This is a genomic window from Latilactobacillus fuchuensis, from assembly GCF_900258455.1.
Taxonomy (GTDB): Bacteria; Bacillota; Bacilli; order Lactobacillales; family Lactobacillaceae; genus Latilactobacillus; species Latilactobacillus fuchuensis.
In genome coordinates this window covers 157,064-203,970 of sequence record NZ_LT984417.1, presented here as the reverse complement: position 1 = coordinate 203,970, position 46,907 = coordinate 157,064, and the positions used below count along the sequence as shown (strand labels likewise).

The 46,907-nt window shown below is 41.1% G+C and carries 48 protein-coding genes; 11 read left to right on the top strand and 37 right to left on the bottom strand.

What is annotated here, in order from left to right:
• Window positions 1-325: 325 nt before the first annotated feature.
• The gene (locus tag LFUMFP_RS00950) at window positions 326-805 is read right to left on the bottom strand and encodes a DUF3955 domain-containing protein (RefSeq protein WP_106482876.1); all 480 of its coding nucleotides are present in this window, start codon (window positions 803-805) and stop codon (window positions 326-328) included.
• A 321-nt stretch (window positions 806-1,126) separates the two neighbouring features.
• Here LFUMFP_RS00950 and LFUMFP_RS00945 point away from each other — a divergent pair, with 321 nt between their 5' ends.
• The gene (locus LFUMFP_RS00945) at window positions 1,127-2,101 is read left to right on the top strand and encodes a zinc-binding dehydrogenase (protein ID WP_106482875.1); all 975 of its coding nucleotides are present in this window, start codon (window positions 1,127-1,129) and stop codon (window positions 2,099-2,101) included.
• Window positions 2,102-2,260: 159 nt separating this feature from the next.
• On the opposite strand, the gene LFUMFP_RS00940 is transcribed toward LFUMFP_RS00945, so the two are convergent.
• The 17 genes from LFUMFP_RS00940 to LFUMFP_RS00865 form a co-directional block, all read right to left on the bottom strand.
• Window positions 2,261-2,446 (bottom strand): hypothetical protein, encoded by a 186-nt coding sequence (locus tag LFUMFP_RS00940; RefSeq protein WP_106482874.1) that lies wholly within the window; start codon window positions 2,444-2,446, stop codon window positions 2,261-2,263.
• 207 nt (window positions 2,447-2,653) lie between these two features.
• Window positions 2,654-3,091, bottom strand: coding sequence for a MarR family winged helix-turn-helix transcriptional regulator (locus LFUMFP_RS00935; protein ID WP_106482873.1), 438 nt, complete (start codon window positions 3,089-3,091; stop codon window positions 2,654-2,656).
• A gap of 117 nt (window positions 3,092-3,208) precedes the next feature.
• The gene (locus tag LFUMFP_RS00930) at window positions 3,209-4,105 is read right to left on the bottom strand and encodes a WxL domain-containing protein (protein ID WP_106482872.1); all 897 of its coding nucleotides are present in this window, start codon (window positions 4,103-4,105) and stop codon (window positions 3,209-3,211) included.
• Between the two features lie 141 nt (window positions 4,106-4,246).
• Entirely contained in the window at window positions 4,247-4,399 is a 153-nt protein-coding gene (locus LFUMFP_RS09785) for a hypothetical protein (protein ID WP_158697711.1), read from the bottom strand.
• Entirely contained in the window at window positions 4,380-5,432 is a 1,053-nt protein-coding gene (locus tag LFUMFP_RS00925) for a DUF916 domain-containing protein (RefSeq protein WP_158697710.1), read from the bottom strand. The genes LFUMFP_RS09785 and LFUMFP_RS00925 overlap by 20 nt, the downstream gene beginning before the upstream one ends.
• Before the next feature lie 5 nt (window positions 5,433-5,437).
• Entirely contained in the window at window positions 5,438-6,481 is a 1,044-nt protein-coding gene (locus tag LFUMFP_RS00920) for a WxLIP family cell surface protein (RefSeq protein ID WP_158697709.1), read from the bottom strand.
• 13 nt (window positions 6,482-6,494) lie between these two features.
• Complete coding sequence (locus tag LFUMFP_RS00915) at window positions 6,495-9,614, bottom strand: WxL domain-containing protein (protein ID WP_233210605.1); 3,120 nt, start codon at window positions 9,612-9,614, stop codon at window positions 6,495-6,497.
• 23 nt (window positions 9,615-9,637) lie between these two features.
• Window positions 9,638-9,874 (bottom strand): hypothetical protein, encoded by a 237-nt coding sequence (locus LFUMFP_RS00910; RefSeq protein WP_106482868.1) that lies wholly within the window; start codon window positions 9,872-9,874, stop codon window positions 9,638-9,640.
• A gap of 716 nt (window positions 9,875-10,590) precedes the next feature.
• Window positions 10,591-11,280 (bottom strand): 2,3-diphosphoglycerate-dependent phosphoglycerate mutase, encoded by a 690-nt coding sequence (locus LFUMFP_RS00905; RefSeq protein WP_025083713.1) that lies wholly within the window; start codon window positions 11,278-11,280, stop codon window positions 10,591-10,593.
• A 110-nt stretch (window positions 11,281-11,390) separates the two neighbouring features.
• A complete protein-coding gene (rbsR, locus tag LFUMFP_RS00900; protein WP_106482867.1) occupies window positions 11,391-12,407 on the bottom strand; it encodes a ribose utilization transcriptional repressor RbsR in 1,017 nt (338 codons plus the stop codon).
• A 115-nt stretch (window positions 12,408-12,522) separates the two neighbouring features.
• Window positions 12,523-13,431 carry a ribokinase gene (rbsK, locus tag LFUMFP_RS00895; protein WP_106482866.1) on the bottom strand — a complete coding sequence of 303 codons (909 nt, stop codon included), beginning with the start codon at window positions 13,429-13,431 and terminating at the stop codon, window positions 12,523-12,525.
• A 19-nt stretch (window positions 13,432-13,450) separates the two neighbouring features.
• On the bottom strand, window positions 13,451-13,846 hold the full coding sequence (gene rbsD, locus LFUMFP_RS00890; protein ID WP_106482865.1) for a D-ribose pyranase: 396 nt from the start codon (window positions 13,844-13,846) through the stop codon (window positions 13,451-13,453).
• A 16-nt stretch (window positions 13,847-13,862) separates the two neighbouring features.
• Complete coding sequence (gene rbsU / locus LFUMFP_RS00885; RefSeq protein WP_106482864.1) at window positions 13,863-14,747, bottom strand: ribose/proton symporter RbsU; 885 nt, start codon at window positions 14,745-14,747, stop codon at window positions 13,863-13,865.
• A 179-nt stretch (window positions 14,748-14,926) separates the two neighbouring features.
• Window positions 14,927-15,172: a YdeI/OmpD-associated family protein gene (locus LFUMFP_RS00880; protein ID WP_106482863.1), complete on the bottom strand. Its 246-nt coding sequence runs from the start codon at window positions 15,170-15,172 to the stop codon at window positions 14,927-14,929.
• A gap of 15 nt (window positions 15,173-15,187) precedes the next feature.
• Entirely contained in the window at window positions 15,188-16,369 is a 1,182-nt protein-coding gene (locus tag LFUMFP_RS00875; RefSeq protein WP_025083700.1) for an acetate/propionate family kinase, read from the bottom strand.
• Between the two features lie 165 nt (window positions 16,370-16,534).
• Complete coding sequence (locus LFUMFP_RS00870) at window positions 16,535-17,065, bottom strand: MarR family winged helix-turn-helix transcriptional regulator (RefSeq protein WP_025083699.1); 531 nt, start codon at window positions 17,063-17,065, stop codon at window positions 16,535-16,537.
• 298 nt (window positions 17,066-17,363) lie between these two features.
• Window positions 17,364-18,788, bottom strand: a complete 1,425-nt coding sequence (locus LFUMFP_RS00865; RefSeq protein WP_025083698.1) for a C69 family dipeptidase — start codon at window positions 18,786-18,788, stop codon at window positions 17,364-17,366.
• Window positions 18,789-19,056: 268 nt separating this feature from the next.
• Here LFUMFP_RS00865 and LFUMFP_RS00860 point away from each other — a divergent pair, with 268 nt between their 5' ends.
• Together LFUMFP_RS00860 and LFUMFP_RS00855 are read left to right on the top strand one after the other, a co-directional pair.
• Window positions 19,057-19,917 carry a toxin Cry1Ac domain D-VI-related protein gene (locus LFUMFP_RS00860; RefSeq protein ID WP_106482861.1) on the top strand — a complete coding sequence of 287 codons (861 nt, stop codon included), beginning with the start codon at window positions 19,057-19,059 and terminating at the stop codon, window positions 19,915-19,917.
• Window positions 19,918-20,141: 224 nt separating this feature from the next.
• The gene (locus LFUMFP_RS00855; RefSeq protein WP_106482860.1) at window positions 20,142-21,386 is read left to right on the top strand and encodes a C40 family peptidase; all 1,245 of its coding nucleotides are present in this window, start codon (window positions 20,142-20,144) and stop codon (window positions 21,384-21,386) included.
• Window positions 21,387-21,542: 156 nt separating this feature from the next.
• Here the strand turns inward: LFUMFP_RS00855 and LFUMFP_RS09990 are convergent, their stop codons facing one another.
• From LFUMFP_RS09990 to LFUMFP_RS00840, 4 genes are all read right to left on the bottom strand, one after another.
• Window positions 21,543-21,671, bottom strand: coding sequence for a hypothetical protein (locus LFUMFP_RS09990; RefSeq protein ID WP_268870693.1), 129 nt, complete (start codon window positions 21,669-21,671; stop codon window positions 21,543-21,545).
• Between the two features lie 59 nt (window positions 21,672-21,730).
• Window positions 21,731-22,498 (bottom strand): YibE/F family protein, encoded by a 768-nt coding sequence (locus tag LFUMFP_RS00850; RefSeq protein ID WP_025083695.1) that lies wholly within the window; start codon window positions 22,496-22,498, stop codon window positions 21,731-21,733.
• Window positions 22,495-23,586 (bottom strand): YibE/F family protein, encoded by a 1,092-nt coding sequence (locus LFUMFP_RS00845; RefSeq protein ID WP_025083694.1) that lies wholly within the window; start codon window positions 23,584-23,586, stop codon window positions 22,495-22,497. The genes LFUMFP_RS00850 and LFUMFP_RS00845 overlap by 4 nt, the downstream gene beginning before the upstream one ends.
• A 66-nt stretch (window positions 23,587-23,652) precedes the next feature.
• Window positions 23,653-25,044 (bottom strand): amino acid permease, encoded by a 1,392-nt coding sequence (locus tag LFUMFP_RS00840; RefSeq protein ID WP_025083693.1) that lies wholly within the window; start codon window positions 25,042-25,044, stop codon window positions 23,653-23,655.
• Window positions 25,045-25,637: 593 nt separating this feature from the next.
• On the opposite strand from LFUMFP_RS00840, the gene abc-f reads away from it, so the two are divergent.
• A complete protein-coding gene (gene abc-f / locus LFUMFP_RS00835; RefSeq protein ID WP_025083692.1) occupies window positions 25,638-27,185 on the top strand; it encodes a ribosomal protection-like ABC-F family protein in 1,548 nt (515 codons plus the stop codon).
• 321 nt (window positions 27,186-27,506) lie between these two features.
• Here the strand turns inward: abc-f and LFUMFP_RS00830 are convergent, their stop codons facing one another.
• Window positions 27,507-28,922 carry a glycoside-pentoside-hexuronide (GPH):cation symporter gene (locus LFUMFP_RS00830; RefSeq protein ID WP_025083811.1) on the bottom strand — a complete coding sequence of 472 codons (1,416 nt, stop codon included), beginning with the start codon at window positions 28,920-28,922 and terminating at the stop codon, window positions 27,507-27,509.
• A 24-nt stretch (window positions 28,923-28,946) separates the two neighbouring features.
• The gene (locus tag LFUMFP_RS00825; RefSeq protein ID WP_025083810.1) at window positions 28,947-29,186 is read right to left on the bottom strand and encodes a hypothetical protein; all 240 of its coding nucleotides are present in this window, start codon (window positions 29,184-29,186) and stop codon (window positions 28,947-28,949) included.
• 300 nt (window positions 29,187-29,486) lie between these two features.
• On the opposite strand from LFUMFP_RS00825, the gene LFUMFP_RS00820 reads away from it, so the two are divergent.
• From LFUMFP_RS00820 to LFUMFP_RS00800, 5 genes are read left to right on the top strand one after another with little or no spacing between them, the layout of a single operon-like run.
• Window positions 29,487-30,545: a MupG family TIM beta-alpha barrel fold protein gene (locus LFUMFP_RS00820; RefSeq protein ID WP_025083809.1), complete on the top strand. Its 1,059-nt coding sequence runs from the start codon at window positions 29,487-29,489 to the stop codon at window positions 30,543-30,545.
• 1 nt (window position 30,546) lies between these two features.
• The gene (gene murQ / locus LFUMFP_RS00815) at window positions 30,547-31,437 is read left to right on the top strand and encodes an N-acetylmuramic acid 6-phosphate etherase (protein WP_056950350.1); all 891 of its coding nucleotides are present in this window, start codon (window positions 30,547-30,549) and stop codon (window positions 31,435-31,437) included.
• A 27-nt stretch (window positions 31,438-31,464) separates the two neighbouring features.
• Window positions 31,465-32,919 (top strand): PTS transporter subunit EIIC, encoded by a 1,455-nt coding sequence (locus tag LFUMFP_RS00810; protein ID WP_025083808.1) that lies wholly within the window; start codon window positions 31,465-31,467, stop codon window positions 32,917-32,919.
• 21 nt (window positions 32,920-32,940) lie between these two features.
• Window positions 32,941-33,789, top strand: a complete 849-nt coding sequence (locus LFUMFP_RS00805) for a MurR/RpiR family transcriptional regulator (RefSeq protein WP_025083807.1) — start codon at window positions 32,941-32,943, stop codon at window positions 33,787-33,789.
• A 12-nt stretch (window positions 33,790-33,801) separates the two neighbouring features.
• Window positions 33,802-34,287 carry a PTS sugar transporter subunit IIA gene (locus tag LFUMFP_RS00800; protein ID WP_025083806.1) on the top strand — a complete coding sequence of 162 codons (486 nt, stop codon included), beginning with the start codon at window positions 33,802-33,804 and terminating at the stop codon, window positions 34,285-34,287.
• A gap of 213 nt (window positions 34,288-34,500) precedes the next feature.
• On the opposite strand, the gene LFUMFP_RS00795 is transcribed toward LFUMFP_RS00800, so the two are convergent.
• Both LFUMFP_RS00795 and LFUMFP_RS00790 read right to left on the bottom strand, forming a co-directional pair.
• Complete coding sequence (locus tag LFUMFP_RS00795) at window positions 34,501-35,142, bottom strand: DNA alkylation repair protein (protein WP_035439191.1); 642 nt, start codon at window positions 35,140-35,142, stop codon at window positions 34,501-34,503.
• Entirely contained in the window at window positions 35,135-35,698 is a 564-nt protein-coding gene (locus tag LFUMFP_RS00790; RefSeq protein ID WP_056950347.1) for an NADPH-dependent FMN reductase, read from the bottom strand. Before LFUMFP_RS00790 ends, LFUMFP_RS00795 begins: the two co-directional genes overlap by 8 nt.
• Window positions 35,699-35,803: 105 nt before the next feature.
• Between LFUMFP_RS00790 and LFUMFP_RS00785 the strand changes: the two genes are divergently transcribed.
• Entirely contained in the window at window positions 35,804-36,283 is a 480-nt protein-coding gene (locus LFUMFP_RS00785; protein WP_025083804.1) for a MarR family transcriptional regulator, read from the top strand.
• Window positions 36,284-36,319: 36 nt separating this feature from the next.
• On the opposite strand, the gene LFUMFP_RS00780 is transcribed toward LFUMFP_RS00785, so the two are convergent.
• From LFUMFP_RS00780 to LFUMFP_RS00765, 4 genes are read right to left on the bottom strand one after another with little or no spacing between them, the layout of a single operon-like run.
• Entirely contained in the window at window positions 36,320-37,051 is a 732-nt protein-coding gene (locus tag LFUMFP_RS00780) for a sulfite exporter TauE/SafE family protein (protein ID WP_056950344.1), read from the bottom strand.
• A complete protein-coding gene (locus tag LFUMFP_RS00775; protein ID WP_025083803.1) occupies window positions 37,052-37,573 on the bottom strand; it encodes a GNAT family N-acetyltransferase in 522 nt (173 codons plus the stop codon).
• 2 nt (window positions 37,574-37,575) lie between these two features.
• Window positions 37,576-38,196, bottom strand: coding sequence for a histidine phosphatase family protein (locus tag LFUMFP_RS00770; RefSeq protein ID WP_025083802.1), 621 nt, complete (start codon window positions 38,194-38,196; stop codon window positions 37,576-37,578).
• Window positions 38,197-38,251: 55 nt separating this feature from the next.
• The gene (locus LFUMFP_RS00765; RefSeq protein ID WP_025083801.1) at window positions 38,252-38,755 is read right to left on the bottom strand and encodes a cysteine hydrolase family protein; all 504 of its coding nucleotides are present in this window, start codon (window positions 38,753-38,755) and stop codon (window positions 38,252-38,254) included.
• Window positions 38,756-38,904: 149 nt separating this feature from the next.
• Here LFUMFP_RS00765 and LFUMFP_RS00760 point away from each other — a divergent pair, with 149 nt between their 5' ends.
• The gene (locus LFUMFP_RS00760) at window positions 38,905-40,314 is read left to right on the top strand and encodes a C69 family dipeptidase (protein WP_106482859.1); all 1,410 of its coding nucleotides are present in this window, start codon (window positions 38,905-38,907) and stop codon (window positions 40,312-40,314) included.
• 258 nt (window positions 40,315-40,572) lie between these two features.
• On the opposite strand, the gene LFUMFP_RS00755 is transcribed toward LFUMFP_RS00760, so the two are convergent.
• The 7 genes from LFUMFP_RS00755 to LFUMFP_RS00725 all read right to left on the bottom strand — a co-directional run bounded on the left by LFUMFP_RS00755 (window position 40,573) and on the right by LFUMFP_RS00725 (window position 46,710).
• A complete protein-coding gene (locus LFUMFP_RS00755) occupies window positions 40,573-41,772 on the bottom strand; it encodes a MalY/PatB family protein (protein ID WP_106482858.1) in 1,200 nt (399 codons plus the stop codon).
• Between the two features lie 68 nt (window positions 41,773-41,840).
• Window positions 41,841-42,908, bottom strand: a complete 1,068-nt coding sequence (locus LFUMFP_RS00750; RefSeq protein WP_106482857.1) for a M24 family metallopeptidase — start codon at window positions 42,906-42,908, stop codon at window positions 41,841-41,843.
• Between the two features lie 9 nt (window positions 42,909-42,917).
• On the bottom strand, window positions 42,918-44,234 hold the full coding sequence (locus LFUMFP_RS00745) for a PTS sugar transporter subunit IIC (RefSeq protein ID WP_106482856.1): 1,317 nt from the start codon (window positions 44,232-44,234) through the stop codon (window positions 42,918-42,920).
• A gap of 4 nt (window positions 44,235-44,238) precedes the next feature.
• Window positions 44,239-44,574 (bottom strand): PTS sugar transporter subunit IIB, encoded by a 336-nt coding sequence (locus tag LFUMFP_RS00740; RefSeq protein WP_025083796.1) that lies wholly within the window; start codon window positions 44,572-44,574, stop codon window positions 44,239-44,241.
• Between the two features lie 18 nt (window positions 44,575-44,592).
• Window positions 44,593-45,642 carry an aminopeptidase gene (ypdE, locus tag LFUMFP_RS00735; RefSeq protein WP_025083795.1) on the bottom strand — a complete coding sequence of 350 codons (1,050 nt, stop codon included), beginning with the start codon at window positions 45,640-45,642 and terminating at the stop codon, window positions 44,593-44,595.
• On the bottom strand, window positions 45,639-45,959 hold the full coding sequence (locus LFUMFP_RS00730; protein WP_025083794.1) for a PTS lactose/cellobiose transporter subunit IIA: 321 nt from the start codon (window positions 45,957-45,959) through the stop codon (window positions 45,639-45,641). Before LFUMFP_RS00730 ends, ypdE begins: the two co-directional genes overlap by 4 nt.
• A 4-nt stretch (window positions 45,960-45,963) precedes the next feature.
• A complete protein-coding gene (locus tag LFUMFP_RS00725) occupies window positions 45,964-46,710 on the bottom strand; it encodes a PTS sugar transporter subunit IIA (RefSeq protein ID WP_056950340.1) in 747 nt (248 codons plus the stop codon).
• Window positions 46,711-46,907: the final 197 nt, after the last annotated feature.

Genomic DNA, 46,907 nt, shown 5'->3' with positions numbered 1-46,907 from the left:
TTAACAAACAGGGTTCAACTCATTTCAGTTCGATAGCTAGATACTAAGACCTAAAACATAGTAACTAAAAGTGGCTAACTTAAACTTGAAATTTTCGACACATTCTAAAATAAAGGTTGTACTCAATTATATAATAAAAATATAATTATATCTATAATAAGACCTCTAAGTCTATCGTCATATTCTTAAGGACTTGGCGGACACCTATCAATTTCTAAAAAATCGCTATTCGCTGTCATCCTGAAGTTATTATCAACAGCGCCCGACAATTATAACAGCTAAAAAAAAGACCTTCACCAAATCGTGAACATCTTTTAAGTTATCTCTATTTTTTTGTTCTAAAAATCCCGACTAACGTTTTTAAGCCCATTACCGCAAACACCATCAGCCCAGCAAACAGGAAAGCAAAACCAATCGGTAACAAATAGAAATTCTCGTGTAAAAGCCCAGTTGAATCGACATACTCTACTGAATTACCCTTAATCAGAAAACAAACAACGCCGAGAATTAAGAGAAAAGCGCCAATCAGTACCGTTATTAAGTTAAACTTCGCGCGTCTGGTTTCACGACCATCTTTAATTAGTTTTTCAGTCATATTATTCACATGCGTTCCTCCTAAAATTAATTCATCAAGTGACAGGTTAAAAATAGTCGCTATCAGAATCACCATTTCTAAGTCCGGTAAATTTCGATTATTCTCCCAATTTGAAACAGCTTGCCTAGTCACATTGATGCGAACCGCGAACTGCGCCTGAGTCAGCTGTTGTATGGTTCGAATCTTTTTCAGTTGTTCACCAAATTCCATATCTGATACCGCCTTTCTCGCTTTATTTTTAGCATACCCGATACCGCTTCGATTGCCAAGACAGCCGTCCTTGCCTTTGGCTAATTACTGGACACAGTTGCTTGCAAAGCTGTTATCTCAGCCAATTAGCATCCATTACTGATATTGCCAACAAATAGTCTGGCCTCTATTTCCCAGGACATCATTTTAGACCCGCACCCCTCTACAACACACAATTTTTTTCGAGTGATGTTCAATAACCTTTTAGCTTATAAGTGTATAATCATGATACATCCCCCATAATTGTCATTAGCCAAACTTTACATAAAGGAGTCCAGCGCTATGCAAGCACTTGTTGTTTCAGAACCTAATAATCACTTAATCTCACAACTCAACTGGCAAGAAATTGCGTTATCAGCCCCATTAAATGATGAAATTCAAATCCAAACCAAGGCCGTTGGTTTAAATCCCGTTGACTACAAAACAATTGAATCTGGCCATTCCGATTGGCGATTTCCACATACGATTGGTTTAGACATTGCCGGCATTGTCACGGCTGTCGGCCAAGATGTGACTGAATACCATCTAGGCGATCGCGTTGCCGGTCACGCAAATCTCGCCAAAAATGGCGTCTTTGCAATGGCTGCTAATCTGCCCGCAGCCGCGATTAGTAAGATTTCCACCGCACTTACATTCGAACGTGCAGCCGCCAGTCTGTGCGCCGGACTAACCGCCTACCAAGCACTGTTTCGGAAAGCCAATCTTTCGAGTGCCTCATCAACAGTACTAGTTCAAGGCGGTGCTGGCGGTGTCGGGACGATGGCGATTCAACTGGCACGCTATGCGGGAAAGCGAGTTTTCACAACGGTCTCACCAGAAAAAGCTGAGTTTGCAGCGCAACTTCAGCCCGACGCTTTAATCGATTATCGCCATGAAGATGTTGATCAGGTAATAGCTGAATTGACCCACGGAAACGGGGTCGATATTATCATTAACACCGCGGGCGATGCGGACCGTTCACTGCCACAACTGGCTTACAATGGCCAACTCATTTGTATTCAGAATCCACCAACAACTGCCTTGACTTGGCCGCAAGCCCTAACCTACAGTAAAATCGATTTAGGTGGCGTTCATCGCAGCGGTAACCTCGCCCAAATTCGAGACCTAGGACAAATGACTTCTGAGTTACTCGATTTAGTTGCTAAAAATATCGTTGATCCAATGATTAGCCAAATTTTGACCCCTGACCAAATCCCAGCGGGGCTCACCGCTATTCAGAATCATCAGGTGTTAGGCAAGTTAGTCGCTAAGTTCTAGCCATTTTTAAGCAAAAAATAACCCTCACAGTCGATATGAGGGTTATTTTCATTATTAAATATTAAAAACGAATCCTATCATCTCTGATAATATTCTAAAAAAGCTTCTGATTTGCGTATGGTTTGCGTCTGATTTAAACCAGACGCTTTTCTAAAAAATTTATAATTGATCTTTCGTTGCCTTATCAACCGCATCGCCAATCCATTCATTGTAAGCGTCTTGGCGTTCTTGAGCCTCTTTTGCTTCCTTTTTCTCAGCTTTTCGCTCGGCTGCTTGTTTATCGGCATTATACTTCTTAACACCGGCCTTCTTTGCATTGTCCATCATGTTTCCAAATAATCCCATGGTTAAATTCCTCCTTCTAAATAAATATCGAGCTGGTCACTAACAAGATACCAAACATTAGTGACCACTGAAAATACACCACACAATGACAGTGACCTGTCGTGTACACCAATAAATACACTCCTTTCTGCATAAAAATAGACCTGAATCAATCGATTCAGATCATTCTTGCATATAGATTTATAATTACTTTTAAAATCAAATATATTAGTTATTTGGAATTCGATCTATAATTAAATCCATCTGCTGCTTCAATAAACCCACATTAATATCCGCATTATTTAGAACTTCTTCAGCAAACCACGCTTGATAGGCCGCATCCATTTTGACTAAATCACTTTTACCACTGGTGGTCAATACCAAGCGTACCTTTCGCTGATCACTTGGATCATTATGCTTTTTTACAATTTTACGTTTCTCATAAAGAGCATTTAATTTCCGAGAAATGGCTGGACGCGAGACCCCAAAAACATCAGCCAATAATGTAGGCTCGTTGCACCCGTCGTCTGAAATGTACTTCATAGTTAGGTACTGCCCGTAATTGACATCATACTGACTGGCTATAAAATCCATCTTCTGTTCAAGTTTCGTCGATTTTAAATACCATTCCTGAAAACTACGATAGACACCTATGTTATTATTCATTGTATTTTCCTCATCCCTCTGTATATTGCTATGTAACAAAGTGGTCGCTAGCAAGTTGAGGGTGAGCTATCGACCACTTCTATAATTAATCAAACTAATTAATCTAAGTCCCTAAACTTAGGCAACTGTTGCTGATAATGTCCATGTTAAGTTAGCTTTATAAACAGCATTGCTTACTGCAGCAGCTTTAGGCATTGTTAATTTAACGTCTGATTTCTTCCAACCGAAGACATCAGCACCTTGGCCTTCGCCATCTTGTGCAACTGCAACTGTCGCTTCGTTACCTGAACCATCATTCATCAATGAAAGGGTAGCATCATTTACAGTGCTGACAGGCTTAACAACCTCTGTAGTAGCAGCATTTGCTAAGTCAGTAGCCCATGTAGCATCTTGCGCTTCGCTAGTTAAGCCGAATACATCAGAAGTTTGAGCACTTGCAGTGTTAGCAAATGATAATGAAGCACCATCAACAACATCAGTTGTGCTACGAGCACCACTAGTAGAAACAGCAGCTAAACCATTGTCAGCTTTAACGCTCAATGTCCATGTACCTGAAGCAGCAGTGTTGTTAGCATCAACGTTATCACGAGTTACTTGTTTGTCGACAACAGTTGCCCAAACATCTCCATTAACTTTATCTAATTTAGTATCAGATGTGTTTAACGTGGCAGTCATATTTGCATCACCGTTATCATAGTTTGGATGACGATCATTTGCTGTTTTACCATCATTAGTCCCATCAGCTGAGAATGTTGGGTAAGCAGCATCCAGTAATTGATGGTTACCAAAATCTAATACATGGGGTACCATTTGAAGACGTAAGTAGCCAGTGTTTGCATTATGCGTGTTATCACCAAATGAGATACCGACTTCAGTTTTATCAGTTTGTGGTAATTCAGTACCACCATTACCAGCGGCAGTGCCGTCAGTTGCTGCGAATGTCGCAGTAGGTGCCAAGATTGAAAGTAAAGTTGCGCCAGCTAATACTGAGCTTGTTAATATTGTGAATTTCATTTGAAATTCCTCCCTAGATTTTTTAGCACATAAAGTGCGTTTTTATTATATCATATTTATAAAAATAAGTAAACAACTTTTTTAATAAACATGGTGATAATCAATTATTTGGTGGTACAAAATTGCCTGATCACACACAAACTACATGGTAATCGTGGTGTAGACGTTATAATTATGGTAAGCAATAATTGCTAACGTCAGACTGGCAGCAAATATGATTGTTAGTATCGTTACCAGCGCAATCATGCCCCATTTCGTCTTCTTATAGCCTAGTTTATTCACCATTTTTTGCATTCAAATCCCTCTTTCGTCTGAATCGGAAGCCAACAATCGTTCCGATAATCACTAACAAACAAACAATTCCGAGCAATATCAAATTCCGGTTCTTAAGATATTCGTAGTTGTACCGGTTAATATAACTAGCATCTGATTTTGTAATCTTGACATATTTATGAATCGTGCGTTGATATTGAGCACTCTTCACGGTTAAAGTCATCTGATACACACCAGGAACTAATCGTTTACCGCCTAACATGAGGTTATCGTAGAAGCTGGAATTCGGTGCGATTTTGCGGTTCTTGCGGCTACTTTGATATTTGATCAAGCCCCATTTCTTATTTTGCAACGTCACATCAATTGTGGCTTTGGTCAAATAAGTCGGGTCTGGATTATCGATTCGGACGCTAATAGCCGCTTTTTTGGCAACAAAACGCGTTTTAATTTTCGGCGATTCAATCTTTTTGTAATCCGTTTTAGCCAACTTTTGGCCATTAAGAATTAATCCGATTGCATAGACAAAATGATTCTTAATCGTTGTATTTTGATTAAATTGATAGGCGCTCAGATTAATTGCTGTGGCCTTCTGGCCCTTAAACAATTGGGCACCGCGCTTGATTTTGACCGTGAGCCATTTGGTTTCATTCGGCTGTAACTTAGTCTTCTTCGGAACAGTGACTAGTTCACTACCAGGCTGTGGTAACAGCTGAGTATTAATGCGATTGGTTCCAAGGTAATCAACCGATCCATTATCATTAGTTGTTGCGTTCTTGACTTGCCCGTAAACCGTCATTGAATGGCTTGTCGGGTTAAAAAGCTTAAGTCGCACCTCACGTGTCTTCTGTTTCTTCATCGATAAATTAAAGTAACCGAGATGATCTCCCCCGAGATTGTCACCTGGTAATTCTGGCATCAGCATAAAAGTTGCTTTAGATTCCGTCGGGATATTCTGTTTTTTAGCTTTTGCTTTCGCGTTAACCGGACTAGCAATCAACAGTACCGTTGCCAAGGCTATCAGTAGCCAACTACCATAATATTTAAACTGTTTCATCATGATTAGCGGCCAATCCGAATCACACGATACAAACCAACTGCTGAAACTAACATCATTAAACCACTAGTAGCGGCAACGTATGCCCACTTATTGACAGGACGTTGAATTGCCTGCTGATTAATTTTCTTAACATCTTCGCTCTTGACATTGAAACTCTTCTTGAAAGTCCATGTCATCGGCAATTTATTCCATAAATTTTGTCCAGTCACTTTTACGTCTACGTGATACTTACCCGGTTTCAAAGTCTTATAATTCCAAGAAATCGGTAAAATTACTGACGAATTTGGTGCAATACTTGAACCACTTTTTTCATAGACTCGCTTACTACTGAATAAACCTTCTTTATAGAGCACTGCTTTAAAATGGACATCTTTTAAAACCATTGGTTTAACATTGCGCAGTTTAATCCCCATCGCGGGATGACCACTCGATAACATCGGTTTCGTTGAATCATATTTCAACTCTGGATAAACCTTATAGTTCGAGCCACGTAGATTAACGCTGACCATATACGCATAATTACTTGAAACTGATTGACTTTCGTTTCCACTTTTATCTAAATATTCAATGAAATGCCAGCCACCTGCAATCATGCCGCTAAATTTTTCTTCCGGCATTTTGATTGTGACTGAAATTGTCGTTGCTTCCTGCGGGCCAAGATGAAGTACTTGGTCCGCTTTTTTAATAGAAGCAATTTTAGTAAATGGTACCGCTAAACTAGCATCCAAGCCTTTAGTTGCTGCTTGAAACTTCATCCCACCGCCATTTTGAGTCATCCCATTTTGTAAATCACTTTTCAATGTGATTTTATGATCTGTAAAGTTCTGAACCTTCATCTTAATCACGTGAGTCGAACCCGGTTTGAAATTCACATCATAATAATTCAAACTTTTATCCACTTGTTCGCTTGGTAAGATGGGTTGGATTTCAAAGTCAGCGTTCTGAGTCTGAGTTGCAGCTTCTGCTGGTTGGCTAAAACTTACTAAGCCCAACAGGACTATCCCTGCCGTAAATATAAATCGTTTAAGTTGTTTCTTATTAAGCACGCTTGAATTCCTCCTATGGCGCAACCGTTACTGACCACGTCAATTCTGTTGTGTAATGCGTCTCGTATCGTTTAGTGGTCGCTGGCACATGTAATCCAACGCTATATTCACTGGCTTTACCCGTTCCAAAATTGTAATACCAAATACCTTGACCCGCATCCGTGTATGGACTTGTTACAGAACTTGTATCATTATTTTGACTTTGGTAAGTCCCAGTCCGATCGAAACTCATGATTTCAGTCGGACTATTAGAACCCGCGGTTAAGCTAAATTGAGATTTAGAAGTGATATCTCCCGGCGCAGTATTTAGCTTGCTCGTCGATACATCACCGTTAGTAACTCGCAACTCTGCCCCTGTTAACTCATGGCTTTCTGTATCTTTGAATTGATCATTTTGTTGAACCTTCAAGTGCCAAGATTGAACACCATAATAATCAACAACAGCAACTTGCGACTTTGTTTTCCCTCTTCCAGAGAGATAATAGGTATTATCCGCCTGAGTTGCATTATACGTTCCAAAATTCCAAGCCTTAGGTGCATCAATCGTCAGCATTGCTTTCTTATAACCATAAGTAATCACTCGATCCGTCGTTTCAAATTGAGGATCATCTTTATAGGCCGCTTGCCAAGTCGCACTGGTTAAATCGGCATCTTCAGTGACCCACAACACCGTATAGTCCGACACAATCTTAGGTGCCACGCGACCCGTAATAGTCGGTGTCCCCTCTGATAATTTAGACCCAATTTTACCAGTTACTTGAATTTCATCTGCGACCTGAGTCGGTTTAGTATCAGGGTTGGTTAAATCTTCATCCAAATCGACATAGCGAACGGTGATCTTAGTGTTCGTCAACGTCTTAACCCTTGTACTATTTGCTCCGACATTACCAATTAAACCGTCATTATAGAGATACTTATTCTCAATAGGTGCACTTTTAATCGATTTTGAATAGCGAATGGTTATCGTATCGTCATTGTCTAAAGCAACTTGACCATCTGGTAGTGTAATTCGAACCCCACCTGTAACTTCTTTGAGCCCGCTTTTATCTAAATCAGCCCAAGTTGTTGTCCCTTTTAGTTGATATTGAAAATTATATTGATTTGAATCGACATTTAGTGAACCACTAGAATCCGTTACATGACTATTATTATTCTCCTGAGTATTTAAAACGAAACTCTTCAATGTAGTACCACTATCAGCTTTAACGTGTGCGGTAAATGTATACCGAATAACATCTCCTATATGCCCTTCTGTTTCGTCCTTACTTTCAGAGGTTTTAGCCGTAATGTTCTCAATCGTTTGTTTTAACGTATCAATTACAGCCGTTTTTTTAATATTAACGGTCGCCGCATTAGAGCTAGCACTGTTTTTTAGCCCCTCGCCAGTCACGCTGATAATGTTGTCAATTTTATCTTTATTATTACTATTAACCGTTGCTGTGTAAGTAACCACTAAATAGCCACCGATTGGAACATCTGTATTAGTAATTAGTTGACCTTGCGCATTGAAATCTGCTTTTTGGGTACTTAACAACGTGCCACTAGCATTATAGTAATTAATTTGAGCACTACCAGCTTTAGCAGTTAAATCGTTATCTAATACATCTTTTAAGATCGCCCCTTTTGCTAAAGCTGCAGTTGCGGTTCCAGAAACCTTAATCGTTGCTTGATAACCAACTTCATCTTTCACTGATGCGATCGTACTGTTTGCATATTTAGTTTCATTTGTCGTGATATTTTTAACTTTTTTAGCGGCAGTTACTGCTGGCGCTACTAAATCTGTATATTCTTTATTAACGGATAGATTGCCATCGGCATCCACTGCCCAGACTATAATTCGGTCACCTACTGCTAAACTATCCGCAACTGCATCCGCTGTCCCGACATATTTGTTCGCCGTACCGACTTTTGTATTAGTGATGGTCGTTAGATTTTTAGCAGTCCCAATTGTTCCATTAGCGTGTTGCACCTGGTATTTCAACTGTTCTATCTTACCTTCGTTGTCCGCATCGGTGACAGTTCCAGTTAATTGAACATTATTGCCATCAAATAAGGCTTGCGGGCTTTGATCTAAAGTGACTTCTGGTAATTTATATTGGCCTTGACCGCCAAAGCCAACTTCATAGCTCAAATCCCGAGAAGCACCTGCTGGCATATCTTTCGATAACCACATCATCGCAATTTCTGTATTAACATTTTGAATTGCAACACTACCCGCACTACCAGAATCACCAACGCCGCCACTAACTGAAGCCATACCCAAATCCGTAGTCGTATTCTTGAAAGCATTCCCCTTGTAGCCCCCAATAAAACCTGCACCCCCGCCCATGGTCACATCTGAATAATATAATGCAGTCCACGCTTCAGGCCCCGTCCCATCTTGCATATCAAAGCTATAGGACAATCGCGCACTACCTCCCGGATATTTAGCAGGAATCCCATCGTTTGAAGCCGTTGTTGTCGCTGGAATATTTTGATCTTCGTAAAGTCCCCGTTGATTACCAAGAAATCTAATAGCCACTTTATCGCCAATCGCATAATCCCCATCGACGCCACTGGCAAACGGCCGCATATCTGTATCAATAGATCGCCCAAAAAAAACACCTTTTAAATCGCGACCAGACGTATTCGTTACATGTTCTTTAACGATGACCGTTCCCCATTCAGTTGGAACAAACTGAACTACATCGGTAAATGTCGTAACAGTGCCCTCTATAAAATATTGATAATTAATATTTTCCCGAAGTATGCCATCCTGGCTCAGACTCATACCGGTTTGGGTCGCCACTTTATTCTCATAAGGGCCTATAATACCACCAACACTTTCATCCCCACTTGTCCCTATTAACAGCTGTGATGCACCATTGAGTATTTGTTTAACCTTAGTATCACTTGTGTCACTATCACCATGAATTGATAGCCACCTTTCAGATTTCCCCGCATTATTAGCTGTTTGTAAATTAAAATTGTTCCGACCAACTAAAAATGATCCTTCACGAACATTTATATAAATATCACTATTCGGAATAACTTTATTATCATTTGCTTGTTTCGGCCCAACCATATACATCAAGGTACTTTTCCCAATAACCATCGAACCCATCTGCAATGGATCAGTTACCGACTTAGGCAATGCACTGGGTTGCGTTTGTCGAATTATTGAATTTTTTCCCCATAACTAACACTATTAGTGCCACTCACACTTGAATCTATATTCGTCGATTGGCTTTCACTGCTAATCCCACTGGCATTAGATAACGAACTTTGATAATTAACTTCCTTTGATTCCGATTCACTACCAGCCGCTGTGACAACCGTCACTGATATTAAAACCGTCAATATTGCTATAACTAATGTCATCATTGTCACTAAATACGCATTATATTTTTTCATATCACGCTGCCCCCATAGTTCAGTTACTTCAAATTTTCATTCAAGTTCTTCACAACTCAAGAGTAGTGACACTACTAATGTAATCGTTTAACAAAGTGCAGATGTAAATATATACAAAATGAAAGTATAATAAGTAATAATACGCATATATATTAATGCACCGCGCATTGTACGAATCATTAATATCGTCAACTTTATTTATCAAAAAGGTTGCAAACCGTTAGGAAATAGCCTAAACTAATTTTATAAGATAATGGTTCATAACTTTTGAGTTATGGACTTAAAATTATTTAGTTATTGAATATATATACATATTGCCGATGCTTGATAGGGCGCTCAGATCAAAAGTGCACCTCTTCATTACCAGTCCCTATAATATTTAAAAAAAGCGTCCTAACCTGCATTTTCAGGCAAAAAAATAGGTTAACCCATTGAAGGGTTAGCCTATTTATGTAAGTTTATTAAACATGCTCCTGTTCGCAACAACTTCCGCTTAATCTAAAAATCCCATTAATCCTAAAATCTGGATTAATGGGATTTTTTATTAATGCTCAGTTGCTGAACGCAACCATTCGCACTCTGCTATTCAAAACGTGCTGTCCACCCCAGCTTCTTCCGTCTAGTTACAAATAAGCGCATATCTCCCAAAGTTCGGAAGATACGCGCTTATTTTGCACTATACTCAGAAGCTGACCAGGGTGGTCAGTACTCTTAAATTAGTTTAATTTCTTCTTGCTAACAACGTTTAAGTTTTCGTCTAAATCGTAAACAACTGGTTCGCCAGTTGCCATTTCAACGTCCATGATGTCTTCATCAGAGATGTTTTCAATGTATTTAGTCAAAGCGCGTAATGAGTTACCATGAGCAGCGATGATGATGTTTTCACCATCGATTAATTTTGGAGCGATTTCGTCTTCCCAGAATGGGATAACACGTTCCAAAGTAACCTTAAGGTTTTCGCCACCAGGAATAGCTTTAGGATCTAAGTGTGCATAACGACGGTCGTTTGCTGCTGAACCTTCATCACTTGCATCCAATAGTGGAGGAAGTGTGTCGTATGAACGACGCCAAACGTGAACTTGTTCGTCGCCCCATTTTTCAGCGGCTTCAGCTTTGTTTTGGCCTTGTAATGCACCATAATGACGTTCGTTTAAGCGCCATGATTTAGTTTCTGGAATCCATAATTGATCTGAACCTTCAAGGGCATAGTGTAATGTCTTGATGGCACGAGTCAATACTGATGTGTAAGCTTGGTCAAAAAGGATGCCTTCTTGTTTCAATAAAGCACCAGCGTTTTGAGCTTGGCGAACGCCTTCTTCGCTTAAGTTAACATCAACCCAACCTGTAAATTGGTTTGATAAGTTCCATTCACTTTGTCCGTGACGAATAAATACTAATTTAGCCATGTGTAAGTAACCTCACTTTAATTTTTTGTTTACGTTTCTTATTTTACACTGTTTTCAAGTTAATTTACAGTCTTATATTTTCAGAAAATTACTTTTTAATTATCTAGCGACTATTTCCCAGGTGATACAGTTTGGACGCTATCCCGTTTAATTAAATCAACCGCTAATATCCGTTGCTGAATCGCTTTTTTAGGATCCGCAATCCGGTCCAATAGCAACCGAGCCGCTTCTTGGCCTAATTCGAATATCGGTTGTCTCACCGTTGTCAATTTAGGTCTCACGTATTCACACCAATCAACATTATCATAACCGACAATCGATAAGTTTTCAGGAATGCTTAATTGGCGTTCCGCAAAACCCCGGTATAATCCGATTGCTAATTCATCATTGACGGCAAAAACAGCCGTCACCCCACTCGCAATCACTTGGTCGGTTGCTTGATACCCGCCTTTTTTTGACAGCTCAGTATTTATTATCCAGTCTTCTTGAACGGTAATCTGATGAGCTGCTAATGTTTTTCGGTAACCTAACAGTCGTTGTTCAATATTCCACGCACTATTGGCAGGTAGAACAATTCCAATTCTACGATGACCCTGTTGGATTAAATAATCAGTCGCTAATTGGCCACCAATCAAATCCTGGACCATAATCTCATCACTTTGGTGTTGTTTTTCAGACTGATCTAATAGTATGTAAGGCATCTGTTGGCTAGCAAGTTGGCGCAAAATAACCTCATCTAAACCAGAAACGGCTAAAATTAAACCATCGACTTTGCGTCGTACCAATTCTTTTAAATAATAATTTACTTTTTGATTTTGGGTTCCCGCACTATACACCAGCGGAATAAAATCATGCTGATACGCAATTTCTTCAATTCCTTGAATGAATTCACTAAAAAAAGGATTATTGATATCCGGCACTAGGACCGCAATCGTCCGCGTTTGTTTATTGACCATGTTCTGTGCGAAATAGTCCGGCGTATACCCCAATTTAACTTGCGCTTTACGAACCCGATCGATTGTTTCTGGACTAAACCGTTGTCCTTTATGATTTAAAATCAGTGAAACCGTTGTGACTGACGTTTGCGCTAAGGCCGCTACGTCCTTAATCGTTACTTTACGTACCACTTAATGACCCCCGATTGTTAAGTTCTCCATTAAAGTATACCTTTAATACCCTTCACTTTAAACAAAAAGCCAAACTATTCGATTTTCGATTAGTTTGGCTTTGGTAAATATCGATTTAAAGTTGAATATCTTTTGCATAAGGAATTGAGTTTTGGGCACCTTTAGTTTGAACGGCAATCGATGAGGCTTTATTGGCATACGTCATTGCCACTTCAATATTGCTGTAATCCATTTCTAATTGAGTACTTAGCGCCCCAATGAAAGTATCCCCAGCAGCGGTCGTATCAACAGCAGTTACTTTGAAGGCCGGTACAAAACCTGTCTGACTTGGTGTTGCGTAGAACGAACCTTTGTCACCAACCGTAATAATGACCACTTTGATGCCCATTTTAAACATCGCTTCAGCATTTTTTTGCATAGATGCTTGATCCGTTACTTTAATCCCCGTGATGATTTCAGCTTCCGTTTCATTTGGGACAATCATGTCAGTCACTGCCAATAATTCAGCGGGAATATTCTTAATCGCTGGCGCTGGGTTCAAAATGGTTTGAACGCCATTAGCACGTGCAATCTTGAAAGCTTCAATGACGGCTGGAACTGGCACTTCAAATTGTGCCACAATGCGATCAGCATTTTTAATATCGGCTTCTGCTTGATGAATGTCAGCAATTGTGATGTCTTGGTTAGCACCACCGTAGATTAAAATACTATTTTGACCCGCTTCGTCCACCATGATGTAGGCTTGACCCGTGCCAGCTGTTTCTGACATAGTGACGTGATCAATATTCATCCCGTCTTTTTTAAACGTCTCTAACATAAAATCGGCAGCACCTTCGTGACCAATTTTACTAATAAAGGCTGTTTGTGCACCAGAACGAACGGCCGCGATTGCTTGGTTAGCGCCTTTGCCACCACCGGCAACTGAGCGTGAATTCATCGCCAGTGTTTCGCCAGGTTGTGGGAAACGTTGGATACCTAGAATCGTATCAACATTGGTTGAACCTAATACCATTACTTTTTTCATTTGATTTTCCTCCTAGTCGCTAAAAGACAACGCCACTTTCTAAAATAATGTTTGAATAAGGGGTCATTTCGCCAGTCCGGACGAATGCTTTAGCCTTACTTAGATCTTGTTTCATTTGTTCGTGTTCAATAAATTCGATGGGTGTATCACCGATTAGCGCTTTAACATTAGCCAGTTGTTCTGGATTTTGGTCAATCATTTCTTTGGCTAAATAAACTTTTTGAACTTCTAGTTCGCTTAAGACGTTTTCCAAAACTTGCATGAAGCTAGGCACTCCATTTTCGATTGAAACATCAATTTTTTTCGTATCAACAGGTACTGGCATGCCAGCGTCTCCAATACTCATTGTATCAAAATGTCCCATGTCTGAGATAATATTTGAGATTTGTGAATTAATCACTCTTGTTTTACGCATAATAGTATTCCCCTTTTTATTTAATAAATGCTGTGACAGAACCGGCAACCAAGACTAATAATAGGCCAACGAGTACTGCAATCATTTCTTTTTTAGTTTTCTTTTCATGTAAGAAGAAGATACTTCCGATAGTGGCTACAATCACACTCGTTTGTGATAAAACAAAACCAGTTGCTAAACCGTTAACAGATGGTTGTGCTGAAATTAAGTATGTTAAAGCGGCAAAGGCGAAGAATAACCCACTAATTAAATTGGTGTAAGAAGATTTTTCTCTGAAAGGATGTGAGTCTTTATTCGTATGAGCAAGTGCAAAAACAGCCCCGACGATTGCCATCCCTAAAGCTTGTGGCAAGAAACCTTCAAACCCGTTCGCATCAACAGCGCGCGGAAAAGCTGAATAACCTAAGTAACCCAATTCGCCAACTAGTAATAATAAAACACCTTTAGTCGCCGCCGATTTACTTTCAACCGTCTTATTCTGAGTCCAAGCGGTTAAATAGACACCCACGATAATTAAAGCAATTGCGATGAACCCGATCACTTTTGATTGAAAGCTGATCCAGTTGCCTAACACTAAAACGCCCCAGACCGAAGCGCCAATTAATTGAAATCCAGTCGTAATCGGCATCGTCCGTGAAACACCCATCATTTCAAAAACTTTAAATGTGATACTTTGTGCTGATGCCCAACAAGCACCAGAGATTAAACAGAAAATAAAAGTTTTAGTTTCAGGAATCGGAGTACCGCGGAAAACCATCACGATAATCGCTAAAATTAATGTCCCAAATGTGGTCCCAATCAATTGATTAGCCGGTTTGCCACCAAACTTACCTACTAGTAACGGAAAAACACCCCAACCAATCATTGGTAATAACCCAATTAAAATATTTTCAATATTCATTATATTGACCTCCGAATCCTTTTTTAGCGGTTAGTAAAACGTTTTACTAACTATCATGACACTTATTATAGCGGTCTCATTTTCAGATTTCAAGCTAAAAATGTAAACGGTTCATAAAAAGACAACTAAAAAAGCGCCAAAGACTTTAATTGCTAAGTCTTTGACGCTTAAAAAATTTTTTATTTTTTCTTCGCCTGGCTATAACCCCGTTTAGATTTATACCCGGCTGTTAAAATCTGGCACATCTCGTCAAAATGCTTCTGTTGCGTCGCCTCAGCAACCGCACCGTAAACGTAGCGGGCCCATTCACGTTGATATCCCGGGGTTAACCCGTCAAAAAAGGCTTGGATCGCCGGTTGATCAACTAAGCGCGCACTGACTCTTGGAATATCGACTTCATATTCCGCTAATGGTTTTTGTGGCATTTAAAATCACTCCATCTATTTTAACCGCATGACATCGCGCACAATCATCAATTCTTCATTGGTTGGCACCACTAAGACTTTAACCTTAGAAGTTGGTGTACTGATAATCTGTTCTTTGCCGCGGACTTTATTTTTGGTTGCATCTAATTCTACACCAAAACAAGCTAATTGTTGACAAATATCGGCCCGCAACTCACTGCCGTTTTCGCCACTCCCCGCTGTAAAGACCAATGTATCAATTCCGTTCATCAATGCAACGTACGATCCGACATACTTCACAACGCGATTGACAAAAATCTTCAACGCTAAGGCGGATTGTGGACGGGTTGCCGCGGTCTCCTCTAAATCGCGCATATCGGGTGATAATTCGGACAACCCTAATAAGCCAGATTTCTTGTTCAAAATATTAATCATTTCAGGCATACTAATCGCCAACTTGTCAGCCAAAAAGGCCACTAATGACGGATCGATATCGCCTGATCGCGTGCCCATTGTAATCCCAGCCAGCGGTGTAAAGCCCATTGAGGTATCAACGGCTTCACCATTTTCAACCGCGGTAATTGACGCACCACTGCCTAAATGGAGGGTAATCATCTTCTGTTCAGTTAACGGCACCTCTAAGATTTCAGCAGCTCGTTGGGAGACGTAGCGGTGGCTCGTTCCATGAGCCCCATATTTGCGCGCGCCGTATTTTTCATAATATTCAGTTGGAATACTATACAAATAATTTTCTTTGGGTAGCGTACTGTAAAATGACGTATCAAAAACAGCGACTTCCGGTGCATCCGGCAATAGCTCCGTAAAAATCTTAATATAGTAAGCCTGCGTTGGATTATGCAACGGTGCGTATTCTGCTAAACGATTAATTTCGTCCAGCCCAACCGCATTGATGACCGTTGAATCTTTAAAGGCTTCACCACCACCGACGACTCGGTGGCCAACCCCAGTAATTTCTTCCAAATGTTCAACAATCCCAAGTTCTTTTAGACGGGTTAATAAGAGCGTCGCTGCTAGTTTATGTGTTTTGATATCTTGGACTTCTTTAAATTTTTCGGTGCCAAATTTTACCGTAAATACGGAATTCGGTAGGCCCAACCGATCGATCATGCCTTTAGCGATGACCCGTTCTGCCGGCATTTCAAATAATTGCCATTTCAAAGTAGAACTACCTGCGTTAATTGCGAGAATTTTTTCCATGATATCGACCCCTATCAATCCTTTAATAACACAATTGTAAGCAATTTCATAACAAGTTACAACCCTCAATCGACCAACACACAAAAAGGCCATTGATTACTTTTCGTAATCAACGACCTTTTTAATCAAACCTTAATCAGCTTATCACACGCGCTGATATCGGCTTTATTTAGCGTCACTCATTTTTTGAACACGGTTCAAGAATGAACGACCCATCTTGTTATCCTCATATTCACTTGGTTCAATCACATCAGTATAGAATTGATCAACAAAGCTCAATAAACCGTCAACTTTTTCGCGACCCATTTGGCTTTCAATTTCATGATACTTTTCAACATAACGGCTCACTAAACGGTCCAAGACTTCTTGGCCCTGTTTCGTTAAACTTAAGAATTTAACCCGTTGGTCAGTTTGTAAATGTTCTTCAACGACGTAGCCATTTTCTTTTAAAAGACGACATTGACGTGAAATTGCAGAACGGCTGACACTCATCGTTTTGGCTAAAATACTCCCCGTTAAGTTCGTATTCGTAGCAATTTCATACATGATTAAAAATTGATCAAATGACACTTTATAATTTAAACTTTCGCCACTGACAAAATCGCTAAGATTACTGATAATCCAACGATAGATTAATGATAAGTGAGTGACAACTTCCCAGTCTTCTGAGTATTTTCCGGTGATTTTTGCAGACATATTTTCGGCTCCTTTAGATTAACAATTCAATTGTATTGGACAGAAACAATTAATGGTTTGAATTTATTTACTCTCAATATACTAGCACATATTTTCAAAAAAAGAACTACCTGTTTTCAACAAATGGATGCCTTTGCATTTAATCCAAAACAATTAAATTGTTCTCCCCACCATTTCACTATTGACCCGTTTTTATTAACCAAATCATAATTTTCAACTATTTGAGCATACTGATTAACCTTGTTAAATAAAAAGCATTAGCGTTAAACCCACGCTAATGCTCTTATTAGTTATTATTTTATAAATTTTTATCCATATTAAATGTCAATTTCGATAAATTAATTCCTGACATTACAAGTTCACCAATCATGCCCATTGCTTTGTCTTTCATCGTTTTAACAATCAAATAATTTTTTTCAGTTAGGAATTTTGTAAGCGCTTCGCCCTGATATTGATGTGCTTCAACTTCAATTGCATCCAACATCGTGCGCAATTCTTTTTTGCATTCCGTCAAATAATCGACATCTTTTTGGAGATGTTGGCTGTAATGACCTTCGACTAAAACGGAAATCGTCCGATACATCCAATAAGCACTATTAATGTCCCAAGTCATTGGTGTTTCACTGAAACTAGGATCGGTATCGTTGGCATTCGTAAAGAACGGAATGAATGGCGTATACGTTGGCATCCCAAGTGTAATCCACATCACTGCGGCTTGTTCCTTAGGGACATCGTTGCGCAATTGTAAGATATGCGCATTTTGCGTCCGGTTTAAACCGATTGGACGATAACGATATTTATCAGCGTCAGCCCCGTGACCCATTGGATCAAATTCCGTTTCATTATAGTGTGAACCTAGTAACATTTCGATATCTTCAACACTAATTTGATGTTCAATTCGGCGAATAAAAGGGAGATCCGCTGATTCAGGGCTCATGTCAAATTCACTATCGAATAAATGATGTGCGTACCAAACCCGTGGTGTATTGTAATGACGATCTTTTTCATTCATTGTGCCGAAGATATGGCGGAAATTCCAGCCCGTCTTATCAGGATTCAAATGATGGGTTTCAACATAGTCTTGAATGCCTTCAGCCCACATGAAATTGTCGGTATCAGTAAAATCAACTTGTTGAATGGCCACTTGATTGGCAGCAACTGCGTAACTGTCATCCGGAATCCGTTGGGCTAACCAAAGATGCCCTGTGACGATTTCCATATACCAAACTTCATCGTGATCACTGAACAAGACACTGTTACCAGCGGGTGAACCGTATTGTTTGATCAAATTACCTAAATATTCAACACCGCCGCGCGCTGAATCAATATAAGGTGCGACCATGGCTTGCATACAATCTTCATCTAAGCCGTCTTTGACCAAAGGATCATAGGCTAATGATTTCTCGTTACCATACGTACTTTCAGTACAGCTCATTGCGACGTTGACTTCATTAATGCTACTTTCGTCATAATAACCATTGTGTTTGTAATCCACATTCGGAACGGCTGGCCACCGGTAACCATTTTCAGGTAATTCGGCTTCAAAACCGTTCAACCAAGATTTAATCTTGGCGCCTTTGCGGCCTTTAACCGCCGGATTCATATATAAACGTTGGGGGGTTAAGGGGCTAAAAGTATCATCATTACGGGCAATCATTGTTGAACCATCTAATGATGCTTTTTTACCGACTAAAATTGTTGTACAAGCTGATTCCATGTGTATCGCTCCTTTACGTGATTCAATCATTAAATTATTCTCATAATTCTACTTTCAGTGTACGCCAGTCGCGGCGGAAAGTACATGATAATCTGTCCCAAAACTGGTCTGAAAACCGCAAAATTCCGAATTAGGAATTTTCGTTTATTATCCCTCGTCCATTTTTTCACTAACTAGCCGAATAATTGCGACAAATATCTGCAATCACTGTTTATCCCCGCCACTTTCATGGTATATTATAAGTTAAATATCCTAACAATAAGGTGGTTCCAACATGAAAAAATTAGCCCTTCCGTTATTATTAGTGATGACCTTTGCCTTCATTTTAACGGGTTGTCAAAATAAAACGACGGTCCCTGAAGCAGCGACGAAGACTGAATCTCAGATCGAATCGTACGTGCAAAAAGTCAATCAACTTTATGTCGATGATGCGCACAAAAAAACAGCTAACTTAACCGCTGATAAGAAAGCGACGATTATCAAAGCCGCTAAAACGCTCGATAGCAAAATTACGCCTAACCTCTATATGAGTGGCATTCATAGTTCTTCTAAAAAATCGTTTGAATCTGCTCAAAAAGACCTCGCAAAAGTCACTGGTGATACTACACCGGTTGCAGAATCATCTTCAAAAGAATCAACCCAAACAACGGATAAAGCCACCACATCAACCGTTAAAACGAGTGCTTTTTTTGACAAAGAGGGCATCGTTAAAAGTGACGCGGTAATCGGACAAGAATCAGATTACACGGGTCACCCTAAGAAACTTGCTAACTATAATGAAGCTAAAACACAATTAGAAGCGATTGCGACCGTCAATAATCTGTTTACCGATGCTAATCACACCACGATTCCCGCCACCTTGACGACCAACGATTTTCCTTACGCACAATCAATGGTTAATAAGGCGAGTCACAAAGCTTTTAAAACGAAATATTTGGCACTGATTACCAATGCTAAAACCCAATTTGATACTTATAATACGAACAATACCGTAGCGACGACAACTGATACCACTGCCCAGACTACAGATGCGACAGCCGGGACAACTGACACCACCGGAACGGCTGATACAACTGGCACAACGGCTGCTGACACAACTGCCGATACCACGCAAACTGGGACCATCACACAATAACTTAATCATTCAGATTCAAGCCTACTTTTCGTCTAATAAGTAGGCTTTTTTTGACGTTCACAATAGATTAGTCTTATTTAGCGTCATATCTTAAGAAAGTTGTAACACCGCACTAACTTTTATGTAACAGTTTTGTCACGTTGAGATGCTATGCTTATAACCGTTGCAAGTAAACTAAAATTAAACTAAAATTAATCTAATCTTGAAGGAGATTTACAAATATAATGAAAAAGCAAAAAATGACTTATTTATCATCAAGTATCGTTGGTTTAGCAGGACTTGTTCTAATGGGTGTTCAAGCTAACCAAGCACAAGCCGCAACTACCGGCACTGTTAACTACACTGACGGCGCAACAACCGTTTGGACTAGCCCTGAAGTTGGTCAAAAACCAAGTCGCTATTTAGCTAAAGATCAACAAGTTAACATCGAATCAACAAAACAAGTTTACGGCCAAACTTGGTACAACTTAGGCAATAACGAATGGGTTTCAAGCCAATTCATCACGGCTGGTGGCACAGTTAAAGCCGCTGCTACAACGACAGCGACTACAACAGCTGTTAAAGATACTGTTACAGCTAACTTCCAATCTGGCGCAACGACTGTTTGGTCTGACACATCAGCTAGCCAACCAACTGGCCAATACTTAGCTTATGGCGCAACTAAAAACGTCATCAACACTAAGGTTGCTAATGGCACAACTTGGTATCAATTAGAAAGTAATGGTTGGGTGCCTGCTAGCTACGTTGTTTTAAACAACCCAAGCTTAACAAACGTGACACCAATCACAACAGCCCCTGCTGTTAAGACCATCGCTGCAACGGCACCAACAACAACTACTACAACGCCGGCTGCTACTGAAAGTAGTACAGCCACTGTCAGCTCATCATCAGCTGCAGAAACGGCCTCAACTGAAACACAACAAACACCAGCAACTTCAACTTCAACAGCCGCTGCTACTAGCACACCTGCACAAAGCAGTTCAGTTGCTTCAACACCCGCAACAAGTCAATCACAAGCAACTTCAACACCTGCTGCTTCTCAAAGTTCAACACAAACTCAAACAACGACTAATACCCAAACAACAACGAACACGAATACACAAGCAACTGGTAGCACATCAACCGTTGTCAATGCTGCCTTATCACAAATCGGCACACCTTATGTTTCGGGTGGGACAACACCCGGAACTGGTCTTGATTGTTCTGGTTTAGTTCAATACGCTTACGGTCAAGCTGGAAAATCATTGGGCCGTGTCACAACTGCTCAAGAAGGTGCTGGCCAACGTGTTTCATTAAACAGCCTTCAACCTGGTGACATTTTATTCTGGGGTGGTTCAGGCGCTTCATATCACGATGCAATTTATATCGGTGGTGGTCAATACGTCCACGCACCACAACCTGGCGAATCAGTTAAAATTGGTACGATTTCAAGCTACTTCATGCCATCATTCGCCGTACGTGTCTTTTAATTAAAAAACATGCGTTAAAAAACCATGATTGATTATTTCAAATCAATCATGGTTTTTTTGTTACCTAAAATTAAACCGTAAAAAAGCACACCCCTTGCTTAACGATTAATCGTCGGCAGTGAGTGTGCTTTTAACATTATTATATTAGTCATATAATTATTTGGCTGTTTTACGTTCCTTTAAGAAGTTTAAGACAGCGGCTGTTTCGTCCATCCGTTTTTTAGTATTTTTTACGTTAATAGGACGACGGTTGCCAGAAACACTAACATGTAAGTTTTGTGACATTACGCGTTTCCTCCTTTCGTGCATATATTACTTCATTTTAAGCTGAAATTACTTTTTTTTCAAGGTTTCTTTAATAAATCTTCATTAGATTTAATTTTTCTAAACCGATTCAAGAGCCAGCCGGTCATCGGAACCGTTAAGACGACCCCAATGACGCCGACTAATAACGAAATCACTTCGCCCATTAAAATTTGATGATTTAAAATTTTGGCTAACGGATACCCGAGTTGGATAAACCAAATCGTTAACGATAAGAAACTGCCGAAAAAACTGAAGAACAACGTATTAAACGCGGTCGCAATAATTTTTTCACCAATTTCGAACCCCGCATGGAACAGTTTGGCCGGTGCAATCGTTTGATCATATTCTAAAATCTCGACCAAGCCACTGGCAACTGCAATGCTCGTCTCGGCAATCGCGCCTAGACTCCCAATCGTCATCATCAACAAACTAATCTGTGGGAAAGAGAGACCGATGGCCAAACTAAAACCTTCAATCTCTTCAGCATCTTCCGCACCAAAGCCGTACGTGGCCGCTAGCGTGCTTAACGGCCCAATAATCAGTAACAAGCCCGCCACCACGATTAACGCCGTCCAGAAGGCGGTTTTAGCCGTTAACGGTTGTTTCGTATTCATGAAAATCGACGTCGCCAACAACGTTAGACTCAATAGCCCTAGAATGACCAGCGGATTAAACCCGCCGGCCACCAACACTAACGCCAGAACAATCACGACGAAGTTTAACCCTAAACTGAAGAAAATCGTCAAGCCTTGCGGACCACAAACGAGGACTAGTAAGCCTAATAGGACGAATGTTAACACCATCATGCGGTTTTCACCCCCACTAAACGACTCGCTAAAAAGCTTGTGACTGGTACGGCCAGGGTAATGCCAATCGCACTAATCACCGTTTGGGTAAACCCGATCGTCATCGTGCGCGATAACGTGTAGGCAATCGTATTCCCGTTACGCAAATACAATAACATAATCGGAAACGCCTCGGCCATCACGATGAAAAACAACACATTGACGAGTGGGCCGATAATTTCACGACCGATTGCCAATCCCGATTTAAATAATTGATTCGGGGTGACCGTCGGTTGTTCCAACACTAATTGTTGCAGTGACGATGAAATATCGGTTGTCTCGTCCATCACCGCACCCAAAATGCCTAATAAGACTTCCGCCAAAAAGACGGTTTTATACGGCTGTAATTCATAAGCCATCGTTTCATAATGAATGCCTTGATCGTTGGTGATTTTTAAAATCACAACGCTGATCAATAAGGCCAGAAAAGTGGCACTAATCGTCGCTAAAAACGACACTAAAAATTGCCGGTTCGGGCCTAGAATCAAGACTAATGTCAAAGCGGTCAATAGAATCGCCAAGCTACCCATTAACGGTAATAACCAGCGGCCACCTAAAGCAACGTCCAACCGAATCGCGACGATAAATAAGAGTAGGTTTAACCCGATGCTCAGAATCGTTTTAAGCCCCCGGTTAAACATGACGACTAATAATAAGGTTAAGGTCCCTAAAACCACCCCAACCACCACGGTATCCCGCTTAGGCTCACTCAGCGTATAACGGTGGCTCGTTGTATCTTGATGTAAATAAACTTGCTGACCGCGATAATACCGAAAACTCGACGCTTGAGAAACGGTGTAGCGATTTTGCAATTGAATCGAACGGCCCTTAGCCGTCGTATTTAAAAAGGTCCCGGTGACTTGTTGGGTCACATCGGTATCTTGATTTTGATAATCATCGATTGACTTCGTTTTGTCGGTCGTTTTAACTTGGGTAATCTGAATAATCGGTTGTTGATATAGTGATGCATCATTTCTCGTGCCTAGTAGGCCTAAAATACAAATCAACAAGCCGATTAAACCGATCCATAGTCGTTTTTTGGTTGTCACACGCTCACCTCGCTATCCTATTGTAGCCTTTTAGCGGATGAAGACCAAATCCCTTTTTAAATCTTATCAATCATTTAACCGACTATGTTTGATGCCATAACTGAAATACACGATTAAGCCTAAAACAAACCAAATTCCGGCCGCAATCCACGTTTCAATCGGTAATTCGAACAACATGAACAAACACAGTGCCCCCGATATTAACGGTAAGACGGGGTAAAAGGGCACCTTGAACCCATCCTTGTTCGGAATATCTTTACGTTTCCGCAACGGAATGACCCCGATCGACATGAAGAAAAAGGCGACCAGTGTCCCGATATTGACTAGATTGGTCAATTGATTTAATGAAACAAACCCGCCTAACGTGGCAATCACGACCGTCACAATTTTGACACTGTTAATCGGTGTTTGGTGTTTCGTTTCAATTTTGCCTAAGGCTTTGGGTAACAAGCCATCCCGACCAATCGAATAGATTAACCGCGAACTACTGTAGGTCATCGTCAGCATCATGGTAAACATCCCCGCCAAAGCGCCTAACGAGATAATCCCGGCAAACCAATTTTGATGAACGACTTTTAACGCAAAGGTCACGGGATCGGCAACATTCAATTCCTGATAAGAAACCATACCGGTTAAAACGAACGCGACTAAAATATAAAGCAACGTACAAATCACTAAGGTGCCGATAATCCCAATCGGTAAATTCTTTTGCGGATTTTTAACCTCGGCCGCGGATGCTGAAACACAATCAAACCCAAGATAGGCGAAGAAAACTAACGACGCACCTTTGAAGACCCCACTCACACCAAACGGCATGAATGGTTGCCAATTCGCCGGTTTAACATAGAAAACGCCAATCACTAAGAATAATAGCACCACACCAATTTTGATCAGGACCATTATATTATTAATGCGGGTCGATGATCGCGTCCCGGTCGTTAAGAGTAACGCAATACAGAGCACAATCAGTACCGCGAATAAATTAATATACGTGCCATGCGCCGGATCAAACGCGCCGGTAATCGCTTTGGGAATCCGGACACCAAAACCTTCAATAAACGAGATAAAGTAGGCCGCCCATCCGGTTGAAACGGCGGCCACCGATAACATGTATTCTAAGAATAAGGCCCAACCTAACAGCCAACCAATCAGTTCGCCAAAAATAATATTACCGTATGAATAAGCACTGCCGGCTACGGGTAAGGCTGATGAAAATTCCGCATAACACATCGCCGCCACGGCACAGACGACGGCCGCAATCATGAACGACACCGTAATGGCCGGGCCACTATGTAACGCCGCAATCGTTCCAGGTAAAATGAAAATTCCGGTCCCAATCACCGCGCCCACGCCTAACGCAATTAAATCCTTCGCTGTTAGTGTTTTGGCGAGTCGCTGATCCTGTTGTAAATACCGATCCAATGATTCTTTTCTCAATAAACGCGCTCGTAAGCCCATATGAATTCTCCCTTTTTAAACCAATTTTGCAACGATGACCAAAAAAAGACGCACACTAGTCTTCACTAGTGTGCGCCACTAGAGAAGAAGACTTGGTTACCCAGTCTTCTTCTCGTTTATTAAGGTTCATCGTTTTAACTGCAACGTTTTTCCTTAATAAGCCAGTTGAGAACTGGGTTTCTTAAAGAAAAAGCTAAAGACTGTCCGTTGCATTGTCATCATGATAAAACCTCCTTGTTATTAATTAATTTCTAATTATAGGCATCTGTTTTCTAATTGTAAAGCATTATTTTTAATCATTTTCTAATCAGTTGTTTTTTAAACGCAATTCTGCTAGACTTTAACCCAATTGATACCGAAAGAAGTGACGTACATTGAAAATAGCAGGCTAATTTATCTGATAACTCGATTGGAACCGACTGTTCACCATTTTGTGGACCGTTTATTTCTGATGGGTGTTAAGGTAGCCTGCGTTTATTTTCAAGTCGCCCACGCTTATTCGACTTGTTAAAAAGACGCCCATCAGCGCGTCTTTTTTTGCGGCCTTAATCCCAATCAGCCAATCGCCTGAATTAATTGATGAGGTGATTTCAATGGGCACTATCCAACTAACCAATTTAACATTTAACTATCCAGATCAAGTCGAACCCCTTTTCAACCACGTGACGCTCAAATTCGATGCCAGCTGGCGACTCGGTTTAATCGGCCGGAACGGTCGTGGTAAGACAACATTGCTCAAATTATTACAACGCCAACTCCCTTTTGAAGGGCAGTTAACCACCGATTTAGATTGCCAATATTTCCCCCAAACAATCAAGGACCCCACTTGGCTAACACGCGATATTTTAATGCAGCTCGGTCATCTCGATGAGTCCACGTTTTGGCAAATCGAACGTGAATTACAAGGCTTACAAGTGGCCCCCGAGATTGTTTGGCAACCGTTCAATACACTCAGTCCCGGCGAACAAACGAAAACCTTGCTCGCCTTATTATTCATTGACGATCAGCATTTTCAATTAATCGACGAACCGACCAATCATTTAGACCAAGAAGGTCGCGCAGTTGTGGCGCAATATTTAAAACGCAAAAGTGGCTTTATCGTCATCAGCCATGACCGCCATTTTTTAAACCAAGTCATCGATCACGTTTTAGCGATTAATCGGGCCGACATTACCGTGCACCAAGGCAATTATGAGACGTGGCAAACCGCTTATACTCAACAAGAACAAACCGAAATTCAAGCTAACCACCAACTGAATCACGACATCAAACGCTTGACCCAAACCGCACAACAAAAGGCACAATGGTCGCAACAAGCCGAACGCGGTAAAAATGCCGCTAGTGTCAAAAATGAAAGTGCCAATCTGGATAAAGGCTTTATCGGTCACCGCGCAGCGAAAGTTATGAAACGGGCGACTGCAATTACTAATCGTGCTGAACAAGCCGTTGACGCCAAACAACAGTTACTCAAGAACGTCGAAATCGCTGAACCACTGACCTTAAAGCCATTACCGCTGCGCGCACAACAATTCGTGTTACAAGCGACAGAGCTCACCTTGCAGGCCACACCAAATGTCCCACTCAACCAACCCTTATCCTTGGTCGTCAAACCCGGTGAACAAATCGTGGTGGCCGGTCCCAATGGTGCGGGGAAATCGACTTTCATTAAAGCCTTGTTGGCTCTTCCCGCCACAACATTGATTCATCATGGGCAACTCGAACTTAATCAACAATTGAAAATCTCTTATTTACCGCAGAATTTTGACCAATTAGCGGGCTCTTTAGCCAATTTTGCCCTTGAAAAACATGTTGAACTTGAACCACTACTTGGCATGCTGCGTAAACTCGGTTTCGATCGGCAATTATTTTCGCACCGGTTAGAAACGATGAGCATGGGCCAAAAACGTAAAGTCGCACTTGCGCGTTCACTCTGTGAAGAGGCGCATCTTTATCTTTGGGACGAACCGCTTAATTATTTAGACGTTATCACCCGCCAACAAGTTCAAACCTTGATTGAAACCCAGCGACCAACCCTATTGTTAATTGACCACGATGTCGATTTCGTCACGGCGGTTGCGACGCGGACTTATCAAATAGAACCAATTGAGTGCTCACACCCACGGTTTGATTCTGAGCATTAGCCTAGTTCCGTGAATAAGTCCGGTTTATGGGCTTGTTTACGAAACGTCGCTAAGCACAGGAATCAGTGGGTGTTGGCACGTTATGAATGCAGAATGTTCGCTTAACCTAAAATGACCAGTTATCTTAAGTTCAAGATAACTGGTCACTTTTTTGTTTATACTCAGAAGCTAACCAGCTGAGCTAGCAACTCTGTTCTGAAACGTGCTTTCTCAGCCAACTTCTTCCGTCTAGCTACGAATCGCAAATTATGACTAATCCCAGTCATAATTCACAATTCTAGGCTATACTCAGAAGCTAACCAGCTGAGCTAGCACTCTGTTCTAATCTAATTTCTTTTCCAATTCGTTGACGATTTCAGCGTGTTTGGCTTCTGTTAATTTAATTTTGGCCATGAAAATCAAGGCTGACACAATCAATAAGACCATTGGAATGAAGAACATATATGTTTTGAATTGTAATAAACCACTATTTGTAATATCACTGGGCTTCGCATTACCGGTCATACCAGCGTGAATGGCAGCAGTCCCAACCACACCATTGGCGAAAGCGCCGGCCAATTTATCCAATAATGGACGGACTGCCAATGTGACAGATTCATTCCGCGTACCACTCTTCAATTGACCGTATTCAACACTATCCGTGATCGTCATCAAAGCGGCTAAGAAGACCATTGGGTATGGGAAGAAGAATAACCCAATGGCGATTAAAACAACGACTAAGTTGCTTCCAGCAAATAAGAAGAGAATGTACCCCAACAACATCAAGGCAATCCCACCTAGATAGATGGCCCGACGTTGAATTAAAGCCACTAACGTTGGGAATAATGCAACAGAAATCACGCCTAAGATCGCCGTAATCACGCCGACTGTTGTAAAGGCAGCCGCGCGACCCATCACATATCTGAAGTAATAAATTAATAGTGAATTCGTAATTACATAACTAAATGCGAACAAGAAATATGACACTGATAACCACATTAATTGATCATTTTTACCGATGACTTTGAAAACATCACGGAAACGAATTTTTTCGGTGTTTTCACGAATCGCACTCTTTTCTTCTTTAGTCCCTAAAATGGTGGCTAAAGCGCCTAAGAATGACACAATCCCGATAACAACGGCGAAACCGAACCAACCAGCACCAGTTTGTTGACTACCGTGTGTGCCAGAAAAAATTTGTGAGAAGAAGACGACCATTGGCACGATGACAATAATGACGCCTTGTGCCCCTAAAGTTGACCCAAAACGCGCAATTGCGCCAAACTTCGTCCGTTTTTCTGAATCAACGCTTAAAGCGGGTAACATTGACCAGAACGAAATATCTTTAAATGAATAGAAAATATCTAAAATGACGAAAACGATTCCAAATAACGTCAAGTAAAGATAAGGGCTCTTAGTGTTCAAGCCACCAAAATTCGTAAAGATTAACGCTAAACCAATTGAACTGATAATTGAACCTATGAGTAGCCAAGGTTTAAATTTACCCCAGCGAGTCCGCGTATTATCAACGACCCCACCAATTAATGGATCAAAAACGATTTCGATAATCCGAATGACAACCATCATCGAAGTGACATAACCAATCATCTTCGCGTTGAAAGCCGCATTATTGGTATCGAATAATTGACTCGTGACAAAAATCATAAAATAAGTGCTGAGTGTTGCGTAAAAAGCATCGTGTCCAAAAGCCCCAAAGGCGTATGAACTGTATTGTTTCAAATCTTTAAATTTATTCATAATAAACTCCTTTCAATTGAGCGATTATTGGTAACGACGTTCGATAATTTTTTCTAAAATGGCTTGGCGTTGCTTTTCTTTTGCTGAACCAAATTGATTTTCTTCTAATGAATTAAAATCCTTAGCTAATAAAACAGATTCAAGGTAAAGCGTTAATTGACGCTTGATGTAAACCTTGTTGTCTTCATTGGTTTGCTTAGGATTCCCCGCAATGATGGCTGATGCAAATTGATCAGCATCAATGATAATTTTATTCTCGCTCATTCTAACCGCTTCTTTCTCTCTTAATATATTCCATAGACTTTAAGTAAACGTTTACTTGTCCGTTAAATCAGTGTTATCAAGTTATTAAGCTTGATAATGTAACCGTATTCCTAAGTCAGTAATTCTATTTTACTAAAACTTTACTAAAATGTAAACGTTTAATTTTATTTATATAGCGTTTTCTCATTTTTGAAACATGTTTCTTTTTTTAAATATTTTAAAGTAATTATTGAAATTTAGTTTCAATAATGCTATATTTATTTCTGAGGAAAGCGTTTTAATTTAGAAAGGAGATCAACTATGCTTGGTTTTTCTGTTTATCTTAATCAACCAATTGACGATTTAATTGCCAATAATTGTCTTCATATGCAGCAATCTGGTTTCACTGAAGTCTTTACATCGATGCATATTCCAGAAGACGACGTTACATTATATTTAAAGCGCGTTCAGGCACTCGGCCAAATCTGTCGCGAGAACCATTTAGATTTAATGATTGATATCGAATCGGATTCATTAGAACATATCGGCCTTTCATTAGATAACCCACAAGCGATTAAAGCTTTCGGGATTACGGGGCTCAGAATTGATTTTGGGATTAGCAATCAACAAATTGCGGGACTCTCACAACATTTAAAAATCGCGTTAAATGCCAGTACCCTTTCAGAATCGGATTTAGTCGCTCTTAAAACGGCGAATGCGAATTTCCAAAATATGGAAGCTTGGCATAATTATTATCCTAGAAATGAAACCGGTTTAGCGCGTGACTGGTTCATTCGCACCAATCAATGGTTAAAAGAGAGCGGGTTTACAACGCAGGCTTTTATCCCCGGTGACGGTCAACTAAGAGGCCCCATTAAAAGTGGGTTACCCACACTTGAAGAACACCGTGGTCAACATCCTTTGGCCTGTGCCTTAGATTTGTTAGCCCTCTCGGTCGATAAGGTCTTCATTGGTGATCCCCAACTCAGACCAGCAACACTGATGCAATTCTCGGATTATTTCCAAACACAGACCATGACCCTTCATTGTGTTCGTGAAACCAATCAATTACCGGACTACTTGTTCACGACGCAATTCCATAACCGTCGTGATGTCGCGCGCGATGTCATTCGTTTAGAAGAAGGCCGTCCGCTTTGCAAAAGTACTGTTGTGCCACTGGCCTGCGCGACACGACCAATTGGTAGTCTGACCATCGATAATTTAGATTACGGTCGCTATATGGGCGAATTGCAAATCACTAAAACAAACTTACCTGGCAATCCCCAAGTCAACGTACTTGGCAAAATTATTGATTCAGAACTTCCCCTCTTACCATTTATTCTGGCTGGACAAGCCATTCAACTAAAGGAGCAATTATAATATGGACTTAAGTCGTTTAACTACCGAAAATCGGAATCAAAAAACAATGAACTTAGATGAATTACCGGTTCATGATGTGCTACAACTCATGAATACTGAAGATCATGGTGTACCAGAAGGCGTTCAAAAAGCACTCCCTCAAATTGAAGCGGCCGTTAAAGCCATCATCAATAGCTTCCAAAAAGATGGCCGTCTCATTTATATGGGCGCTGGTACCAGTGGCCGCTTGGGCGTCTTAGACGCGGCCGAATGTGTGCCCACTTTCGGAACAGAACCTGAAATGGTCCAAGGCTTAATCGCCGGTGGTATGGCTGCAATGACTGTTGCCGTTGAAGGTGCTGAAGATTCAGCCGCTCTAGGCCAAGAAGATTTAGTGGCCATTAACTTAACCGCCAACGATACCGTCGTCGGCATCGCCGCAAGTGGCCGGACACCTTACGTGATTGGCGGCTTAGATTATGCCAAACAAGTTGGCGCCGCAACCGTCAGTTTAGCTTGTAACTTTGACGCGGCCATCAGTCAACATGCTGCGATTAATATCGAAGTCGAAGTTGGCGCAGAAATTTTGACCGGCTCAACTCGCCTCAAATCAGGAACGGCGCAAAAATTAATTCTAAACATGCTTTCAACCGCTTCAATGATTGGTATCGGTAAAGTTTATAAGAATTTAATGGTCGACGTTAAACCCACTAACGAAAAACTCGTGGAACGTGCTAAACGGATCATCATGGCTGCAACGGACTGTTCTTACGACGTTGCCGCACAACAATTTACCGCCGCTGATGAAAATGTTAAATTAGCAATCGTTATGATTCTCACTGATTTGCCCCTCAAGGAAGCCAAGCTAAAACTCAAACAAGCTAAGGGTTTCGTCCGTCAAACAACGCATTAAAAAACTAACTATTTAGGAGATATTGCCATGTCTGAGAAAAAAGAAGTTCGTTTAGCTAGAGAGATTTACGCTGCCATTGGTGGCCCAACAAATGTCGCCAAATTGATTCATTGTATGACCCGCGTTCGGATGACGATTAAAGACGACGCTAAAGTTGATATGACCGCTCTTAAAGCGATCGACGGCGTCTTAGGAATCGTCGAAGAAGATACATTACAAGTGGTTGTGGGCCCCGGGATCGTTAATAAAGTCGCTCAAATCATGGTCGATGAAGTCGGCGTTAAGTTGGGCGACCCATTCCCCGATAATCAAGCAGCGGAAGTTGATCAATCAGCAATGACCGATCGCGAAAAAGTCGAAGCTAAAGCCGCCAAAGTTAAGGCTGCTCAAAAAGCCAAACAAAAAAGCACACCCGTTAAACGTGTGCTGAAATCAATTTCTAACATCTTCGTACCCTTAATCCCCGCCTTTGTTGGGGCCGGTTTAATCGGTGGGATTGCGGCCATTTTATCCAATATGTTACTCGCTGGTTCGCTTGGCACTAACTGGACAGAATTCGTCACCATCTTAAACGTCATTAAAAATGGTGTCTTTGCCTTCTTAGCCGTTTATGTTGGGATTAACAGTGCCACTGAATTCGGGGCAACACCTGGCTTAGGTGGGGTTATCGGGGCCGTTACCTTATTAAACGGTGTCGATCCTAAAATTCCGTTACACAATATTTTTAACGGTCAACCTTTAACGGCTGGCCAAGGTGGTATAATTGGCGTAATCTTCGCGGTTTGGGTCCTTTCAATTATTGAAAAGAAATTACACAAAATCGTGCCAGATTCAATTGATATTATCGTGACACCAACGGTTTCATTACTCTTAATCGGGGTCTTCACGATTTTTATCGTCATGCCAGTTGCCGGTGTCATTTCAAACTCGTTAGTCGGTTCAATTAACTGGGTCCTAAACGTCGGTGGTGCCTTCTCCGGATTCGCTCTAGGCCTACTCTTCTTACCAATGGTCATGTTCGGTTTACACCAAGTCCTAACCCCTATTCATATTGAAATGATCAATAAAACCGGTTCAACATTATTGTTACCAATCTTAGCAATGGCGGGTGCCGGTCAAGTCGGTGCTGCACTTGCACTTTGGATTCGTTGTCGTAAAAATAAAGAATTAACGAACATGATTAAAGGGGCCCTTCCCGTTGGCTTCCTCGGCATTGGCGAACCTTTAATTTACGGAGTCACTTTACCTTTAGGGAAACCATTTATCACAGCTTGTATCGGCGGTGGGATTGGTGGTGCCGTCTTAGGTGCACTTGGTGGCGTCGGTTCAATCGCCATCGGGCCTAGTGGTCTAGCACTGATTCCGTTGATCACTAACGGCCATCAATTTGGCTATATTCTCGGTTTATTATCAGCCTACGCTGGCGGTTTCGTCGCAACTTACTTCTTCGGTATTCCTAAAGATGCAATGGAAGCAAAATAACTAAAAAAGGAAATAATCGTTATGGAAAGTATTATCTATTCAATCCAAAAAAAATTACCTGCGCTCACTAAATCTGAAAAACGACTCGCAAAATTCGTCTTAACCGATCCACAAAAGGTGACGACAATGACGACTAGTGAATTAGCAACAGCTGCCGCGGTTAGCCCCGCAACAGTCGCCCGTTTTGGTCAAACGATTTGTGGCAAAGGTGGCTTTCCAACCCTTAAAATTCGATTATCATCCGAAAAAGAATTCACACAACCGATCTATGGTGAAATCGAACCCAATGATTCCACCCAAGATCTTAAAAATAAACTGACTTTTAGAATTAATCAAACATTAGGCCAAACCAATCAATTATTAGCGAATCAAGATTTGGAACAGGCTGCTCAATTAATTAAGCATAAACCGGCCGTTTTCGTTTACGGCTTAGGGGCTTCTAATATCGCCGCCGAAGATCTCCAACAAAAACTATTACGTGTCGGTAAATTAGTGATTCAATCCCTCGATACCCATCTGATGGCTGCGGCCTTAACCGCTCAAAAAGACCAAGCCGTTCTAATCCTCATTTCAAATTCTGGCGAAAAATCAGATGCATTGCATTTAGCGGCCTTAGCAAAAAGTTTAAACATTCCCGTCATTGTGTTGACCCACGCACGTGACAGTCGACTCGCTAACCTCGCGACCATCATTCTTCAACATGATGACAGCACTGAAAGTCGCACATTACGAAGTGCCGCAACGACTTCATTAATTGCGCAACTCTACGTCGTCGACTTGCTTTACTACGCCTTTCTCGAACGGCATTTCAATAAAAATGTGTCACAATTATCCGAATCACATCAAGTCATTACAGACTTTTTTAAATAGGAGGTTATTCAAATGAAATTATTTTCAAAACGCAAACAACCGGTGACGCTGAATTTGCAAGCGATTACTAACGGTGAAATCATGCCACTAGAAGCCGTTGCCGATGAAGTTTTCTCCGCTAAAATGATGGGCGATGGTTACGCCATTCAACCGACGGATAACAGCATCTATGCACCGGTTGCTGGCACAATTTCAAGTGTCTTCCCCACCAAACACGCGTTAGGGATTACGACTGACGATGGTCTTGAATTACTGATTCACATCGGTCTCGATACGGTCGAACTCGCTGGCCAACCCTTTAACGTTTTAGTCAATGAAGGCGACATCGTTAAAGTGGATCAACCCTTAGTTGATGTTGATTTCGCAGCCATCACCACCGCTGGTAAAGGCACGACATCCATGGTGATTATCACGAACATGGCTGCGATTAAAACCCTAACACCCCCCAACGAACAAACCGTCCAACACGGTGATTTAGTTCAAACAATCTCGATGTAACCAAAAATAAGCTGTGACAGAACTCGGTTATCAAGTAAAAAAATGAGTATCCTGAATTTAGGATACTCATTTTTTTGATTTGAACGGAAATTGATGAGTTATGGCACGCGTCAATAAAACATATTCGTTTAATATCAGAATACCTAGACTTATATCAGCGATGGCTTTTTGTTTTTGACTCAGTTCTCAATTGTTTCACACGAAACATCAATCTTACTTAATCTGTTTTAAAGCCTCTTTTTGTGCCAAACTGGCTAGCTGATGAGTCGCCACAAATTGGCGTACCCAGTCAGCATCAGTCTTGGCGTATTCACGAAGCGCCCAACCAATCGCCTTTTGAATGAAGAATTCATCAGTTGCTTGATCGGCCTCAATCGCTTGGGTTAAATGCATTAAACGTGTCTGGTTTTTAAACCCTAACTGCAAAATCAGACTAATCCGTCGCAGCCAAAAGTTATCGTTACCGGCAAAAAGCGCCCAGATAACGTCAAACTGTTCGGGATGTAACTTGATGTATTCGCTATAGAGTTTGCGCCAAATATCAATCGTGTCCCACCAAGCTTTATCGGTCACGACCGCTAACAAGTCTTGTAAATCTGCTAGTTGCCATATACGCTTGGCCCGAACCGCTAAATCAATCGCTAAGTATTGATATTCCCGGGCTTCTTGTGCATAAAGTTGGCGGATTAACGCCAACATTTCAGTCGCTGAATAATGTTTCACAGCTGACCAAATATCGCGTTCTAACAAATGACGTTCTGGTGCTTTGACGCCGTTGAACTTAAATTGATCCTGCATATAACGGGCCATTGCGACTTGATTTTCAGGATGCAGTGGCAACTCAATCTTAATCATGTGCAGCCACTAACAGACGCATCTCAGTCACCACTAATTGTAGTACGGGTTGGTAGTCTTTCAAAGCCTGATTAACGTCATTGAACTGGCCCGCTGCATTAAACATCTCGGGTGCGATACTAATTTGCGGATTCGTCGCTAGATTTTGCATGTGTAACCCTTCCGTCACGAGCTTCATGGCAATCAAGCTTTGAAAACCACCGTGACCACCATACGGCATAATGCTAACCGGTTTGTTTGCCCATTCTCGATAAAGATAATCGAGGGCGTTCTTTAAAACGGCCGGATAACCCCAATTATATTGTGGAAATAATAAGACAAAACCATCGTATTGACTGACTAATTGACTCCACGAGCGAGTGTGGGCCTGTTGGTAGTCACCTTTAGCCGGAATTTCCGGTTCATCTAGAAATGGCAAATCGATTGTCGCCAAATCCAATAAATCAACCTGTAAATCGGCCGATTGCAGTTGTTGTTGCGTCCATTCGGCGATTGAGCGGCCAATTCGCTTCGGACGGTTCGTTCCGATAATAATTGCGATTTTATGTGTTGTCATTTTATTTGCTCCGTTCATATTGATTCACTTGAATACAAAGCGTATTATAAACTTAATCAATAAATTGTCAATATTAATTCTCATGAATAAAAAAGAGGTAATCATTTGTCACTCATCAACGATCTGATTCAAACATTAAATCAATTTATCAGCGCTGACCGGCGCAACGACCAAGAGAAACAGTGGGTGCAAGCCCAGGTCACCGATTCCAAGCTCCGTCAATTGCTGACGCGTCTATCGACCCGCGATATTAAAATCATCAGTCAGATTGGCCAAGAAGCAATCTGTTATATCAAAACACTACCCACAGCCGTCAACGCGTCCCAAGCTACGATTTCGCGGACGATTTCGCGTTTGGAAAAAGACGGGCTTGTCGCCAAATACCGCAACATCAATAATGACAAAGAGTTACTCGTCCGTCTAACCGAAATTGGCCAAACAATCGCTGAGCTCCACACCCAGTTAGATCAACAATTGGCGACCGACCTCGAGAGCATCGCGGCCGATTATTCGCCGGAAGAACTCCAACGTTTCACCGAACTAATGCAGCGGATTAATCAACATCAACTACCGGCAATTAAATAAGAAAACGTCGCATTCCATATTTGGATGCGACGTTTTTTAGTGAATCACTTTAATCAACAATAGACCACCAAAGATAATTAACAGCCCGTAAATGTATTTAACCATCGTGGTCGGCGCAATCTTAGCGCTAATCCAGTTGCCGATTGGAATCACAATCAATAATAGCGGTAAACTAAGCGCCAATAATTGAAGCACTTGCACCGTCCAAAAACCGGCGAGGATATGACTCGCCACCACAATCGTGCCGACACAAACAAAGTGGGCTTGTAAAATTCCGCGTAATTCATCGACCGACCATTTTTTAAGTGTGCCATAAATCACGACCGGTACACCGTGGCTATTGTAGGCACTGCCCATAATTCCCGAAATCAGCCCCGCTAGATAATCCCACTTTGGGCTAGCTAAATGGACTTGCGCCGCACTTTTTCGAACGAGATTGTACGTGCCATAACTGATTAAAAAGAGCGCTAAGGCCCCTAAGACAATCTTGGTTGGCACCCATTTCATCACCGCAATCCCCACTGGCACCCCCAATAATGACCCCAGTACCAAACGCCGGACCACCGCTAAATCAATTTTAGTCCGGTAACGAATCGCCGCGGGAATCGCCACGATTAATCCGAGCGCCCCAATTAACGCGGTCGCCGACTGTAAATCAAACGCAACTAACGCCAATAACGGCATCGTGACTAGTGCTTCACCGAATCCAAAGACCGTCCGGGTCAAAGCGCCCAATAAAACAATTAAAATAATGATGACAATCGACATCTATGACTCCTTAATCTGGGGATTGACCATGCCAAAAACATAGTGCGGCATCGTCATACCATAGTAGTGTTTCTCAATCCGATCAAGGACCTGCATCCCGTTACGAATCGCCACGTTCATCGACGCTAAATTATTATCGCGAATAATCGAATAAGCCTTCAATTGATCGAACGCATACTGCTTAACCGCCCGTGCGGCTTCAGTGGCGTGGCCTTGATGCCAACAATCACGGCGGAATAAGTAGCCGATTTCTAACACGGTTTGGTCACGGACTTGCTGCGGGGTCAGCCCACATTGGCCGATTAATTCGCCACTCTCTTTTGAGATGACGGCCCACAAACCGTACCCGAATTGCGCGTAGTTCCCCAGTTGTTTATCCAACCAAGCTTGGACTTCTTCATCTGAAAAAGCATGTTCGTAAGCAAACATCGTCGCTTCATCTTGTAAAATTAATTTTAAGGCTGGTAAATCAGCTTGCGTTAATTCGCGGAAACTTAAGCACTCAGTCGTCGTCTCAATCACGTTTAATCCTCCGTCATCGTTTGATTCCATAATTGTTTTTGATAATGGCCAGCTTGCCCGGTTAGGATTGAGAGACTCGCGTTGGCGACCATTTTTTGATTGCGAATTTCGGCAAATGGCACGCCTAATAAAGTGTTCATTAAAAATAACAACACAATCCCGTGAGCGACGATTAGAACTTGGCCGTCCGGATAGGCTTGATTATAATCGTCAATCACCGCTTGTCCGCGAGCGAGCACCGATTGATACGTTTCCGCATGAATCGCGGCCGCATCGAATAAATCGGGGTGGTGGAAATAATGGTCAAATTCCGGATGATTCTGTTGTGCCGCGACTGGCTGTCCTTCCCAATCGCCTAACGCCATTTCCTTTAAGCGGTCATCAATCTGAATTGCCGGTTGTACGGCCTTTGTCGGTTGCAACAATAATTCAGCTGTCGTTTGCGCCCGTTGCAGTGGTGAACTGATAATCGCGTCAAACGATTGTTTGTCCAAATAAGCCCCTAAGCGACTAGCGGCAGCTTCACCGGATGCTGTCAAAGCCGCATCGACCCCGCCACCGTTAAAACACTGCGCGCGATTAATAATCGTTTCACCATGTCGTACAAAATAAAAAGTGGTCATCTGACTCCCTGCTTTCCGCTATAATCCTGATACTTATTATACCTGATTTTGGGCATCATGAAATCAATATTAAGAAGCGGTTCTGCCAAATACCTTCATAAAATTGAATCGTTGCAGCTGCCGATAAATACTGATTATCAAAGGTCGTTGTCATTTGAGATTGCATTTGCAACTGGTACCCCAAATGATGAGCGACTTTAACGGTAGTATCGATGCAATATTCCGTTTGCGCCCCACAAATTTCTAACGAAGTCACTTGTTTCTGGTCCAGAATCGTTTTTAAAGTTGTTTTAAAAAAAGAATCCGCGTGTGTTTTCTGAACGTTGATGTCCGTTGCCGCTGTTTCTAAGGTTGGGATAATTTGCCAAGGCATTGTCCCGGCAATCAATTCTTCATCATTATGCTGGATAAAAATAATCGGCCGATTAGCCTGGCGATAATCAGTTAACCGTTGATTAATTTGTGTCACCAATCCATCGAGATGATCAATCGGACCCGCACCCTGACAAACCCCATTTTGCATGTCAATGACTAATAAACAATCGGCTAATTCTGTCATTTAAATCCCTCCAACACTTTTAAAATTAGTATACCATCAAACTTTTTATCATTTAATAACTTTTTCACATGAAATCGGCTTAAAACGCCCAAATTAGTGGCTAAAAGCGTTATACTACTAGTATCAAATCGATAAGGAGTGTTCTAACAATGAAAAAACCAATCAAAGGTTCATGTACGACGGTTCTCGTCGGCAAAAAAGCGTCAATTGACGGTTCAACAATGATTTCTAGAAATGATGACGGTCATGAAGCGTTAGACCCTCAACGTTTTGTTGTTGTTAACCCTGAAGATCAACCACGCGACTACCAAGCCGTTATTAGCGGGGTTCAAATTAAATTACCTAACAATCCAATGCGTTACACATCGATGCCTAACTCACTTTTGACCAACGGAATTTGGCCAGCTGCTGGGATTAATAGCGAAAATATCACGATGTCTGCAACTGAAACCATCACGACTAACCCTCGTATTCAAGGCCTCGATCCTTTTGTGGCCGGCGGAATTGGCGAAGAAGATATCGTAACTTTGGTGTTACCATACATCCATAGTGCTAAAGAAGGCGTTGAACGTTTAGGCGCAATTCTGACAGAATTCGGCACTTACGAACCAAACGGGATCGCTTTTTCTGACCAAGATAGTGTTTGGTGGTTAGAAACTATCGGTGGTCATCACTGGGCTGCTGTTCGGATTCCCGATGACGCTTACGTGGTTGCCCCTAACCGCATGAACATCGACCATTTTGACTTTAATTCAGCTGATACACTTTACTCAGCCGACTTAAAAGCCTTGATCGACGATAATAACTTAAATCCTGATTTAAACGGTTATAATTTACGCCACATTTTTGGTAGTGCTTCAATCAAAGATACCGTTTATAACAACCCTCGGACTTGGTACGGTCAACAATATTTTAATCCTGAAATCAAACAAGATCCACGCGATCACGATTTACCATTCATCTGCCACGCTAATCGCAAAATTTCAATTGAAGACGTTAAATTCGTTTTGAGTTCTCATTTTGAAAATACTGAATACGATCCTTACGGTAGCGCCCCTGAAGACGTTAAAACGCTCTTCCGCCCAATCGGGATTAACCGGAACCACAACGTGCATATTCTTCAAGTTCGTAACAACGTGCCCGCTGAAATTGCCGGGGTTCACTGGTTAGCTTACGGTGCCAATACGTTCAACACGGTCGTTCCATTCTATGCCAACGTCAACGACACACCTGGCTCTTATAAAGATGCCACTGGGACTTTTGACCTCAACAACATGTACTGGTTGAGCTGCACGACTGCCTTACTTGGCGATACGAATTACGATTTCTATGTCGATATGCGCAACACCTTCGAATTAGAAGCCATGAGTGCTTATCACGAAATCCAAAACGCCACAGACAAGGCTTTTGCCGATCATAAAGCGGATGCCACAAGCTTCCTAGAAGCCGCCAACGCTAAATTAGCAAACGAATCATTAACACGCCAAACAAAATTATTAGGCGAAATGGTCATTTCAGGTTCAGAACACATGAAACTACGCTATAACCTAAACGATTAGAGTACTGAACTCACGGGTTGCTTCTGAGCATTAGCCTAGTCGGGTGAATAAAGGCGGTTTTACCTTTGTTTGCCTGACGTAGCTAAGCACAAGAAGCTGTGAGTACAAGCACGTTTTCGTTAGAGTGCTGTGAGTTGCGGTCAGCAACTGAGCATTAATTATAAATAACCGGTAATCTTGCTCTTAAGATTATCGGTTATTTTAGATTAAGTGAACATTCTGCATTGGCGCGCGCCACAGCTTATTTTTTGTGCCATTTTATTCTTTTTCCATCGTTGCCCACGTCTTGCGCATTCGCTCCATTGCCTCGGTAATTATTACGTGTGAAGTCCCTAGATTCAAACGTAAGAAACCTTCAGCATCCGCTACGTAATCATCGCCAACACCCACTATAACACCAGCATCATCGGCCATCCTGGTCGCAATTTCATGCATTGATTTCCCCGAACTAGAAATATCAACCCACGGGAGATAGGATGAATCCATCGCCATCAATTCCCAACCATTAAAATACTGATTAATATATTCTTCAGTAATTTCCAAATTAATTCTAATATAATCTTCACACTGAATTAACCATTCCAAACAGGATTCATACGCCGTAATCATTGCAATTTGTCCTGGAACGTTGGGGGAGGTAATCGAATTCTTCAAATATTGGTCTTTTAAAGTCTCTCGTATTTTTTCATTAGGAATAATTGAGTACGATAGCTTCAATCCCCCCAAATTAAACGCCTTATTAGGTGATGTCAAAACAATTAAATTTTGTAAATATTTTTCATCCAACGCCAGTGCAGAATTAAAAGTCCCCGAAATAATATGTTCTGAATGGACTTCATCCGAAACCAAAAGCACCTTATATTTTTGACAGAGTTCCGCAAGTTGGGTCATTTCTGACATCTGCCATATCCGACCTGAGGGATTATGCGGATTACAGAAGAAAATCGCTTTAGGCTTATCCTCTTTAAAAGCCTTCTCGATACTCACCATATCCATATTATAAATTCTATCATCTTTAATTAATGGTATTTTGATAACCTTTCGATTATTATGTTCGGCCGCATAAGCGAAAGGCCCATAGATCGGCGTGTTCAATAAAATGGCGTCTTCCTCATCAAGAAACGCCTGTACTAAAACATGCATGTTAGGAACCGTTCCATATCCTAAAGTCAGCCACTCTTTTGGAATATTTATCCGATGGCGCTTTTTATACCAATTTATGACACTTTCGTACCACCTTGCCGTCGCATAGGTGTAACCATAAGCGCCATTTTCAGCCATTTCAACTAATGATTTTCTAATTTCTGGTGCCGCTTTAAAATCCATATCGGCAATCCATAATGGAATAAAATCTTTGCGATGATTCGGAAATTTAGTGGCGACAATCGTTTCATCCCATTTTCTGGCACTATCAATATGACGATCAGATAAGTTATCGAAATCATATAACTTGGACATACATCTACCTCCATCGTTTTAAACTTAAAAAGCTACTTTATGTATGAACACAAAATAGCTCTCAATATTTAATCGTTAGTCTCTAGTTCGATAATTTCTCGAGTGGTTTTAGTGAGTATCTGTGGCGCCGAATTCGTGACCAGAATATCGTCTTCTATCCGAATACCACCCAACCCAGGAATATAGATGCCTGGTTCACAAGTCCCCACCATGCCGGCTGTCAGAATATCGTTTGAACTAGCATTCATCAACGGACGTTCACCACCGCCAATCCCCAAGCCATGGCCTAAACCATGCGTAAAGTAATCACCGTAGCCCGCGACCTCAATTTTATGAGCTGCAAAATTATGAATTTCTTTGCCCAGCTTCCCAGCAATAAATTGTTGCGCGGTCTCATTCTGGATTGGCCGTAAAATCTCGTACATCTTTCTAAATTGATCAGTCGCTTTGCCAACTGATATCGTCCTCGTCATATCCGACTGATAGCCATCTTTAACAACGCCAAAATCCAACAATAAGAAATCCCCAGTACACAGAATTCGATCACTAGCGCGTCCATGAGGCATCGCCGTTCTCGGACCGGAAGAGATGACCGGATCAAATGAAACCCCATCCGCTCCTAGTTGGTAAATCAACCGATAAATTTCTCCAACAACCTCTTTTTCTGTCATCCCGACATGGATTGTTGTTAACAGTTGTTTAAATACTTCATCACCAAGCGCACAAGCCACTTTTATTTTTTCAATTTCTGCTTGAGTCTTGATTGATCTAATTTTGGGGATTCTATCCCCCAATGATTTAACTTTACAAACCTCTGACAAAGCTTTAAATTGCGCATAAGGAAGTTCTTCTTCCGCTGCAATCTTATTGATATTCTCTTTAGCCAGCCACTTTAATATGGTTGACAAAACATTGCCCTGTTTTGTCACAATATTTTTAAATACTGTTGTAGATTCCTCTGCGGCAGTTTGATACCTGCCGTCCATTATTTGATAATTTTCTTTTCTACTGATAATCAGCCAGACACCACTACCCGTTAAACCATCGACATAAACCTTGGTCGCTTTTTGATTGATTACGATTGCGTCTACTGCTAACTCATCCAAAAGAAATTCAATCTTATTAATATTTTTCATTATAATCCCCTAGAAGTCTAAATCTAAATCATCTAATAATGATTCATCATCAAGTACTTTAGCTTCTTTAATCTCATTTTCTTCTTTCAATTGCGCTTTTTCCATCACTTTAAAGAATGGCAAATAGATCAATACTGCTAAGACAACTTGTAACGCGTTAACTAGAATCGAACGCCAATCACCTGCGGTTAAAAAGCCTTCAAAAAATGCGCCTACGTACGGTGGCGTAAAGATCGGTTTACTCAACCAGCCGAATTCCATGAACATGTAAGGGAGTTGTCCCACAATATTGCCGCCAAGAATAAACAGAATCATCATAATCGGATTAAGGATGACTGGTAGTCCAAACAAGATTGGTTCATTAATCCCGAACAGACAAGGAATAAACGACAGTTTCCCAATTTTTTTATACTGATTACTTTTTGAAAACATCGCTAGTATAACAACCCCAATTGAAATCCCGGCACCTGTAAAGCCAAAATAAGCACTAATTGAACCTGGCGCGTAGAAATGTGGAATTGCTTGCCCCGCTCTTAAAGCTTCAACATTTTCTGCAAAGAATTGATACATAATTGGTGCTGTAATGCCGCTCAGTACTGATGGATGAATCCCAAAGAAGAACAGTGTTAGTTGTAGAATACCTAACAACCAGACCCCCGTTAAACTATCCATACTCCCGACTAGTGGGCCGACAACAATCGAAATCATTTCCGGTGGTAATACACCAACATATGCCAAACTTAATCCACGAATAATAATAAATGCACCACCAACGATTAAAGCGGTCGGAATCATTTCAAATGAGCTAGAAACAAAATCTGGAACCCCTTCTGGCATTGAAATTGATAAATGATGATTCTGACACCATCGATACAGTTCAACAGTTAACAATCCGACAAAAATAGCGACAAATAATCCTTTTGCGCCAAAATTGGCAATGTCCGGAACACCATTTTTGTCAAAACGAATCGTTAGCATGACGAATGCAAAAGTTGAAAGACCAATCGAGCCTGGTATATATAATTTATAGTAGTGTCCTAAAGCATAAGAAATCGTCATAACTGCGTACAGCGAAAGAAAACCTAACGATAAAGTAACTGGCATATCAAGTAACTCAGCATTACTAATGATAAATTGGCTTAGAAAATTACCTTTGCCAATCATATTCGGTAACGCTGGCAGAATCGCAAAAATACTCCCTAGAATTGTAAACGGCGTCAAACCCATCATCCCGGATTTAACCGCTTTTAAATGAGGATTATTATCGACCTTTTCTGCAACCGGCATAAAATATTTATCCATAAAATTTTGGAATGCTGTGAACATGGCGTTATTCCCCCTTAGCTTTATTCTTTTTGTCAGCTATTAATGCCATCTTCAAAGCTGTTGCGCCATCCATTTTTCCATAAGTATCTTTATCCATAATCGCATAGGCGGTGCCTTTAGGTTCAATAATAGACCGAATATATTCCTCACGATGGGCAATTTGAGGGCCAATTAGAACGACATCAATCGGTTCTGTCTCATCTTGCAGAAGATCCGCAGAAATTGCTTTTAAGTTAAAATCTTCAAGTTGTAATTTTTTACTCTCACGAATCACATCTTTTATTTTTTCCATCATCATGGTTGTTGAAAAACCACCCGCACAGCACAATACAATATTCATCATAAATCCCTCCATTATTTAAAATTGATATACCTTATTTTGAAAATTGGTATCTAATTGCGTCAACATATTGGTATATAAATCCACTAAGTTTTCAACATCTGTGATGTCGATTACTGAATACGCACAATGTCCGTACCGGCAAGGTAGGCAAGTGACGACGGTTGCTTTCCCTTCATGGACCTTGTGAACTTCTCCTCCATCAGTCCCACCACGATTAAACATGTCATATTGTAGCGGTAATTGATTGTTCTTAGCCGTTTCTTTGACAAAGTTGACCAGTACCCGATTAGGCGCCAATGTTCGATCAAAGTGCGTCAACATCGGACCACTCCCAATTTGACGATTATTTGTATTATCTCTAATAAATTCATTCGGATAACAAGCAACATCGATGACAAATACAATATCCGGGTTAACCATATGGGCAGCAGTTTGTGCGCCTCTTAACCCGACCTCTTCACCATAGGTTGCTGCAAAATAAATATTATTGGGATGTTCAATATGCTTCATTCGTTTAGCAATTTCGACCAACGCGAAGCAACCATACCGGTCATCCATTGCTTTTCCCATATAAGTATTGGGTAAATCTAATTTTTCGAACTCAGTGCTATACGACACCATATCTCCGACATCGACCCCTAAATCAAGCACTTCTTGTTTACTTTTTGCGCCAATATCAAAATACATTTTCGAATCTGCAGTGACATTATATTCACCCGCGACGATGCCGTTAATTTTTTTACCAGTCGCTGTCGTCAGCCGCAATTTTTGAAATTCTAAGACACTGGTTTTAACTCCCCCAACAACCATTAACATCATTAACCCACCATCAGTGATACTTCTAACCATGAATCCCACTTCATCCATATGCGCACAAATCATCACATTTGGTCCTGATGGCTCTTTACCATTTTGCTTAAAAATCATACTGCCTAGACCATCGTAAGTGATCTCGTCGCTAATTGTTTCAAAACTTGTTTTTAAAACGTCCCGTACTTCCTGTTCGCAAGCAACAACCCCGTCCGCATTTGATAATTTTTCTAAAACCGCCACTTCAACTGTCATTTATCATTTCCTCCTTTTTCTTCTAACATCTGAACAAGTTCCTCGATTAAATCCCTAGCAAGCATACTGGTCATTAAATGATCCTGAGCATGAACCATTAAGAGACTGACTTCCGTCTTTTCGCCTTGTGCTTCTTCCGTTAACATTTTGGTCTGGATTTGGTGGACCTGTACACTTGATTTCCTAGCTTCCTCCAACTTTTCCCGGGCTTGATCAAAATCCCCCTTGCGCGCACATCTGAGTGCCTCGAACGCTAAGGAACGACTGTCACCTGCTAAAGAAATAATTTGAAAAATTGCCATTTCATTCGCTTCCAACTGCTTACCTCCTTTTAATTGCGGTTGTTATATAACTGATAAAACTTGGATAATCTTTGACCTGATACATCAATTCTCGAAGCTCTCGATCCTTGATTAGCTCAATCATCATCCGACTAATTTCTTGGTGTAACGTTAGATGCCCTTGACGAATATTAATTAGAAATATGATTTTAACTTCTTTTTGCTGATACTGCATCTCATTGGTTACAATCGTGACGTCAATCACTTCTTTTTTTGCAAAACTGGCCATCGGATGAGGACCAGCGACTCCAAAATCATAAACCGTGCTGATTTTCTGTTCTCTATCAATCACACTTTTCGAAAAATCAGGTGTAGCGGCCCCCATTGATTCAAGTCGCAAACCTTTCTTCTTCAATAACGCTAAGTAATCATGTTCATCAGTTACAATTGAGAAATTCTCTTCATTGAATAAATGTAAAATCGAATGAATATCATCCAAAAAGAAATTTGGATCTTCATTTAACAAACGGACCGATTTTTCAACTTTTTCTAGCGTCTCAAGCGATAACAGTTGTTCAATTTCAATCACGGGCACTGCGTATTCTTTATTATCAATAGACACTGCAGAAATGATTAAATCAACCTTTTCATGCATTCGCGCTAACTGATTTTTAGAGACCGTTTTAATTTTTGATTTTGGGAAAAGCCGTTTGATCCCTGTTTCAAGCAAATAACCCGCGCCCCGACCATCCTCCGTCAAAATAATAATTTTTCGGTAATTCTCCATCTCTAACAACTTTTGACGCTCTAAACTCGCTGCAAAATAAATCGCAAAATAGCCTAATTCATCTTTACTAATATTTTTTAAGGATTTGTTATTAATATAATTTGGTGAATTTTATAATGAAGTTAGCCACCGCTAACTAAAAAACGCCACGTGAATTTCATGTTATATTGAAGTTACCACTAACTTTCAATAGACAA

What these genes read in the sequence shown, in the direction of transcription:
- LFUMFP_RS00950 (WP_106482876.1), bottom strand. Translation starts at nt 805, where the DNA reads ATGGAATTTGGTGAACAACTGAAAAAGATTCGAACCATACAACAGCTG.
- LFUMFP_RS00945 (WP_106482875.1), top strand. Translation starts at nt 1,127, where the DNA reads ATGCAAGCACTTGTTGTTTCAGAACCTAATAATCACTTAATCTCACAA.
- LFUMFP_RS00940 (WP_106482874.1), bottom strand. Translation starts at nt 2,446, where the DNA reads ATGGGATTATTTGGAAACATGATGGACAATGCAAAGAAGGCCGGTGTT.
- LFUMFP_RS00935 (WP_106482873.1), bottom strand. Translation starts at nt 3,091, where the DNA reads ATGAATAATAACATAGGTGTCTATCGTAGTTTTCAGGAATGGTATTTA.
- LFUMFP_RS00930 (WP_106482872.1), bottom strand. Translation starts at nt 4,105, where the DNA reads ATGAAATTCACAATATTAACAAGCTCAGTATTAGCTGGCGCAACTTTA.
- LFUMFP_RS09785 (WP_158697711.1), bottom strand. Translation starts at nt 4,399, where the DNA reads ATGCAAAAAATGGTGAATAAACTAGGCTATAAGAAGACGAAATGGGGC.
- LFUMFP_RS00925 (WP_158697710.1), bottom strand. Translation starts at nt 5,432, where the DNA reads ATGAAACAGTTTAAATATTATGGTAGTTGGCTACTGATAGCCTTGGCA.
- LFUMFP_RS00910 (WP_106482868.1), bottom strand. Translation starts at nt 9,874, where the DNA reads ATGAAAAAATATAATGCGTATTTAGTGACAATGATGACATTAGTTATA.
- LFUMFP_RS00905 (WP_025083713.1), bottom strand. Translation starts at nt 11,280, where the DNA reads ATGGCTAAATTAGTATTTATTCGTCACGGACAAAGTGAATGGAACTTA.
- rbsK (WP_106482866.1), bottom strand. Translation starts at nt 13,431, where the DNA reads ATGAAAAAAGTAATGGTATTAGGTTCAACCAATGTTGATACGATTCTA.
- rbsD (WP_106482865.1), bottom strand. Translation starts at nt 13,846, where the DNA reads ATGCGTAAAACAAGAGTGATTAATTCACAAATCTCAAATATTATCTCA.
- rbsU (WP_106482864.1), bottom strand. Translation starts at nt 14,747, where the DNA reads ATGAATATTGAAAATATTTTAATTGGGTTATTACCAATGATTGGTTGG.
- LFUMFP_RS00880 (WP_106482863.1), bottom strand. Translation starts at nt 15,172, where the DNA reads ATGCCACAAAAACCATTAGCGGAATATGAAGTCGATATTCCAAGAGTC.
- LFUMFP_RS00875 (WP_025083700.1), bottom strand. Translation starts at nt 16,369, where the DNA reads ATGGAAAAAATTCTCGCAATTAACGCAGGTAGTTCTACTTTGAAATGG.
- LFUMFP_RS00870 (WP_025083699.1), bottom strand. Translation starts at nt 17,065, where the DNA reads ATGTCTGCAAAAATCACCGGAAAATACTCAGAAGACTGGGAAGTTGTC.
- LFUMFP_RS00860 (WP_106482861.1), top strand. Translation starts at nt 19,057, where the DNA reads ATGAAAAAATTAGCCCTTCCGTTATTATTAGTGATGACCTTTGCCTTC.
- LFUMFP_RS00855 (WP_106482860.1), top strand. Translation starts at nt 20,142, where the DNA reads ATGAAAAAGCAAAAAATGACTTATTTATCATCAAGTATCGTTGGTTTA.
- LFUMFP_RS09990 (WP_268870693.1), bottom strand. Translation starts at nt 21,671, where the DNA reads ATGTCACAAAACTTACATGTTAGTGTTTCTGGCAACCGTCGTCCTATT.
- LFUMFP_RS00850 (WP_025083695.1), bottom strand. Translation starts at nt 22,498, where the DNA reads ATGATGGTGTTAACATTCGTCCTATTAGGCTTACTAGTCCTCGTTTGT.
- LFUMFP_RS00840 (WP_025083693.1), bottom strand. Translation starts at nt 25,044, where the DNA reads ATGGGCTTACGAGCGCGTTTATTGAGAAAAGAATCATTGGATCGGTAT.
- abc-f (WP_025083692.1), top strand. Translation starts at nt 25,638, where the DNA reads ATGGGCACTATCCAACTAACCAATTTAACATTTAACTATCCAGATCAA.
- LFUMFP_RS00830 (WP_025083811.1), bottom strand. Translation starts at nt 28,922, where the DNA reads ATGAATAAATTTAAAGATTTGAAACAATACAGTTCATACGCCTTTGGG.
- LFUMFP_RS00825 (WP_025083810.1), bottom strand. Translation starts at nt 29,186, where the DNA reads ATGAGCGAGAATAAAATTATCATTGATGCTGATCAATTTGCATCAGCC.
- LFUMFP_RS00820 (WP_025083809.1), top strand. Translation starts at nt 29,487, where the DNA reads ATGCTTGGTTTTTCTGTTTATCTTAATCAACCAATTGACGATTTAATT.
- murQ (WP_056950350.1), top strand. Translation starts at nt 30,547, where the DNA reads ATGGACTTAAGTCGTTTAACTACCGAAAATCGGAATCAAAAAACAATG.
- LFUMFP_RS00810 (WP_025083808.1), top strand. Translation starts at nt 31,465, where the DNA reads ATGTCTGAGAAAAAAGAAGTTCGTTTAGCTAGAGAGATTTACGCTGCC.
- LFUMFP_RS00805 (WP_025083807.1), top strand. Translation starts at nt 32,941, where the DNA reads ATGGAAAGTATTATCTATTCAATCCAAAAAAAATTACCTGCGCTCACT.
- LFUMFP_RS00800 (WP_025083806.1), top strand. Translation starts at nt 33,802, where the DNA reads ATGAAATTATTTTCAAAACGCAAACAACCGGTGACGCTGAATTTGCAA.
- LFUMFP_RS00795 (WP_035439191.1), bottom strand. Translation starts at nt 35,142, where the DNA reads ATGATTAAGATTGAGTTGCCACTGCATCCTGAAAATCAAGTCGCAATG.
- LFUMFP_RS00790 (WP_056950347.1), bottom strand. Translation starts at nt 35,698, where the DNA reads ATGACAACACATAAAATCGCAATTATTATCGGAACGAACCGTCCGAAG.
- LFUMFP_RS00780 (WP_056950344.1), bottom strand. Translation starts at nt 37,051, where the DNA reads ATGTCGATTGTCATCATTATTTTAATTGTTTTATTGGGCGCTTTGACC.
- LFUMFP_RS00770 (WP_025083802.1), bottom strand. Translation starts at nt 38,196, where the DNA reads ATGACCACTTTTTATTTTGTACGACATGGTGAAACGATTATTAATCGC.
- LFUMFP_RS00765 (WP_025083801.1), bottom strand. Translation starts at nt 38,755, where the DNA reads ATGACAGAATTAGCCGATTGTTTATTAGTCATTGACATGCAAAATGGG.
- LFUMFP_RS00760 (WP_106482859.1), top strand. Translation starts at nt 38,905, where the DNA reads ATGAAAAAACCAATCAAAGGTTCATGTACGACGGTTCTCGTCGGCAAA.
- LFUMFP_RS00755 (WP_106482858.1), bottom strand. Translation starts at nt 41,772, where the DNA reads ATGTCCAAGTTATATGATTTCGATAACTTATCTGATCGTCATATTGAT.
- LFUMFP_RS00750 (WP_106482857.1), bottom strand. Translation starts at nt 42,908, where the DNA reads ATGAAAAATATTAATAAGATTGAATTTCTTTTGGATGAGTTAGCAGTA.
- LFUMFP_RS00745 (WP_106482856.1), bottom strand. Translation starts at nt 44,234, where the DNA reads ATGTTCACAGCATTCCAAAATTTTATGGATAAATATTTTATGCCGGTT.
- LFUMFP_RS00740 (WP_025083796.1), bottom strand. Translation starts at nt 44,574, where the DNA reads ATGAATATTGTATTGTGCTGTGCGGGTGGTTTTTCAACAACCATGATG.
- ypdE (WP_025083795.1), bottom strand. Translation starts at nt 45,642, where the DNA reads ATGACAGTTGAAGTGGCGGTTTTAGAAAAATTATCAAATGCGGACGGG.
- LFUMFP_RS00725 (WP_056950340.1), bottom strand. Translation starts at nt 46,710, where the DNA reads ATGGAGAATTACCGAAAAATTATTATTTTGACGGAGGATGGTCGGGGC.